The sequence below is a fragment of the Pseudoalteromonas sp. SWXJZ94C genome (genome assembly GCF_015864385.1).
Taxonomy (GTDB): Bacteria; Pseudomonadota; Gammaproteobacteria; order Enterobacterales; family Alteromonadaceae; genus Pseudoalteromonas.
On the sequence record NZ_JADYXF010000014.1, the window covers coordinates 57,672 to 102,673 of the forward strand.

The 45,002-nt window shown below is 39.6% G+C and carries 49 protein-coding genes and 1 pseudogene (1 of these 50 only partly in view); 36 read left to right on the forward strand and 14 right to left on the reverse strand.

Features of this window, described 5'->3' with window-relative positions; all coding sequences use genetic code 11:
- The 3 genes from bioH to I6F65_RS08005 form a co-directional block, all read left to right on the forward strand.
- Positions 1 to 523: the 3' portion of a pimeloyl-ACP methyl ester esterase BioH gene (gene bioH / locus I6F65_RS07995; RefSeq protein ID WP_197112336.1), read on the forward strand. It extends 215 nt beyond the left edge of the window; the window shows 523 of its 738 coding nt (coding positions 216–738); the start codon falls outside the window, past its left edge; its stop codon occupies positions 521 to 523.
- A gap of 90 nt (positions 524 to 613) precedes the next feature.
- Entirely contained in the window at positions 614 to 922 is a 309-nt protein-coding gene (locus tag I6F65_RS08000) for a hypothetical protein (protein WP_024610285.1), read from the forward strand.
- A gap of 4 nt (positions 923 to 926) precedes the next feature.
- Positions 927 to 1,778 (forward strand): putative metalloprotease CJM1_0395 family protein, encoded by an 852-nt coding sequence (locus tag I6F65_RS08005; RefSeq protein ID WP_197112338.1) that lies wholly within the window; start codon positions 927 to 929, stop codon positions 1,776 to 1,778.
- 169 nt (positions 1,779 to 1,947) lie between these two features.
- On the opposite strand, the gene I6F65_RS08010 is transcribed toward I6F65_RS08005, so the two are convergent.
- From I6F65_RS08010 to greB, 4 genes are all read right to left on the reverse strand, one after another.
- Complete coding sequence (locus I6F65_RS08010; RefSeq protein ID WP_166111282.1) at positions 1,948 to 4,272, reverse strand: Tex family protein; 2,325 nt, start codon at positions 4,270 to 4,272, stop codon at positions 1,948 to 1,950.
- A gap of 178 nt (positions 4,273 to 4,450) precedes the next feature.
- Positions 4,451 to 5,032, reverse strand: coding sequence for a CBS domain-containing protein (locus I6F65_RS08015; RefSeq protein WP_024610282.1), 582 nt, complete (start codon positions 5,030 to 5,032; stop codon positions 4,451 to 4,453).
- 49 nt (positions 5,033 to 5,081) lie between these two features.
- Complete coding sequence (locus tag I6F65_RS08020) at positions 5,082 to 5,393, reverse strand: hypothetical protein (RefSeq protein ID WP_024610281.1); 312 nt, start codon at positions 5,391 to 5,393, stop codon at positions 5,082 to 5,084.
- A gap of 114 nt (positions 5,394 to 5,507) precedes the next feature.
- Positions 5,508 to 5,987 (reverse strand): transcription elongation factor GreB, encoded by a 480-nt coding sequence (gene greB / locus I6F65_RS08025; protein ID WP_024610280.1) that lies wholly within the window; start codon positions 5,985 to 5,987, stop codon positions 5,508 to 5,510.
- A gap of 194 nt (positions 5,988 to 6,181) precedes the next feature.
- Here greB and ompR point away from each other — a divergent pair, with 194 nt between their 5' ends.
- Together ompR and envZ are read left to right on the forward strand one after the other, a co-directional pair.
- Positions 6,182 to 6,901 (forward strand): two-component system response regulator OmpR, encoded by a 720-nt coding sequence (gene ompR, locus I6F65_RS08030; RefSeq protein WP_024610279.1) that lies wholly within the window; start codon positions 6,182 to 6,184, stop codon positions 6,899 to 6,901.
- Between the two features lie 5 nt (positions 6,902 to 6,906).
- Positions 6,907 to 8,214 carry a two-component system sensor histidine kinase EnvZ gene (gene envZ / locus I6F65_RS08035; RefSeq protein WP_197112348.1) on the forward strand — a complete coding sequence of 436 codons (1,308 nt, stop codon included), beginning with the start codon at positions 6,907 to 6,909 and terminating at the stop codon, positions 8,212 to 8,214.
- Positions 8,215 to 8,283: 69 nt separating this feature from the next.
- Here the strand turns inward: envZ and I6F65_RS08040 are convergent, their stop codons facing one another.
- Complete coding sequence (locus tag I6F65_RS08040) at positions 8,284 to 10,326, reverse strand: glycoside hydrolase family 97 protein (RefSeq protein ID WP_197112350.1); 2,043 nt, start codon at positions 10,324 to 10,326, stop codon at positions 8,284 to 8,286.
- Positions 10,327 to 10,484: 158 nt separating this feature from the next.
- On the opposite strand from I6F65_RS08040, the gene I6F65_RS08045 reads away from it, so the two are divergent.
- Both I6F65_RS08045 and I6F65_RS08050 read left to right on the forward strand, forming a co-directional pair.
- Positions 10,485 to 11,108 carry a plastocyanin gene (locus tag I6F65_RS08045; RefSeq protein ID WP_024610277.1) on the forward strand — a complete coding sequence of 208 codons (624 nt, stop codon included), beginning with the start codon at positions 10,485 to 10,487 and terminating at the stop codon, positions 11,106 to 11,108.
- A complete protein-coding gene (locus I6F65_RS08050; RefSeq protein WP_197112352.1) occupies positions 11,098 to 12,330 on the forward strand; it encodes a hypothetical protein in 1,233 nt (410 codons plus the stop codon). The genes I6F65_RS08045 and I6F65_RS08050 overlap by 11 nt, the downstream gene beginning before the upstream one ends.
- Positions 12,331 to 12,386: 56 nt before the next feature.
- On the opposite strand, the gene speE is transcribed toward I6F65_RS08050, so the two are convergent.
- Positions 12,387 to 13,250: a polyamine aminopropyltransferase gene (speE, locus tag I6F65_RS08055; protein ID WP_197112354.1), complete on the reverse strand. Its 864-nt coding sequence runs from the start codon at positions 13,248 to 13,250 to the stop codon at positions 12,387 to 12,389.
- Between the two features lie 198 nt (positions 13,251 to 13,448).
- Between speE and speA the strand changes: the two genes are divergently transcribed.
- From speA to I6F65_RS08070, 3 genes are all read left to right on the forward strand, one after another.
- The gene (gene speA / locus I6F65_RS08060; protein ID WP_024610274.1) at positions 13,449 to 15,329 is read left to right on the forward strand and encodes a biosynthetic arginine decarboxylase; all 1,881 of its coding nucleotides are present in this window, start codon (positions 13,449 to 13,451) and stop codon (positions 15,327 to 15,329) included.
- Between the two features lie 102 nt (positions 15,330 to 15,431).
- Positions 15,432 to 16,310: an acyltransferase gene (locus I6F65_RS08065; RefSeq protein ID WP_166111276.1), complete on the forward strand. Its 879-nt coding sequence runs from the start codon at positions 15,432 to 15,434 to the stop codon at positions 16,308 to 16,310.
- A 235-nt stretch (positions 16,311 to 16,545) separates the two neighbouring features.
- Positions 16,546 to 17,805, forward strand: a complete 1,260-nt coding sequence (locus tag I6F65_RS08070; RefSeq protein ID WP_166111273.1) for a mechanosensitive ion channel family protein — start codon at positions 16,546 to 16,548, stop codon at positions 17,803 to 17,805.
- On the opposite strand, the gene chrA is transcribed toward I6F65_RS08070, so the two are convergent.
- Entirely contained in the window at positions 17,762 to 18,916 is a 1,155-nt protein-coding gene (gene chrA, locus I6F65_RS08075; protein WP_197112380.1) for a chromate efflux transporter, read from the reverse strand. The genes I6F65_RS08070 and chrA overlap by 44 nt on opposite strands.
- Before the next feature lie 189 nt (positions 18,917 to 19,105).
- Between chrA and I6F65_RS08080 the strand changes: the two genes are divergently transcribed.
- Positions 19,106 to 19,738: an OmpA family protein gene (locus I6F65_RS08080; protein ID WP_024610270.1), complete on the forward strand. Its 633-nt coding sequence runs from the start codon at positions 19,106 to 19,108 to the stop codon at positions 19,736 to 19,738.
- Between the two features lie 44 nt (positions 19,739 to 19,782).
- Here the strand turns inward: I6F65_RS08080 and I6F65_RS08085 are convergent, their stop codons facing one another.
- On the reverse strand, positions 19,783 to 21,561 hold the full coding sequence (locus I6F65_RS08085) for an ABC transporter transmembrane domain-containing protein (RefSeq protein WP_197112362.1): 1,779 nt from the start codon (positions 21,559 to 21,561) through the stop codon (positions 19,783 to 19,785).
- Between the two features lie 87 nt (positions 21,562 to 21,648).
- Between I6F65_RS08085 and I6F65_RS08090 the strand changes: the two genes are divergently transcribed.
- The 4 genes from I6F65_RS08090 (at position 21,649) to I6F65_RS08105 (ending at position 23,783) form a co-directional block, all read left to right on the forward strand.
- On the forward strand, positions 21,649 to 22,056 hold the full coding sequence (locus I6F65_RS08090; RefSeq protein ID WP_197112364.1) for a DUF3224 domain-containing protein: 408 nt from the start codon (positions 21,649 to 21,651) through the stop codon (positions 22,054 to 22,056).
- A 64-nt stretch (positions 22,057 to 22,120) separates the two neighbouring features.
- A complete protein-coding gene (locus I6F65_RS08095) occupies positions 22,121 to 22,738 on the forward strand; it encodes a LysE family translocator (protein WP_197112366.1) in 618 nt (205 codons plus the stop codon).
- 66 nt (positions 22,739 to 22,804) lie between these two features.
- Positions 22,805 to 23,350: a PH domain-containing protein gene (locus tag I6F65_RS08100; protein WP_197112368.1), complete on the forward strand. Its 546-nt coding sequence runs from the start codon at positions 22,805 to 22,807 to the stop codon at positions 23,348 to 23,350.
- Between the two features lie 37 nt (positions 23,351 to 23,387).
- The gene (locus I6F65_RS08105) at positions 23,388 to 23,783 is read left to right on the forward strand and encodes a DUF1801 domain-containing protein (protein WP_197112370.1); all 396 of its coding nucleotides are present in this window, start codon (positions 23,388 to 23,390) and stop codon (positions 23,781 to 23,783) included.
- Positions 23,784 to 23,805: 22 nt separating this feature from the next.
- Here I6F65_RS08105 and I6F65_RS08110 read toward each other — a convergent pair whose 3' ends face one another.
- Both I6F65_RS08110 and I6F65_RS08115 read right to left on the reverse strand, forming a co-directional pair.
- The gene (locus I6F65_RS08110) at positions 23,806 to 24,150 is read right to left on the reverse strand and encodes a rhodanese-like domain-containing protein (RefSeq protein WP_197112372.1); all 345 of its coding nucleotides are present in this window, start codon (positions 24,148 to 24,150) and stop codon (positions 23,806 to 23,808) included.
- Positions 24,150 to 24,338 carry a DUF2892 domain-containing protein gene (locus tag I6F65_RS08115; protein WP_024610264.1) on the reverse strand — a complete coding sequence of 63 codons (189 nt, stop codon included), beginning with the start codon at positions 24,336 to 24,338 and terminating at the stop codon, positions 24,150 to 24,152. Before I6F65_RS08115 ends, I6F65_RS08110 begins: the two co-directional genes overlap by 1 nt.
- Before the next feature lie 98 nt (positions 24,339 to 24,436).
- Here I6F65_RS08115 and I6F65_RS08120 point away from each other — a divergent pair, with 98 nt between their 5' ends.
- Complete coding sequence (locus I6F65_RS08120; RefSeq protein ID WP_197112374.1) at positions 24,437 to 24,745, forward strand: helix-turn-helix transcriptional regulator; 309 nt, start codon at positions 24,437 to 24,439, stop codon at positions 24,743 to 24,745.
- Here the strand turns inward: I6F65_RS08120 and I6F65_RS08125 are convergent.
- Complete coding sequence (locus I6F65_RS08125; RefSeq protein ID WP_166111205.1) at positions 24,738 to 25,415, reverse strand: nitroreductase family protein; 678 nt, start codon at positions 25,413 to 25,415, stop codon at positions 24,738 to 24,740. The genes I6F65_RS08120 and I6F65_RS08125 overlap by 8 nt on opposite strands.
- A 187-nt stretch (positions 25,416 to 25,602) precedes the next feature.
- Between I6F65_RS08125 and I6F65_RS08130 the strand changes: the two genes are divergently transcribed.
- Together I6F65_RS08130 and I6F65_RS08135 are read left to right on the forward strand one after the other, a co-directional pair.
- On the forward strand, positions 25,603 to 26,484 hold the full coding sequence (locus I6F65_RS08130; protein ID WP_166111202.1) for an ABC transporter ATP-binding protein: 882 nt from the start codon (positions 25,603 to 25,605) through the stop codon (positions 26,482 to 26,484).
- 9 nt (positions 26,485 to 26,493) lie between these two features.
- The gene (locus I6F65_RS08135) at positions 26,494 to 30,072 is read left to right on the forward strand and encodes a M1 family aminopeptidase (RefSeq protein ID WP_197112376.1); all 3,579 of its coding nucleotides are present in this window, start codon (positions 26,494 to 26,496) and stop codon (positions 30,070 to 30,072) included.
- Between the two features lie 273 nt (positions 30,073 to 30,345).
- Here the strand turns inward: I6F65_RS08135 and I6F65_RS08140 are convergent, their stop codons facing one another.
- From I6F65_RS08140 to I6F65_RS21755, 3 genes and pseudogenes are all read right to left on the reverse strand, one after another.
- Positions 30,346 to 31,026 (reverse strand): TorF family putative porin, encoded by a 681-nt coding sequence (locus I6F65_RS08140; protein ID WP_024610260.1) that lies wholly within the window; start codon positions 31,024 to 31,026, stop codon positions 30,346 to 30,348.
- A 280-nt stretch (positions 31,027 to 31,306) separates the two neighbouring features.
- Complete coding sequence (locus tag I6F65_RS08145) at positions 31,307 to 32,470, reverse strand: hypothetical protein (RefSeq protein WP_024610259.1); 1,164 nt, start codon at positions 32,468 to 32,470, stop codon at positions 31,307 to 31,309.
- Between the two features lie 155 nt (positions 32,471 to 32,625).
- Positions 32,626 to 32,820: pseudogene (locus tag I6F65_RS21755) on the reverse strand (helix-turn-helix transcriptional regulator).
- 641 nt (positions 32,821 to 33,461) lie between these two features.
- Between I6F65_RS21755 and I6F65_RS08150 the strand changes: the two are divergent.
- The 18 genes from I6F65_RS08150 to rplQ all read left to right on the forward strand — a co-directional run bounded on the left by I6F65_RS08150 (position 33,462) and on the right by rplQ (position 44,180).
- Positions 33,462 to 35,432, forward strand: coding sequence for an AsmA family protein (locus tag I6F65_RS08150; protein ID WP_197112378.1), 1,971 nt, complete (start codon positions 33,462 to 33,464; stop codon positions 35,430 to 35,432).
- A 272-nt stretch (positions 35,433 to 35,704) separates the two neighbouring features.
- On the forward strand, positions 35,705 to 36,073 hold the full coding sequence (gene rplN, locus I6F65_RS08155; protein WP_002959498.1) for a 50S ribosomal protein L14: 369 nt from the start codon (positions 35,705 to 35,707) through the stop codon (positions 36,071 to 36,073).
- Positions 36,074 to 36,083: 10 nt separating this feature from the next.
- Positions 36,084 to 36,398 carry a 50S ribosomal protein L24 gene (gene rplX, locus I6F65_RS08160; protein WP_002959496.1) on the forward strand — a complete coding sequence of 105 codons (315 nt, stop codon included), beginning with the start codon at positions 36,084 to 36,086 and terminating at the stop codon, positions 36,396 to 36,398.
- A gap of 16 nt (positions 36,399 to 36,414) precedes the next feature.
- Entirely contained in the window at positions 36,415 to 36,954 is a 540-nt protein-coding gene (gene rplE / locus I6F65_RS08165; RefSeq protein WP_024610257.1) for a 50S ribosomal protein L5, read from the forward strand.
- 10 nt (positions 36,955 to 36,964) lie between these two features.
- Positions 36,965 to 37,270: a 30S ribosomal protein S14 gene (gene rpsN / locus I6F65_RS08170; RefSeq protein WP_024610256.1), complete on the forward strand. Its 306-nt coding sequence runs from the start codon at positions 36,965 to 36,967 to the stop codon at positions 37,268 to 37,270.
- A gap of 21 nt (positions 37,271 to 37,291) precedes the next feature.
- Entirely contained in the window at positions 37,292 to 37,684 is a 393-nt protein-coding gene (gene rpsH / locus I6F65_RS08175; protein WP_007376462.1) for a 30S ribosomal protein S8, read from the forward strand.
- A 13-nt stretch (positions 37,685 to 37,697) separates the two neighbouring features.
- Complete coding sequence (gene rplF / locus I6F65_RS08180; RefSeq protein ID WP_002959488.1) at positions 37,698 to 38,231, forward strand: 50S ribosomal protein L6; 534 nt, start codon at positions 37,698 to 37,700, stop codon at positions 38,229 to 38,231.
- A 9-nt stretch (positions 38,232 to 38,240) separates the two neighbouring features.
- The gene (gene rplR, locus I6F65_RS08185) at positions 38,241 to 38,591 is read left to right on the forward strand and encodes a 50S ribosomal protein L18 (protein ID WP_002959486.1); all 351 of its coding nucleotides are present in this window, start codon (positions 38,241 to 38,243) and stop codon (positions 38,589 to 38,591) included.
- A 9-nt stretch (positions 38,592 to 38,600) separates the two neighbouring features.
- Positions 38,601 to 39,107: a 30S ribosomal protein S5 gene (gene rpsE / locus I6F65_RS08190; protein WP_002959485.1), complete on the forward strand. Its 507-nt coding sequence runs from the start codon at positions 38,601 to 38,603 to the stop codon at positions 39,105 to 39,107.
- Between the two features lie 2 nt (positions 39,108 to 39,109).
- Entirely contained in the window at positions 39,110 to 39,292 is a 183-nt protein-coding gene (gene rpmD / locus I6F65_RS08195) for a 50S ribosomal protein L30 (protein WP_002959482.1), read from the forward strand.
- 4 nt (positions 39,293 to 39,296) lie between these two features.
- The gene (gene rplO / locus I6F65_RS08200) at positions 39,297 to 39,731 is read left to right on the forward strand and encodes a 50S ribosomal protein L15 (protein ID WP_002959480.1); all 435 of its coding nucleotides are present in this window, start codon (positions 39,297 to 39,299) and stop codon (positions 39,729 to 39,731) included.
- A gap of 10 nt (positions 39,732 to 39,741) precedes the next feature.
- On the forward strand, positions 39,742 to 41,070 hold the full coding sequence (gene secY, locus I6F65_RS08205) for a preprotein translocase subunit SecY (RefSeq protein WP_024610253.1): 1,329 nt from the start codon (positions 39,742 to 39,744) through the stop codon (positions 41,068 to 41,070).
- 22 nt (positions 41,071 to 41,092) lie between these two features.
- Positions 41,093 to 41,206 (forward strand): 50S ribosomal protein L36, encoded by a 114-nt coding sequence (gene rpmJ / locus I6F65_RS08210; protein WP_002959476.1) that lies wholly within the window; start codon positions 41,093 to 41,095, stop codon positions 41,204 to 41,206.
- A gap of 124 nt (positions 41,207 to 41,330) precedes the next feature.
- Positions 41,331 to 41,687, forward strand: a complete 357-nt coding sequence (gene rpsM / locus I6F65_RS08215; protein WP_007584664.1) for a 30S ribosomal protein S13 — start codon at positions 41,331 to 41,333, stop codon at positions 41,685 to 41,687.
- A gap of 12 nt (positions 41,688 to 41,699) precedes the next feature.
- On the forward strand, positions 41,700 to 42,086 hold the full coding sequence (gene rpsK, locus I6F65_RS08220; protein ID WP_002959471.1) for a 30S ribosomal protein S11: 387 nt from the start codon (positions 41,700 to 41,702) through the stop codon (positions 42,084 to 42,086).
- 21 nt (positions 42,087 to 42,107) lie between these two features.
- A complete protein-coding gene (gene rpsD / locus I6F65_RS08225) occupies positions 42,108 to 42,728 on the forward strand; it encodes a 30S ribosomal protein S4 (RefSeq protein ID WP_002959461.1) in 621 nt (206 codons plus the stop codon).
- A 24-nt stretch (positions 42,729 to 42,752) separates the two neighbouring features.
- Entirely contained in the window at positions 42,753 to 43,739 is a 987-nt protein-coding gene (gene rpoA, locus I6F65_RS08230; RefSeq protein WP_008168100.1) for a DNA-directed RNA polymerase subunit alpha, read from the forward strand.
- 39 nt (positions 43,740 to 43,778) lie between these two features.
- Complete coding sequence (rplQ, locus tag I6F65_RS08235) at positions 43,779 to 44,180, forward strand: 50S ribosomal protein L17 (protein WP_008168098.1); 402 nt, start codon at positions 43,779 to 43,781, stop codon at positions 44,178 to 44,180.
- Positions 44,181 to 45,002 lie beyond the last annotated feature (822 nt).

Below are 45,002 nucleotides of genomic sequence, written 5' to 3' on the forward strand. Positions count from 1 at the left end.
TTGGTCGTTAGGTGGGCTATTTGCATTGTATATTGCTAAGCATTGGCCCGAAAAAGTATCAAAAGTAATATTGGTTGCATCGACGCCATTTTTTGCAGAGCAAGAAAGTTGGCCCGGAATAAAAGAAAAAGTCCTCGCGCAATTTAAAGAACAATTAGTTAATCATCCTGAAAAAACAATTGAACGTTTTTTAGCTATTCAAGCAATGGGTAGTGAATCTGCTCGCGATGACATAAAGCAACTTAAACTACTGCTAAAGCAATATAATCCACCAAAAGACGAAGCGTTGAGTGGTGGCTTAGGTATATTACAAAATGAAGATTTACGAGAATTATTTGCAAGTTGTCCGGTCTCTATTAAAGCTGTATTTGGTCGTTTAGATGCCTTGGTGCCATATAAAGCAATTACAGAAATGGCAGCACTAAATGCTGAGTTTGAGTACGTAATACTTGATAAAGCGTCACATGCGCCATTTATTTCTCATAAAAGTGAGTTTTTATCTGTCGTTAAATCAATGTTTTAAAATTGAGGTAAGAATTGCTCGGTTTAAAGCTTTATTTTGTGCATAACCTGAGCGATAATTAAACAATGTTTATTTGGTGGAGGCTTTAATATGCCAATCGGATCTGTATTTAATAACGGTGTTGAAGGGTTTAATCGTGCCAGCCAAGGTATTGAAAAAGCCAGCGCAGAGATTAATCGCGCCAATATTGAGGAGCAAGACGATGCGCAATTAGCGCAACAACGTCAGCTCACTGCAGCACGTCCAGAGGAAGCCATTACAGCACCTGTCGCACAACCTGCACGTATTGATGAAGCGCTTGTAAACTTAAAAGTTGAAGAGTTTAATGCTAAAGCCAATACGCAATCGATTCAAACTGCCGATGATGTTCTTGGCACGCTAATAGACATTAGAGTTTAATATAATGAATATTGTCACGCCATTTCCGTCTATTAATATAAACACCGCAAATGTTTATACGGAAACCGCACGTCGTGACAACCAACTGCGTGAAGTTATTCCTGCGCCGGCACCAAGCAGTGCCAGCAATACAGAAACCAAAGCACAAAGCGATGCTGAAAAGGCAAAGTTACCAGGCGGTGGTGATGGCGTAACGTATAATGCGACTGGGAAAATAGCAGACGAAAAAACTGTTCAGCAACGTGATGAAGAATCAGAAAATTCAGAAGCTTCTGAGCAAGAAGCCGAAACAGTTGAAAAACAGGAATCTGAACAAGAAGAGCAACTTTTAAAGCAAGAACAATCACAAATTAAAGAACTTAAGACTCGTGATACTGAAGTAAGAGTACACGAGCAAGCACATGCTGCTGTAGGTGGGCAGCATGCCGGTTCGCCTAGCTATGAATATCAACGTGGTCCCGATGGTACTAACTACGCAGTTGGCGGAGAGGTACAAATAGATGTATCTGAAGTCCCAGGCGATCCACAAGCAACTATAGATAAGATGCAAACGGTGCGCGCTGCAGCATTAGCGCCTGCTGAGCCCTCGGGAGCAGATCGCTCTATTGCTGCTAATGCGACACAAAAGCTAGCTGCAGCCCAAGCTGAGCTAGCACAACCTGAAAGTGAAGAAGATGACGCAAGTAATAAAGTCGAAGCTTCATTTTCTAGTGATGAAAGCAGTGATACTAAAACAGCTAAGAGTGATGAGAAACAACGAGATGTAGATGTTGAGGCACGCGCTGGACGTATTGCTAACTTTTATCAAATGGCAACATCACCTGCAAATCAAAGCGGCTTTTCGGCACTGAGTTAATTTAGCTTCGATAAATTTAATAAAATTGTGATTAAAAAAACCGCTTACGCGGTTTTTTTGTTTTAGTTATTGCTTGTCACTTTAAGTAACCTGAACTTTGAATAATAAACCTAAATATTATTATGGTTTAATATGGAATAACTCTATTGCTCAGAGTTCAGGTTAATTATTACTTTTTCACTTTAGCGTTTGCAAACGCATCAGCAAATGCATTGCCCATTAAAGCATTACCGCTATCACGTTTTGGCTTTGCAGCGCGAGGTTGTGAACTATTAGTGCGCGCTTGTGGTTTTTGAGCTGATGGAGCTGCTTTATTACTGGTATCAATATCGTCATCTAAGCGCATAGTAAAGCTTATGCGTTTACGCGCTGCATCGACTTCTACTACTTTAACTTTTACTATATCGCCAGCTTTAACTACTTCGCGCGGGTCTGATATAAATTTATTAGTAATAGCTGAAATATGCACTAAACCATCTTGATGAACGCCTACATCAACAAAAGCACCAAAGTTGGCAACGTTAGAAACCACACCTTCTAAAATCATACCTGGTTTTAGATCACTAATTTTTTCAACGCCGGCTTTAAATTCAGCTGTTTTAAATTCAGGGCGTGGATCTCGACCTGGTTTATCAAGCTCAGTAATAATATCGGTAACGGTAGGCAAACCAAATTTTTCGTCGATATAATCGTTAGCAGCTAATTTATTTAAAAAGTCGCTGTTACCAATTAAACTATTTACATCAACGCTATTGTGCTCGCAAATACGTTTAACTATAGGATAAGCCTCAGGGTGAACCGATGAGTTATCTAGCGGATCGCTGCCATTATTAATACGTAAAAATCCAGCTGCTTGTTCAAAAGCTTTTGGCCCCAAACGCTCAACTTTTTTAAGTTCACTGCGCTTAGAAAATGAGCCGTTAGCATCGCGATAATTTACAATATTTTGTGCTAATGTTTTGTTTAAACCAGAAACGCGTGTAAGCAGTGGTACAGATGCCATGTTTAGGTCTACACCAACAGAGTTTACACAATCTTCTACTACTGAGATAAGGCTTTGCCCTAATTGGCTTTGCGATACATCATGCTGGTATTGACCAACACCAATTGATTTAGGTTCAATTTTAACAAGCTCTGCAAGAGGGTCTTGTAGGCGACGAGCAATAGACACGGCACCGCGTAAAGATACATCTAAATCTGGAAATTCATTAGCAGCAAGTTCAGATGCAGAATAAACAGATGCACCGGCTTCACTTACCATAATTTTATTTAGTTTAAGCTCAGTATTTGCCTTCATTAGTTCGGCAACTAACTTATCTGATTCGCGAGATGCAGTACCATTACCAATGGCTATAAGCTCAACCTTATGTTGACGACAAAGCTGCTCTAATGTGCGAACTGATTTATCCCAGTGATTCTGCGGCGCATGCGGGAAAATAGTCTGTGTGGTTAGTAATTTACCTGTGCTATCGACTATCGCGATTTTACAGCCAGTACGTAAACCAGGATCAAGACCAAGTGTAGTACGAGGACCTGCAGGGGCTGCCATTAATAAATCTTTTAAATTTTTAGCAAAAACATCAATTGCACCAGTTTCTGCTTTTTCGCGCATAGCTGCAAAAAATTCATTTTCGAGGTGTAAACCTAATTTAATTTTCCACGCCCATTGCACAACACTTAATAGCCAAGGGCTTGCCGCTTTATATTTAATATCTAGACGATAATGATCTGCAATCATTTGAGCGCACAATTGAGCTGAATTTTCAGAACTTGGCTCAGGATTCACACTTAGCTGAAGTATGCCCTCATTACGCGCTCTTAACATTGCAAGGGCTCGGTGAGAAGGGACCTTTTTAAGAAGCTCTTGATGCTCAAAGTAATCTCGATACTTTGTACCAGCTTGCTCTTGCCCTTTAATTAGCGAACTTTCAATAGCGCCATTTTGACTAATGTGACTTCTAAACTTAGCAAGTAGCTTTGCATCTTCAGCAAAGCGTTCCATTAAAATAAACTTAGCACCATCAAGCACTGCTTTTGTATCAGCAAAGCCTTTTTCAGCATTAATAAATTGCTCTGCTTGTTGTTCAGGGTCTAGGTTTGCATTGTTGAATAACTCATTTGCAAGAGGCTCTAAGCCTGCTTCAATTGCTATTTGACCTTTAGTGCGACGTTTTGCTTTATAAGGTAGGTATAAATCTTCAAGCTCAGTTTTACTTTGCGCTGTATTTATATCGTTCTTTAATTCTGGAGTCAGTTTTTTTTGTGATTCGATGGTTGATAATATAAAGCTACGACGCTCTTCTAGTTCACGTAAATAAGATAAACGTTGTTCTAAAAGACGTAATTGAGTGTCGTCTAAACCACCGGTTACTTCTTTTCTGTAACGGGCAATAAAAGGCACTGTTGAGCCTTCATCAAGTAACTTTGTTGCCGCAACAACTTGCTGTTGCTGTGCATTTAGCTCAATGGCTAAACGTGCAGAGATATCGCTCATGCAAAAACCTTTTTAAACAAAAATAAGACCAGTTAACGCAGTTAACTGATACGACTAATTGCTTGAATAATATCACACGAGGTAGTAATAAAAAGTAATAAAAAGCTCTTAAAGCAAGCTATTTTACTTGCTTTAAGATGTTGCAATGGAGGGGGGAATTATAAGGTGTGAAGAGCCCCTAGTGAGGGTGCTCTACGTTTTCTAGTACTTCACTGAATGAGTTAGCTATTGGTGTAATGTGTACAGGAATTTGTAGTGTTCTGGCAATTTGTCTTGCTGAAACTAACCCACATATTTCATTATTCGCTGTTGTTACCAATAAAAACATCACACCTTGATGCTCCATTGTTTGCAGTGCATCACCAATACATGCGTGGCTTAGGCTTTGCATGCTAACACCCATTAGCTGGCTTATTGGCGTCATAATATGACGTAAGCTCACTTCTTTATGTGGTGAGTTTAGGCGCTGTGCAATTATAGCTATTTTAGAGCTTTGCAAATCTGCACTTGAAACAATACCAATTAGCTTATTAGCATCATCAGTTACTAATATAAAATCAGATTTTTGAGTGCTTATTTGTTTAAGCGCTTCTTCAATCGTTGTTTCGTGTTGTGCACGAATAGGCGTTTTTTGAGTAAAGTTGTTTACCATTTTTAATGCCGGAGATGTTAAATCAATTAACGGTTGATCTTCAGCAAATGTGTTAGCAATAACGCCATGAGAAATGTTTTGAGCACGTAATTCTTTAAAGTTAGACATATTAGTCACCTATAATTATAAAATTTAATCAATGTTTAAAAATAATGAGTTAAATTAAATTACTAGGTGGTCCGCGCTGATAAGCAGTGCTAAAAGGTCTGGTTAAAATTAAACTAGTGTAAAAAGAGTTTGTGTCTTTAGGGAGTGGTTGAGGCGCCGTAAAGGAAATAACATTAACGTGAGAATCTACGTCAAAGTCTAGGTTAGCTTGGTCAGGAATATCACAAGCAATAAAATGATTTGAAACCGTTACATGGTCTAAATTACTTTCTTTGGCATTGGCGTGCAGGGTTAGACTTACACCCATTAAAAGTGCAAACAATACGGCATTACTTAATATGCGCTGTACTACGTTTGACATAACCATTACCTTAACTAATCTCAAACTAAAAAATTATAGCTGGAGTAAATTCACTTATAGCGTATTGTTTTAATTTACACAATAGAAAGTTAACATGATCTGAATCAAAACATGTTATTTATTTTTTTGGTAGTGAATGCTATTTATATACCACTCTTTTTTTCCTTGAGGTGTCATTACCTCAAACTCGTCATCAACCTGCTTTTTAATCAATGCACGCGCCATAGGTGAGTCGATAGAAATATAATCTTTACGATCGTAAATCTCATCGGGTCCCACTATTCTAAATTTTTTAGTTTCAGCTTCTTCATTTTCTATTTCTACCCAGGCGCCAAAAAATACTTTTCCGTCTTGCACTGGAGAGTAATCAATAATTTTTAAATCAGGGATTCGCTTACGCAAGTAGCGTACGCGACGATCTATTTGACGAAGTAATCGTTTATTGTACTGATAATCAGCGTTTTCAGAGCGATCTCCTAAGCTTGCTGCCCAACTCACTATTTTTGTAACTTCTGGACGTTTTACGTTCCATAATTGGTCGTGTTCTTGTTGCAGTTGTAAGTAGCCTTCGCGGGTAACTAAATTTGTTTTCACGGTATATTCTTCTCAAACTCTAATATTGGGCACGGTATTAAAATTAGTGAAACTTGTCGAGTTTAAAATTTATAGCGTGGTAATAAGTGTTTTTGAAATGTTCAGTAACAATCTAAGCGGGTAATTAGTTTTTGATTATTAAGTTTTTCATTTATATTAACTATTAACTGGATATAAAAATAAGAAATATAAAAATGGGACACGAAACCACAAAAGTATTAGTTGTTGATGACGATATGCGTTTACGCAGCTTGCTCGAGCGTTACTTAGTCGAGCAAGGTTTTATTGTTAGAACAGCAGGAAACTCGGAGCAAATGGATAGACTGCTTGAGCGTGAAAACTTTCATTTAATGGTTCTCGATTTAATGCTTCCTGGCGAAGATGGCTTGTCTATTTGTCGTAGGTTGCGCCAAAAAGAAAACGAAATCCCTATTGTTATGTTAACTGCAAAAGGCGATGAAGTAGACCGTATTATTGGTTTAGAGCTAGGTGCAGATGATTATATTCCTAAACCATTTAATCCTCGGGAGTTATTGGCTCGCATTAAAGCTATTTTACGCCGCCGCGCAAAAGAAGTGCCTGGTGCGCCAGCTGCTGAAGAAAACTTAATCGCTTTTGGTAAATTTACCCTTAACTTAGCAACACGTGAAATGAGTGAGGGTGAAAAAGTTATTTCACTGACTAGTGGGGAGTTTGCCGTACTTAAAGCACTTGTATCGCACCCTCGAGAGCCGCTTAGTCGCGACAAGTTAATGAATCTAGCGCGTGGTCGTGACTACAGTGCTCTTGAGCGAAGCATTGATGTACAAGTATCTCGATTACGCCGCATGATTGAAATAGATGCTGCTAATCCACGTTATATTCAAACCGTATGGGGTTTGGGTTATGTGTTTGTTCCTGACGGTGAAAAGTAACTTATATGGGATTTTTTCCGCGTAGTGCGTTTGGACAAACTGTTTTTTTGGTAGCTGCTTTATTACTTATAAATCAAATAGTGTCTTACGTTACAGTAAGCTTATACGTTGTAAAGCCGACTATTGAGCAAGTTAATTTAATGCTAGCTAAGCAAATAAAAACGGTATTTATTGACTGGGAAGATGGCGTAGAGATAAACGATGAGATTTCAGAAAAGTTTTTTGAAATAACAGGTATTGAAGTAATGACCCAGCGTGAAGCTATGCGTAGTGGGCTTGGGCAAACTCGTGAATACTCAGGATTATCGCGAAGTATGTCTGAGCAATTAGGTGGTTTTTCACGGGTACGTATTAGCCAAACAGGCCCGCTTATATATTGGGTAGAAGCACCACAAGCACCAGGTTATTGGGTAAAAGTACCGTTAACCGGCTTTAAAGAAAATAACTTAGAGTTTTTAACTTTTTACTTATCAAGTATCGGCTTTTTAAGTGTGCTGGGTGGGTGGTTATTTGCAAGGCATCTCAACAGACCATTAAAAGCGTTGCAACAAGCCGCAGTAAAAGTAGGTAAAGGTGACTTTACCACTAAGTTAGCAGAAGAAGGTTCAACAGAAGTAATTGCGGTAACACGTGCATTTAATCAAATGTCGCGCGGTATTGCGGCACTTGAAAATGACCGCCGTTTATTAATGGCTGGTGTGTCTCATGATTTACGTACACCGCTTACACGTATTCGTTTAGCTACCGAAATGATGGCTGATACAGATGACTACTTACGTGAAGGCATTATTTACGATATAGAAGACATGAACGGCATTATTGATCAGTTCATTGAGTATTTACGGCACCACAAGCGTGAAGAGGTAATTTGTGAGGATATAAACGGCTTAATAGCCGAAGTTGTAAACTCAGAGCTACAGCATCAGCGTTTAATTACTTTTAAGAGCAATCCAAACATTATTAATATTCCGCTAAGTATAGTGGCTATCAAGCGTGTTATAACGAATATGATAGGAAACGCGCGGCGTTATTCAGAGGGTGATATTGAAGTACTTAGTTACTACAACTCTAATAAAAAGTATGTGGTTGTTGAAGTAAAAGATAATGGCCCTGGCATTCCTGAGAGTGAATTAGAGTCTGTGTTTGAACCATTTAAGCAAGGTGATGCAGCGCGCGGCAGTGAAGGTAGTGGGTTAGGGCTCGCTATTATTAAACGCATTATTGATATGCACGATGGTAAAGTGAAACTTTCTAATCGACCGGAAGGCGGCTTAAGCGCAAAGGTTTATTTACCAATTAAAATTAGCAGTTAATATAAAAGCCATCGTTGACTAAATTTACGGATGGCTTTAACGTTTTATAAAATAAATATAATTTATATATTAAAGAGCTTTGAAGCGAATCGCGGTGCCGCCACTGGTGGCAAGCTTAAGCGTTAGTTTATCGCTTGCAGTTACAATACGCTTCTCAATAGTTAGATCGTATGGATTATTTTTCCATTCTGCATTTTTACCATCTTTATAAATTTGCGCTTCAAACTTCTTCTCTTGTTCTAAAAAGTCTAGTTTCACCTCAATAGCACGTGCTTTTTCGTCGGTAACTGCACCTAAGTACCAATCATTTCCTGTATATTTATTACTTTTACGCTCTTTGCGTGCAAATACAATAAAGTCGCCTACTTCGCCATCAAGAGCAATACTTTGCTGCCAATCTGTTGGTACGTCTTGAATGAATTGAAACGCATCGGGCTTAGCCAAATAGTTTTTAGGTAAGTCGGCAGCCATTTGAATTGGGCTATACAAAACAACATAAAGTGCGAGTTGTTTGGCGAGTGTGGTTTGTGGGCGGTTTGTATCGCCTCCTAAACCATTAAAGCTCATATCAAAAATACCTGGCGTAAAGTCCATTGGTCCTGCAAGCATGCGGGTAAAAGCAAGCATTGGTACATGCTCTGGTGGGTTAGGTGGTGAACCCCATGCATTGTATTCTTGTCCGCGTGCACCTTCGCGCGCAATCCAGTTTGGATAAGTACGGCGCAGGCCTGTATCTTTAATTGGCTCGTGAGTATTAATGCTAATTTTATGTTTAGCTGCAAGTTTTACGTTATAAAGGTATTCGTTAACCATAAACTGCCCGTCATGCCATTCGTGGCGAGCAATACCGTTTTTGTCTATACGTTTTATATTTCCGCCATCGGCTACATAACCTGTTTTTACTTGGCTTACGTTTGATTTTTCGTAAAGAGCAAAAGCACCTTCCATTTGGTCACGGTAGTTGCTTACATTACCTGATGTTTCGTGATGACCAATGAGTTGTACGCCTTTTTCTTTGCCGTATTGAGTAAGCGCTGCTATATCAAAGTCGTCGTACGGTTTGGTAAAGTTAAATACATCGCCATTAAAATACCAATCGCCATCCCAGCCAATATTCCAGCCTTCAACGAGTACGCCATCAAAACCATACTGCGCTGCAAAATCCATATAGTATTTTGTGGTTTGCGTAGTGGCGCCGTGTTTTTTACCGCTACCCCAAGTTTGCGTGTTTATATGCATACCCCACCAAATACCCACGTATTTGCCAGGCTTAACCCACGACACGTCACCGAGTTCATTAGGCTCGTTTAGGTTTAGTATTATATCTGAATTAACTAAGCCAACAGCGCTGTCGGCTATTTGAATGGTGCGCCATGGTGTTTTAAAAGCACCTTGTTTTTTAACGGCAACACCATCTGACCACGGCGTTAAATCGGCAGTGAACGTACCAGAGCGACGCTGATTTAGCACCATGCCTGCGTAATCAACAAGTGCGGCTTCATGAATACTAATATGAGTACCGTCACTTGTTTTAAACGTAAATGGTGTGTGAGCTAGTGAAGCTTCGTTAAGTGGAGTGGTGTTGTAAACATATTCGTAGCGGTTCCAGCCACGAGCAGGTATCCACCATGCTGTTGCATTATGGCTATTGTTTATTGCAAATTCAGTCAACTCTTTGGTTATTTCTGTATGTTCGAACCCGGCTTGTTGTGGTACTTCGTACCTAAAACCTACACCACTATCAAATGCTTTAAATCGAATTGTGTAGGTGCCTTTATTTGGCTCGTTTTTTGTAAAGGTAACGGCTACTTCGTTATATTCGTCAACAACGTTTTGGCGCTCGCCCCAGGGTTGTTGCCACTGTGTATTAACGCTTTGTTGTTCAATGCTTTTAATTTTAAAACCGTCGCTAAAAGCCGCTTGTGTTTTAAATTCAAACCCCAGTAAAGATTTGTTTATAACCGCTTTGTTTTTAAATTTTATTGCGTAGCTAGGCGTGTTGGTTTCGTCAGAGATGCTTACTGTTATTTGTGTGTCTGGCGATTTTAGCTCTACGGTTTGTCCGTAGCTATTACTAGCAAAGGCTAAAAGCACAAGTGCTGGTATTCTCATGGTGTGTCCTTAGATGAGTCGGTGGTGACATCTAAGGATAATGACTGTTGATGATTAATACGACTGCTTACATACGTATTCAATGTTTTAAAAAATAGAAAGAATTTGGTGGCTTAATCGGTCTATAATGTAAATAAATTGATAATAGCGACAAGAAAATGATAAAAAGCTTACTTTATGTATTTTTACTAAGTGTTAGTACTGGAGTTTTTGCAGCAAATATTACAATTAAAAATGCTAATAATGACCCATTACCTAATGCTGTTGTATGGCTAACTGCAGGAGACCCCTCTAGCGTTATTCCTCCTGAAGCACCTTATGCGATGACCCAGCAAAATCGAGAATTTAAGCCACGTATTTTAGTTGTCCCACAAAATGCAAAGGTAGAGTTTCCGAATGCGGACTCAATCATGCATCATGTTTATTCATTTTCTAAAGCCAAAACGTTCGAATTAAAGCTATATAAGGAGCACCCAAAAGCGCCCATTACTTTTGATCAAACGGGTGTTGTTGAGCTTGGCTGTAATATTCATGATTGGATGTTAGGTTATATAGTGGTGGTTGATAGCACTATTTTTGCGATTACAGATGAAGCCGGAAAAGTTGATTTAACAGCGATGGCAGGCGAGTACACACTTAGCGTATGGCACTCAGGGTTTGGTGATATAAGTAATGTTGAATCTGAAGTGGTATCTGTAAGCTCAAAACCGCTTACCTACAAAATTAAGCAAACTATAACCGAGCAAATTGATTTTGCTACGGATGAATTTGATGACTATTAATAACTTGCTAAAGCTGACTTTTTTAAGTTGTATTGTACTTTTTAGTAATACGCTGAGCGCACAAGTAAGAGGTTTATTGCAAGTTAGGGCTGTACAAGGTGATGACATACTGAGCTGGCAAGAAGGTGGCGTTGGACTGTATCGGCATGATAGTAAAAGCGATGAGCTTATTTTATCGCAAGGTATTTTAGATTTTAATATAGATTTAGCATCTAGCTGGTCGGCTCATGGGGTGTTAAACCTTAATCAGGATCCTGATGTTGGCTTAGGTTTTACGCAAGCTTATGTAAAGTATCAACCGCTATCTAATAGCGACTATAAATGGCATGTGCGCGTAGGGGGCTTTTACCCACTTATGTCTTTAGAAAATCCAGACATAGGTTGGACTTCTCCTTATAACTATACAAACTCAGCAATTAATAGCTGGATTGGAGAGGAGTTACGTACTGTTGGCGCTGAAGTAACTATTAAGCGCCCAGCTAAACGTTTCAACAGCGCACATAGCTTTAGCTTTGTAGGGGCTATATTTAAAGGCAATGACCCTGCGGGTACCTTACTCGCGTGGCGTGGTTTTGCATTACACGATAGGCAAACAACATTTAACGAAGGTGTTAAATTTGCACCTGTCGCGTCATTAAATGAATACGCGCTACGCTGGCAAGCTAATCAAGTTTTACCGTTTGAAGAAGTCGACGGTCGCTTTGGTTATTATGCCGGTGTGCATTGGGATTATTTAAAAAAGTCACAATTTCGAATTTATTATTACAACAACAATGGCGACCCAACTAAGCTTAATATTAGTTCGGGGCAGTATGCATGGGATACCCGTTTTACTAGTGCTGCTTGGTTATATAAGTTTAATAAAAAAACACGCTTTATAGCACAAGTGTTAAATGGTAAAACCGAGATGGGTGATAATAAACTAATAGATAATACATTTTATAGTCACTATTTAATGCTGAGCCATAAAGAAGGTAAAAACAGAGTTTCGTTACGTTACGACTATTTTGAAGTAACCGATAACGACATTACTCCATATGACCCTAATACTAGCCATGGCGAGGGGATAACGGCCACGTGGCGTTACAATATTAATAAAAAGGTTCAGGTAGGAGTTGAAGCTTCTGCGCTTAAAAGCTTTGCTGAAAATAGAGCCGCAATAGGTTTTAATCAACGTACTTCGCAACAACAAGTAATGATAAACGCTCAGTGGCGTTTTTAAAGTATAAAAAAGGGAGCGTTTAAACGCTCCCTTTTTAGTTTTACAAATTATGTAAATTACTTTTTATCGAATGCGCGTTTCATATAGTTAGGTGTAGCGAGTGCACCATGGTGAATACCGTTGTTGTAGTATTCGCTATGCTGCGCAATATTTGCAGCTGCATCTTCTCTAAAACCGTCAAATGCTTGTGATTTACGCGCAAGTGTTACCGACCATAAACCGCTTGGGTAAATTGGCTGCGGGAATGGCAGTGTTTGTAAATCGTTAAAGCCTACGCTTAACATAGCTTCGCGCATATCAACTAATAATGGCATATGCATAAGTGGCGATTCACTTTGCTGTACTAAAATACCACCTGGGCGCAGTGCATCTAAACAGCTAGTGTAAAACGCATGGTTAAATAAACCTTCCCCAGGACCTACTGGATCTGTGCCATCAACAATAACAACGTCAATAGATTCGCCAGCTGCTTCGCGCATGTATTTAATGCCATCGTCAAACATAACCGTTGCACGAGGATCGTTATTAGATTCGCAAAGTTCTGGAAAGTATTTTAACGACATTTGCGTTACTACTTCGTCTATATCTATTTGCGTTACAGTTTCTACGTCTGGGTGTTTTAACACTTCGCGTAGAGTACCGCAGTCGCCGCCGCCAATAATAACCACGTTTTTAGGGTTTGGATGCGCTAAAAGTGCAGGATGGCTGATCATCTCATGATAAAAGAAGTTTTCACGGGTTGTTACCATAGTACACCCGTCGATGATCATTAAATTACCAAAGTCTGTGGTTTCAAACATTTCTACCTTTTGAAAAGGAGATTGTTTTTCATCTAACTTTTTATTAATACGTAATGAAAATGCGCTGCCATCGCGGTCGCTAATTTCAGTAAACCACTTACTTTGATCTAAATTTGCCATAGTTACTATTACACTTTTTAGGTTGAGTATGAAAAAGGGGCAATTTTGCCAGTGCTTGGCGTATTGCTCAATGACATTTTAACTGATTTGACGAATAAAGTTAGTTAGGAGTGAGTGAAAGTTCAATTTTTGTTAGCCTAGTGGATAGTGACGTATTAAAATGCGCCTTTATACCTAATTGACTAAAGAAGAGTTGCCATGACCTGGGGTTTAGAAACAGCACGCGCTACTTATAACGTTGCTCATTGGAGCGATGGTTATTTTGATATTAACGCACAAGGCGAACTGGTGGCTTACCCAGATGGCGACCAAACAAAAGCCGCAATTTCTTTAACGCAATTAACTGAGCAGTTTAAACAACAAGGTTTAACGTTGCCGGTTTTAGTGCGCTTTACCGATATTTTAAAAAATCGTGTAGACACGCTTACTAATGCATTTACTCAAGCACGAGCAAATCGTGAATATAACGGTAAATACACCTGTGTTTATCCAATTAAAGTAAATCAGCAGCGCTCTGTTGTGAGTAAATTATTAGCGCATCCAAGTGGGCTTGTAGGCTTAGAAGCCGGCTCAAAGCCAGAGCTTATGGCTATTTTGGGTGTAGCAAAAGAGCCAATCACTATTGTGTGTAACGGCTATAAAGACAGTGAGTTTTTACGCTTAGCATGTATTGGTCAAGCAATGGGGCACAGTGTAAAAATTGTTGTAGAAAAGCTTTCAGAACTTACCACGCTACTCGAAGAAATCGACAACCTAGGTATTGAGCCAGCTATTGGTATTCGCATTCGCTTAAACTCAGTGGGCAAAGGCAAGTGGCAAAACACGGGTGGCGAAAAAGGCAAGTTTGGTTTAACTGCAGGGCAAGTGCTTAGCGCAGTTGAAGTACTTAAAAAGCATAATAAATTGCACTTAATGCAAATGGTACATTTTCATATTGGTTCTCAAATTGCCAACATTCGTGATATTCACCGTGCTTTGCGTGAATGTGCGCGTCACTTTGCTGAGCTTACTCAATTAGGTGTGCCACTTAACACCGTTGATGTTGGCGGTGGTTTAGGCGTTGATTATGAGGGCTCAGGCTCACGTAGTGCGTGTTCAATGAATTACACCGTTGAAGAATATGCGCGTAATGTAGTAAATGCATTTGCAGAAGTGTGCGATCAACATAACCTTACGCATCCGGCTATTATTACTGAATCTGGACGTGCTTTAACCGCGCATCATGCGGTATTAATTACGGATGTTATTGATGTAGAAAAAGCGCCTAATCATTTAAACCCAGAAGCGCCTGTTAAAAACAGTGCATTAGTACTTGATGAAATGTGGCAATGTTTGCAGCGTTTAAATCCGCGTATGGCATTAGAGATTTATCATGATGCTATGCACTTATTTAGCGAAGCGCACGATCAGTACGTGCATGGCTTAGTAAGCATGTTAGAGTGGGCGAAAATAGAGCAGCTTTACTTTACTATTTTACACCGCGTACGTGCATCACTTAGTAATAACGCACGTGCTCACCGTGAAGTACTAGACGATTTAAACGAAAAGCTTGCCGATAAACTCTTTGTTAATTTTTCATTATTTCAGTCGCTGCCTGATGTGTGGGGGATTCAGCAGTTATTTCCTGTTATGCCAATCGAAAACTTAACTCAGCCACTTACTCAGCGCGCGATTATTCAAGATATTACCTGCGATTCTGACGGGCAAATTCGTGAATACGTTGAAGGTGCTGGTATCGAAACTAGCTTACCGATTCCTGAGTATAAACATGGTGAGCAATATCATATTGCCATGTTTATGGTTGGTGCATACCAAGAAATTTTGGGTGATTTACATAACCTATTTGGTGACACCGATTCAGTACATGTAGAGCTTAACGACGATGGTTATGTGTTAACCAATGCTATAAAAGGTGATAGCGTTAAGGATGTATTAAAGTTTGTTGACTATGATAGCGACATTTTAGCGGACAACTTTGCACATCAAATTAATAAACTTGATGTATCTGCACAATGTAAAGAAGGCTATTTAGCTGAGCTTAATGCAGGGCTAGAAGGCTACACCTATTTTGAAGATTAATGGTGTCATCATTAATTATTCTTAATTTAGGTTAATTACGTCACTAAGTATAAGAAAAGCGCAGTAATAGATTACTGCGTTATGTTTAAAGGAAAAGAAGTAATGTCAGTTATCCGCAGTGTATTTAGTATTATTTTTTACACAATAAATACTCTTTTTTGGTTTGTGCCCATTTTCATTTGCGGGCTTATAAAGCTTATTCCTATTAAGCCGCTACAAAAGCTGATGAGCTGGGCGGCCAAGCAATTTGCAACTATTTGGGTTACTTTTAATAGCTTAAACCAAAAGTTATTTACTCCAACTAAACTAAATGTAACAGGGCTTGAAGATCTTAAATTAAAAGATTGGTACTTGGTTATTGCAAATCATCAAAGCTGGGTAGATATTTTAGTGTTACAGCGCGTATTTAATCGCAAAATTCCATTCTTAAATTTTTTTTTAAAGAAAGAGCTTATCTACGTGCCAATTTTAGGTTTATGTTGGTGGGCGCTTGATTTCCCATTTATGACCCGCACTAGCAAAAGCCAGTTAAAAAAGAACCCAAAACTCCGTGGTAAAGATTTAGAAACAACGCGTAAAGCGTGTGAAAAATTTAAAGAAATGCCGGTAAGTGTGGTTAATTTTGTTGAAGGTACTCGTTTTACTGCGCAAAAACATGAGCGTCAAAGCAGTCCGTTCCCACATTTATTAAAACCAAAGGCGGGCGGTATCGCTTTTGTTATGCAAGCAATGGGCGAGCAAATTACTAAAGTAGTTAATGTAACCATTCATTACCCTGATGGCATTCCTACGTTTATGGATTTTGCTGGTGGTAAGGTAAAGAATATTAATATACACGTTGAAGTAAGGCCTGTAAGCGAAGAGCTAATTGGTGATTACACGGGTGATTCTGATTTTAGAATACGCTTTCAAAGCGAGTTAAACCGTTTATGGGAAAACAAAGAGCTAACGTTACAAGAGCTTGAGAATAACCATAAATAAAAAGTAATAAACGAATTACTGATACATACTTTAAGTGAATTAAAGTATGTATCGCTTATTGACTGCGATATATGGGTATTTCGTTTATAAAACGATTAATTAAAACGGTAAAGCATTTAGGCATTATTTTCAAAACATATGAGTGAGTTGTAAGTTACTAAAATATACAACTCACCAATATTTATAAACAGCATCCCACACATGAACCTAAAATCAGTAAGGAAATTGAATTTCTATGACCAATACACACTTGCAAGAGCTAATTGCTCCTTGGTTTGAAAAAGTACCCGACGCGGATTTTCTTAGCTCTATTACTGCAGTAGCAATTGGGGTCGTGTCGTTATTAGTACTGTATTTATTTACTCGTCGTTTAATGTTGCCTGGCATTCAAAAAATAGTGACGAAGCTTTCTCCTGAGCGTATTGGCGCGCTTTCTCCTATGCTTAATAAGCTAAACAAACGTATTGCAGGAATGCTGTGTTGTGTATTGTTTTTAGCTACATTTGATAGCGTATACCCAGTTAATGAAATTGCAGGAGAAATACTAAAAACGATAGGGCAAGCTTTACTCATTATTTATGTCGGTTTTATTTTTAGTAGTATTGTGAGTATTGCGGGCACTATTTATAATCAATTAGAGTTTGCACGTGAAGTTCCTATTCAGGGCTTAATTCAGGTTGTTAAGCTAGTCACCTTTATAGTGTGTGCTATTTTAATAGTTAGTATTTTCCTTGAAAAGTCACCTACTTATATACTCTCTGGTTTTGGTGCGATTGCTGCGGTTACGTTATTAGTATTTAAAGACACTATTTTAGGTTTTGTAGCGAGTATTCAAATAGCAGCAAATCGCTTAGTAACCTATGGTGATTGGATTCAAGTAGAAAATTACGGCGCTGATGGCGAAGTAATTGATTTGGGTTTAAACACGGTAAAGGTACGTAACTGGGATAACACTATAACCACTATTCCCACTTATATGTTAGTAGCGGGCTCGTTTAAAAATTGGCGCGGGATGCAAGAGTCGGGCGGTAGGCGTATTAAGCGGTCGCTTAATATAGATATGCACAGTATTTGTTTGGTGAGTGACGAATTTAGAAAACAAATTGATGCAGCTATTCCGTTGCATGACTACATTCGAGTGACGACATTACCTGCTCAGGTTTCTAATTTAGGGCTGTTTCGCCGTTATGCGGAAGGCTATTTAAAACAGCACAGTAAAATTAATACGTCGCTTACGTTAATGGTACGAGAGCTGCAACCACTAAACCATGGTTTGCCTATTGAGTTTTATTGCTTTAGTGAAGATAAACGCTGGATTTCGTACGAGCACTTACAGGCCGAGATAATGGACCATTTGCTTGCGGTGTTACCGGTGTTTGGTCTTAGGGCATATCAAAGTGTAAGCGGGCAATTAAGCCCACCGAGTGAGCAACAGACAGATAAGCCAACATTTAGAGTGATGGCAAGTAGTGTTGCAAAAGACCCACAGCAATAAATAAAGCTAAGAGCCACCAAATAGGTGGCTTTTTAAATCGCAGCCATGTAAATGCAATTATTACTAACGCAACTTGCCAAAGATTATGCACCGCTGATGTCCAAATTGGCGAATACAGCGCAGCCGCTAAAAAACCAACTACTACTGCATTAAGTGCAGCTATTGAACTTGCAAAGCGTGGTTTGTTTGCCAAGTTAATCCAACTCTTCTGAAACGCCAGTATAAGTAAAAAACCAGGCATAAATATAAGCAGTGTAGCTATAAAAGCACCTACTAATGGTTGCTCAGTGGTAAGTTGTGCGCCTAAGTAAGTAGCAATAGTAAACATAGGTCCTGGCACTGCCTGTGCACTGGCGTAAGCACTTAAAAATTGATCGTCACTCAATGCTGGTACGCCGGCTTGAAGTACTGGTAGTACTACGTGACCACCACCAAACACCATTGCACCTGCTTGGTAAAAAGGCGCAAATAAAGCAAACTCTTGACCAAGCGGAATAAAGCTAACACCAAGTAGAAGCGCAAATAACCCCAGAGCAATCCAGTTAATATTACTTTTTTTGCTACTAATATCTTCCGTGGCTGTACCAAGTTTTAATAAAGGCCATATAGCACCTATTGCTGCAGCAATTATTAAAATAGCGATTTGAGTGCCTAGCATTGGTAATAACACCAAAGCAAGTGTACTCATTACAGCAAGTAGCTTAAGTGCGGTACTTGTACAAAAGCTTTTAGCCATACTAAGCGTTGCATCAGCAACTATAACAACGGCAAATAACTTTAAGCCTGCAATAATAGCAAAGTAAATAGCGTCAAATTGATGAGCACTAACCGCAAGTAGCACCATTATTAAAAACGAAGGCAGAGTAAAGCCTACAAATGCAGCTATACCGCCCAGTACACCAGCACGCTCAACGCCAATTGCAAAACTAACTTGGCTAGAGCCAGGACCTGGTATAGCTTGGCTTAAACTAATAAGTTGTGCGTACCGAGTATTAGTAAGCCAATTTAATGAATCTACAAAGTGGCGTTTAAAGTAGCCTAAATGTGCAGCAGGGCCACCAAAGCTCATACACCCTAGTAAAAAAAACTGTCTAAAAATAGCAATTAACATTGCGCCAATATCCTTTGTAAAGTTCATTAAATTGTCACAGGGGAGTATGACATTTTTATTAAAACGACACATTAGTTTAGGGTATGCTTAACTATCGAGCTAGATGCGTTGCTTTTAACACTCTCTTCATAGTTTGTTCATACATGTATTTGCATACTCTTGCTAAATTCTTAATGAATAGGTATCACCATGACTTTAACTAAATCACTTTTAAGCGTAACCGTAGTAGCTTTGTTGCTTTCTGGTTGCGAAATGAATAACACAGGTAAAGGTGCCGCTATTGGCGCTGCAGCCGGAGGTGTATTAGGTAAGGCTACGGGTAATCATAAAGATAAACGTATTTTTATTGGTGCAGCTATTGGTGCACTTGCTGGCGCAGCTGTTGGCGACTACATGGATAAGCAAGAAGAAGCATTTCGTGATGAGCTAGCAGGTTCGGGTGTTGAAGTAGTACGAGAGGGTGATAACTTACGTTTAGTTATGCCATCAAACATTACTTTTGCAACGGATCAGTCTTATATTTCATCAGGCTTTAACGATACGTTAAACGCGATTGCTAAAGTAATGAACAAGTACGAAAAAACCTACCTTAGTGTAGAAGGGCATACCGATAGTACAGGTAAAGATAGCTACAACATGAACCTATCGCGTGAGCGTGCACAAAGTGTGAAAGACTACTTAGTGAACCAGCAAATTATGGCTACACGAGTTAGTACTATGGGTTATGGCGAAACACGCCCAATTGCGACTAACGATAGTGCAAATGGTCGTGCTCAAAACCGTCGTGTAGAAATTCAAATAGTGCCAAATACCGAAGGTTAGGGTTCTTGAACCTTGCAAATTTAACCTTGAAAGGTCAACAAACCCTAATCCTTATTAAACTGTAATTCACACAGTTTTTGATACAACGGGTTACTTGCTAATAACGCTTGGTGAGTACCCGTTGCTATGATTTCTGCATTTTCCATTACTACAATTACATCTGCATGTTTTACCGTTGCCAGCCTATGGGCAATTATTAACGTTGTTCTGTTTTGCATTAAATGCTCAAGCGCGGCTTGTACATGTTGCTCACTTTGCGCATCTAGCGCGCTGGTGGCTTCATCAAGAAGAAGTATTTCAGGGTCTTTTAGTATGGCACGTGCAAGCACAATACGCTGCTTTTGCCCACCCGATAACCTCACACCCTGCTCACCTAAAAAGCTGTTATAACCTTGCGGTAGCTGTTTGATAAATTCATCGGCATGCGCATATTTTGCTGCGGCATAAACTTGCTCGTCGGTTGCATTAGGGTTGCCATAACGAATGTTATGCATTACATCGGAGCTAAATAAAATAGGGTTTTGCGCTACCATGCCCATTTTATTACGCAGAGTATTAAGCGATAAATCTTTAATGTTTACATCTTTAAATTTAATGGCTCCGCTAGCCGGATCGTAAAATCGCTGTAGTAATTCAAATAACGTTGTTTTACCTGCGCCAGAGGGACCAACAATTGCCACTGTTTGACCTTGCTCAATCGTTAAGTTTATTTTATTAAGCGCACTCACGTCTGGACGAGAAGGATAGTTAAAGCTTATATTTTTAAGCGTAATAGCAGGGCTGTTAATGTTTTGCAGTAAGCTATCGTCTTGTGGATCTAGCGGGTTTTCTATCTCACTTTTAACAGCAAGTAACTCAAGTAACCTTGCCGCAGCACCAGCTGCACGTTGTAGTTCGCCATATACTTCAGCAACGGTTGCCACCGACATTGCAACCATAATAGCGTAAAACACAAACGCACCTAACTCGCCGCCGCTCATGGTGCCTGCAAGTACGTCGTTACCACCTACCCATAACATAGCGCTAATAGCACTAAAGGTTAAAAAAATCACCACGGCTATTAAAAATGAACGTTGCTTAATACGTTTTTTAGCAACGTTAAAGGCTTTTTCGGTCTCAAGCGCAAAGGCATGTTGTTCTTGTTCTTCATGGCTATAACTTTGCACTACTTTGATGTTTTGTATGATTTCTCCGGCATAGGTACTTATGTCGGCAATGGCATCTTGGCTAGAGCTTGCTAGTTTGCGTACCTTGCGACCAAATATCATCATAGGAACAAGTACCAGCGGTACACAGGCTACAACCACTAAAGTAAGTTTTAAATTAGTAAATAGCAGCATAGCTAAGCCACCAATCAACATAAGTACACTGCGCAGCGCCATAGAAAATGATGAGCCGATAATTGATTGCAGTAATGTGGTGTCGGTGGTTAAACGCGACATAAGTTCGCCACTGCGGTTTTCTTCAAAGTAGCTAGGGTGTAGCGTTACAATGCGATTAAACACTGCTTTTCTAATATCGTTACTTACCCGTTCACCAATCCACGACATTAAATAAAAACGGCTAAAAGTACCTATCGCTAATAAGCTGATTAAACCAATGAGTACCAGCACAGCTTGCTGTAATTGATCTTTGGAGCCTGCAATAAACCCATGATCAATAACAAACTTAACACCTTGCCCTAACGACAAGTTAACACCCGCAGTCACTAACAGTGCAGCTAGTGCAGCTACTACCATCCATTTGTAAGGTTTTATAAAAGCAAAAACAGGTAATAGGCTGCTAAAAGCAGCTTTTTCGGATGCAGAGGTATTTTTTGACATAGTGGATTCTTTTTAAAGGTTAAGGTATAGATATGGCATCATCGGATTAAAAATCAATAGTATTAAATATCATCAATAGGAATTGTTATGACAACAAAAATAATAAGTGGTGAATTTATAGTGTCTTTAGCGCCAATTGAAGGTTACGTCAAAGGGCAGCAAGGTATTAACTTAGGACGTATGTCGATTGATAAAACATTTAAAGGTGACTTAAATGCTACAAGCCAAGGCGAGATGCTTAGCGCAATGACGCCAACCCAAGGCAGTGCGGGTTACGTGGCAATAGAGCAAGTGATAGGTGAGCTTGAGGGTAAGCAGGGCAGTTTTGTACTGCAACACTTTGGCACTATGGATAAAGGACAAGACAGCCTAATTTTAACTGTTATTCCCGATTCAGGCACCAATGAGCTAGAGGGTTTAAGTGGCAGTATGAAAATTCGCATTGAGCAGGGCATTCACTATTACGATTTTGACTACGTGTTTGAAAGTAAGTAAAGCTTGGTATAGGTTTTAGTATTCGAATCTCAACTGTTAAAAATGATAAGTTATAGGGGACAAAATGACATTAACGGCATGGTTTAGTTTAGTAGTTGTATGCATGATGGGTGCAATGTCGCCAGGTCCAAGCCTTGCAGTTGTGTTAAAGCATACAATGAGTGGCGGAATGAAAAACGGTATGCTTGCTGCGCTTAGTCATGGCGTGGGTGTTGGGCTTTATGCTGCAGCTTCATTACTTGGTTTAGGGACATTGATGGCTCAATTTCCAACGGTATACCAAGTCCTTGTATATTTAGGCGCTGGGTATCTAGCCTATTTAGGTTTAAAAATACTATTAGCAAAACCCAGTAATGACGAACTGCAAGTACAAAAAAGTGAGCTAAGCGCAACCAAAGCGCTGCAAGATGGATTCGCCATTGCGTTTTTAAACCCTAAGTTGGCAATTTTCTTTTTAGCGTTGTTTTCGCAATTTATAGACCCGCAAAACCTGACTTTAAGCATTGGCATTATTATGTGCTTAACTGTGTTTGTAATTGATACAGGTTGGTATTTGCTAGTTGCAGTACTTACTGAGGTTTCAAAAAATCGCTTTGGTTTTACTAAGCAGAACCCATGGCTTGATAAAATACTGGGTGTTGTGTTTATTGCCCTTGCTATAAAAGTCGTTATTAGTTTGTAAGATTGAGTAGAGATTATTGAAGTTTGCAGAGTGTATTTTTAGTTATATAGATAAAGGATTAAAACAATGACAAAACATATTTTAAAAAGTGCTTCATTCGATTACAAGGTAAAACAATACTGGATGGTTACGGCAACTTTATTTGCAATGTTGGCTCTTATTACTATACCGCTTATACCTATCATTTTACTTATTGTATGGCTGGTGGGTGGGCGAATACTTGCAGCTATGTCGGCTGATTTATTATCGCAAAAGCTGGTAGTTAAACGTGGCATATTATTTAAAGAAGAAAAATCGATTCCGCTTGAAAAAATAACTGATGTTGGATTAAGCCAGGGCCCACTAATGCGCCTTTTTGGGTTATATCGTTTAAGCTTTGAAACGGCAGGGCAGTCAGGAAATGGCGCTTTAGTGTCTTTGCTTGGTGTAGTTAATGCGAGTGAGTTTAGAGAGGCGATACTTGAGCAAAAAGATATATTGGCTAACCAAGGTAAAACTTCGCAGCAGCCGACAGAGCAAAGTGAGAAAGAACTACTGAGATCACTTACTTATAGTGTTAAAAATATTGAGCAGATGCTACTTGTTTTACTTGATGAAAGGCCGCAAAAGTAACCTGTTTTAAAATTGTAATGCTTATAAGGATATTTTTATGAATACGGAAATAGAAAATATATTTAATAATTATCCTGAAATAGCAAAAAGTAAGCTTATAAAATTACGAGAGTTAATTTATACCGTAGCACAAGAGCAAAGCTTAGGAGTTGTTGAAGAGTCAATAAAGTGGGGAGAGCCAAGTTATAACACAATAAATGGCAGCCCCATTCGCGTGGGCTTTAAGGGCTCATCGTGCTATTTATTTTTTCATTGCCAATCAAAGCTAGTAAGCACATTTAGAGAATTATACTCTCATAATCTTACCTTTGAAGGAAATAGAGCAATAGTGTTAAATAGTGAAAAGCCATTACCAGAGTACCCACTTAAAGCGTGTATTAAATTAGCACTGACTTATCACAGCGTTAAACGCCTACCTTTGTTAGGTGCATAACTGCATGCACTTAAGTAGATACTTAAAACACACTACATATTTGGTTTGCGTCACAGGTAATAACAGTCACGTTTTCGTAGCCAACACGCGTTAACGCTTCAGCGCCAAGTGTTGCGCGTGCACCGCTTGCGCAGTGCACGTAAATAGGGCGTGCTGCGTCTTTTTCTATTTCCATTAATTTCATCTCGAGTAATCCGCGCGGAATATTTATAGCGCCTGAAGCTGCTTTTGTAGCGTGCTCTGCGGGTTCTCGCACATCAATAAGTAAACCTTTATTTTGTTCAAGCTCGAGTTTTGCTTGCGCTGCGTCAATACGGCGTTGGTTAGGTGTGATAATTTTTAGTAAGTCAGGGATCGATGTAAGCATTAGTCTGTAAATCCTCTTTTTCGTAAAAAAGACATTAATGGGCACCACTTGGTATAAGCAGATTGAATTAAGTTAATACCTATAAATAACGTTAAAAACTGAAAGTTACTATGTACAAAGTAACTTAATAATACAGATACTGCTACAGCACTTCCGCCGATTAATAAAATTGCATCGCTAATTTTCATTGGTTACCTTAATATTAGTAAACTCTAATGTTAATTATATTAGAACTTACTAATGTAAAAGTCTATACTTAAAAAGGTCAAAAAAGAGAAATAACAAAATGAATATTGAACAACTAGCTGTCAACGCAGAGCAAGCCGAACAGTTTTTAAAATTAATGGCTAACAAAAATCGCTTAATGATTTTATGTAGTTTATTACAAGGCGAGCAAAGTGTAGGTGAGCTAAATAAAAATGTACCTTTAGCACAGTCGGCGCTATCTCAGCATTTAGCAAGTTTACGCAAGGCAGATATGGTTGTTACTCGCCGAGAAGGGCATACTATTTATTACTCGTTGACCGACCCAAAAGTTGAGTCGATCATTGCTTTGTTATATGAATGGTTTTGCCAACAAGAAAATACTAAATAAAAGTAGCTATTTCATCGATAGATTTTTTATCGAGTGCATGAGCAGGTATTGTTGCATCATCACTTGGGTAGCCTGCAATAAGTAGCATATACGGGCGTTCGTTATCTCTATCACGACCACATATGTCGGTTAAAAAGCTCATTGGTTTTGGAGTATGAGTAAGGGTTGCCAAACCTGCACGGTGCAAAGCTTGAATTAAAAAGCCGGTAGCTAAGCCAACAGACTCATGCACATAATAATTCGTATTTTTATCATCGGTGCTTACACCCCCCTTTTTTTGACTAAATACAGCTATAAGCCAAGGTGCATGTTCTAAATAAGGCTTATTAGCATCGGTCCCTAGAGGCTTTAGTGCATCTAACCATTCTTCACCTGCTCGTCCTTCGTAAAAAGATCGTTCTAGTTTTTCGGCGGCTTCTCTTATTTGTTTTTTTACATCACTGCTGTTTATAGCTACAAAATGCCAAGGCTGATGATTCGCTCCACTTGGTGCTGTGCCCGCTGCTTTTATACATGCTTCAATAATATTTTTTGGTACTGGGCGATCGCTAAAGCTGCGAATGCTATGGCGGCGTTGGCTAGTGGTTAAAAACTCGTTAGCGCGATTTAGCATTTCGTCGTGTGGGTATTCTATAAAGTCGTTTAATGGCTGGCTTTGGTGATCTTGCATGGCTTTTCGCTTCTTATAAAAAGTATATGTAGTTTTTATACCGAGTGAATAACGCGCAGGCAAGTGTTATGAGTTTAAATTGTGTTTATTTGTTGTTACAAATTTAGCCAGTAGGTAACTTATGTTCCTGTTTTTCTTGTGGTATAAAACATCATAAAAATAATTACTTATATTCAAGGAAGTAAAAATGCTATCAATAACAGGGTTATCTAAAACCTACGATAACGGCGTACATGCACTGCAAGGTGTTGATTTATCTATAGGTAAAGGGATGTTTGGGTTGCTTGGACCAAATGGTGCTGGTAAATCATCGCTTATGCGTACTATTGCAACACTGCAGTCGGCTGATTCAGGTTCAATTACTTTTGATGGTATTGATGTATTTAAAGACCCACAAGCTTTGCGCCAACGCTTAGGTTACTTACCACAAGATTTTGGTGTGTACCCGCGTGTTAGTGCTTACGACTTACTGGACCATATGGCTGTTTTAAAGGGTATTCATAATAAAGCCGAGCGTAAAGAGTCGGTTGAAGGATTACTTGCACACACTAATTTATATCAACATCGCTCAAAAGCTGTAAGTGGCTTTTCGGGCGGTATGCGTCAGCGTTTTGGTATTGCTCAAGCTTTATTAGGTGACCCTGATTTACTAATAGTTGATGAGCCAACTGCGGGGTTAGACCCAGAGGAACGTAATCGTTTTCATAACTTATTAGTAAGCTTAGGTGAGCAAAAAGTAGTGATATTATCAACCCATATTGTTGAAGATGTTGCAGAGCTTTGCCCAAATATGGCGGTGCTGGCTGGCGGTAAAATTTTATTGGAAGGCAACCCAATCGCGCTTACCGATAAACTGCAAGGACAAATTTGGCGCAAAGCCATGAGCCAAGAAGAAGCGCAAGACCTTGAGCCACAACTGCCTGTTATTTCAAAGCGCTTATTTGCAGGGAAAACAATTTTACATGTATTAGCCGAGCAAGCACCTGAAGGCTTTGAAGCTAGTAACGCAAACCTAGAAGATGTGTATTTTTCTACGCTGCTTAATCATCGTAACAGCCAAGTAGCATAAGGAGGCGTTATGTTTTTTAATATGCTCACGTTTGAGCTACGCTATTTTGTGCGTCAGCCTTCGTTTTATGTCACCTCATTAATCTTTTTTTTGATGGCGTTTTTTATAAGCTCTAGCAGTAAATTCCCTCTTGGTGGGGCGAATGTTCATATGAACTCGCCTTTCTCGATTATGCTTTTAACCGTTACATTTTGTACGTTTGCGATGTTTTTAGTGGTTAACTTTGTTGCCAGTTCCGCTATTCGCAACAGTGAAAGCAAAATGGATGAGCTGGTATTTAGTAAGCCTGTTAATCCTGTGCCTTATCAAGCAGGGCGTTTTTTTGGTTCTTACTTAGTTGTACTTATTGTGTTTTTAAGCGTGCCATTGGGTGTGTTTTTAGGGTCGCAATTTGGTTTGTTGGTTGGCTGGCTCGATAGTGAATTGGTAGGTCCTAATAAGCTAATGTACTACGCTGCGCCTTATCTTTATTTAGCAGTGCCAAGTTTACTGGTGCTTTCGGCTATTTTTAATAGTGTAGCGGTCTATTTTAAAACCATGATGTCGGTGTATGTAGCAGCTGTTGTGATTTTTATAGCCTATCAAATTGCCGGCGTTTACTTTGATGATTTAGCATTTAGAAATATTGTTGTTTACGCCGACCCATTTGGCTCTGGTTCGTTAATTGATTTAACACGTTATTGGACTGTAAATGATAAAAACACAGAAGTGCTAACGCTCACAGGTGACCTTTTAGTTAACCGTATATTGTGGGTGGCAATCAGTGTTGCAATGTTTTTTGGCCTTGGAAAGCTAAGCAACCGCATAGTAACTAAAAAACAGAAGAAGCAATTTAAAGTCTCTGCTTTTGTACAAAATAAACAAGCTTCACTTATCAATAGTGCTAAAAATTATAAATCAGCGGGAGTCAGTACTAAATCTCAGCTAATAATGCGCAGTATATTCGAACTTAAACAAGTTATATTTAGTGCTCCTTTTATGATTTTAGCGGGTGTAAGTATTGTAACGCTTATGATCCCACTATTTGCTCCTATTGGCGCCTATGGCACTACTAACTGGCCTTTAACTCAGAATATGGTAAATATTATAGGGCGTATTTCCGGTTTATTTTTGTTTGTTATTATCGCTTTTTATAGTGCTGAGCTTGTATGGCGAGAGCGACAAAGTGGTATGGGCGATATTGTCGACAGCTTTCCGGTACATAATAGTGTTTTTTGGGTGTCAAAAATACTGGCTTTAATCGCCGCTATTTCTGGGTTGTTCCTCGTGGGAATGATACTCACAATTACGGTTCAGTTATTTAAAGGTCAATTTAATTTAGAGCTAGGACAGTATTTATTTAGGATTGTTTATTTATCGATTTTACCGTTGATTATGCTGACTGTACTCGCCTTCTTTTTACAGATTATTAGCCCGCATAAATATGTAGGAATGGGCTTGTTTATTTTGTATTACATAGCGCAAACAGTAATGGGTTCTTATGGGTTTGAGCATCATATGTATCATTTTTCGCAAAGCAGTAGCGTACCGTATTCTGATATAAATGGTTATGGGCACTTCTTACAAGCTGCGCATTGGTACACATTATATTGGGGTGCGTTAAGTCTTGTTCTAGCGATTGTTGGGTTTGCGTTATGGCATCGTGGTCCTTCACAAACGCTGCGCACACGCCTGTCTATGCTTCGTTATAATATGTCATTAAAAGGGCAAGCGGTTGCGGTTATTAGTGCATTAGTGTTTGTTGGTGCAGGCTACAATATTTATAACAACACAAGAGTTTTGAACGAGTTTACTACGAGCGATGAGCTTCAAGACAAGCAAATAAGTTATGAACAGCAGTTTGCACAATACAAAGACTTAGCACTACCTATGGTGACCGATGTTGACTTAACTGTTGATATTTTTCCAAAAAAGCGTGCTTTAAGTGCTGTGGCAAAAATTAAATTTACCAATACCTCTAACGAGCCAATTACGCGAGTATTGATCACCTCACCTCAACACGCTAAAAGTTGGGATGTAGCTATGGCAGGCGGTAAGATAGTTGAACAATTACCAGCGTTTTATTTAGCATGGTTTGAGTTTGAGCAGCCGCTTATGCCAAACGAAATAAGAGAAGGGCAACTGTCGGTTACTCGCGATCATACAGGCTTTACTGATAAAGACTCTGATACACAATTGGTTGCCAATGGCACTTTTATTAATAATTTGGAACTCCTTCCTAGCTTTGGTTATAACCGTGGTTTACAGGTAGCTGATAAATTTGAGCGCCGTAAGCATGATTTACCTGAGCTTGAACGCGCTCATAAGCTAGAAGACAGCCAGTACTATACACAAAGTGATTTTGGTGCAGCTAATGGGTTTATTAACTTTAAGGCAACGGTAACAACCGACGAGTCGCAATTTGCGATTACCCCAGGGTATTTACAAAGTGAAAGTGTAAAAGACGGGCGCCGCACCTTTGTTTATGAAATGGATGCGCCCATTTTAAACTTTTATGCGGTGCTTTCGGCAGAGCTTGAAAGTAAAAAGGTTGAGCATAATGGGGTAAATATTGAGGTGTACTACCACAAAAATCATGCATGGAATGTCGACCGTATGATTGAGTCAGTACAAGACTCGATAGATTACTTTACACAAGCGTTTGGACCGTATCAGCATAAACAGCTACGTATTATTGAATTTCCTAAGTATCGTTCGTTTGCGCAAAGTTTTGCCAATACAGTGCCATACTCCGAAAGCATAGGGTTTATTACAGACTTAAGGGATGAGAGTAAAATTGACTTACCCTATTATGTTACCGCACATGAGGTAGCGCACCAATGGTGGGGACATCAAGTGTCGGGAGCGAATGTTGAGGGCAGTGCCGTTATTTCAGAAACGCTTTCACAGTATAGTGCGCTTATGGTGCTTGAGAAACGCTTTGGCGCAGAGAAGCTACGTAAGTTTTTAAAATATGAGCTTGATAGGTACTTAATAGGGCGTACAGGGGAAGCTTTTGAAGAAATGCCACTATATAAAACACAGTCGCAACAATATCTTCATTACAATAAAGGATCAGTTGTGATGATGGCGATTTATGATCGTTTAGGTGAAAAACGTTTAAATGATGCACTCAAAGCATTTTTAAATGAATTTCAGTACCAATCAACACCATACCCAACTACGCTTGATTTACTTAGCTATTTAAAACAAGACGCAACGCAAGCAGAACAAAGTTTTATTGACGATCAGTTTAAATATATCACCTTGTATGAGCTTGAGATGAAAGATGTGTCAGTTACAGATAGCGTTGATAGTGATGGCTTTTATACCGTAACACTGAATGTTGAAGCAGCTAAATACCGTGCTGATGGCCAAGGTGAAGAAACTGAGCAGCCGCTCGATGAACTAATTGATATTGTTTTATTCAGCGATGACCCTGAAAACCTACTAGCTGAAGATTTTGTTATTTACTCTAAAAAGCACCAAATAGTGACTGGTACTAATAAGATTGAGCTTAAAGTAAAAGAAAAACCACTGTTTGCGGGGGTTGATCCTTTTGTTAAATTGGTCGATAAGGATAGCACTGATAACTTAGCTAAGTTTTAATTAAGGTTTACAATAACTATTCTAAAGCCGCATTTATGCGGCTTTAGAATGTAATAAGCTATGTGAAAATTACTTAAAAGTTATTTAGAGTAACCGGAGGGTACTAACTACTGTAGCGCAAAGAGGTTGGTATTTATAAAATGGATATGAAGCGCTACTAATATTTTAGGGTTTGGATTGAGCCTAAATAATACAAAGAGACGGGGTTATAAAGTTCTTAAATGAGAAAAGGGCCATAGGCCCTTCGTGTTGCAGCAAGTAACACATTCTTTTTTATAAAGTAAAATCTACAGCGTAGCCAACATATACTTTAATATCAGCAATATCTGTATCAGATACTCCAAAAGTAAAACCATCTTTTGAAATTGATACGCCATAATCAAAAATATTACTATCGCCAATAAAGTCACCTGAATAGTGACCTACATGTAATGCCATTTCAGTACCATTGCTACCAATTGGAAACGCGTAGTCTGCGTTAAGATATAATGAATCACCAAAGTCAGTACCATCACCGCTTGCATCTGATGTAGCTAAAATTGCAGCACCAAAAGTAAAGCTTTCAATACTGATACTGCCGTAAATTTCAGAAAAATCCGCATCCACTTCAGAAGCTGCATCAGGATATGCATAGTAAATATAACCAACGTCGTAGCTTACGCTTTCGTTTATAGCACCACCAAAGCCAGCATATAAATCTAGCTCGTAGGTCATTTCATCTGCCCAAGATGCGTTTGAAGCCCAAGTACCTGCATAAAAACCAGATTCATGCGCGTAGTCAATGCCACCAGATACAGCTGCATCGCCATCGGTTTGTTCTTGGCCTCGCCATAAGTAGTTTGATGTTGCAGCTGCATTTGCTGTTACTTCAGCTTGAACTGCTGTTGATGTTAACGATGTTGCCACTATTAATGCTATAGCACTTATTGCAATTGTTGTTTTTAGTTTGAGCATGTTCCATTTCCCGTTATATGATTTTTGCATGCCAAGGCTTTATTATGTATTGCTTTAACCTTTTTGCAGGATGCATTTTTATTGTTTAACTGGGGTAGTAGTAGCACTGTATATGCCAAATTTACTTTATCTAATGAAAAATGGTTGTTTATATTTTAAAAACAGAAGGTTGGCTGTATAAGGTATTAAGAGGATATATGTAGTATAAGAAATGTTCGCACACTGCTGGTGCATAAATTAACCTAGCTGCACCAGAAAAACACAGCTAGGTTAGATTTATTTAGCCAAAAATAGTGCGCATTAGACTAATTGTTTCGTTAACGCCGCGACCTTTTTGAACTTCATTAATGATAGAGTCACGTTTGCTGCGAATATGCTCTGGGATATCGTCAGCTGTAAGAGCACGATCTACTAAAATCTCTGCAGACTCTTTGCCTCTGCGTTGAGTTTTACCAGTAGTTGTTGTGCTACGTTTTGGCTTGCTAAGTAACTTGATATAGTTAGAGTTATCAGGTGTTTTAGCATCCGCATAGTAAAAGAAACATGGTATTAGAGCTTTAATAGCAACTAATTGTTCTTCTAACTCGTTACTTGGTTTAGCCATTTTGTACCATGACATAGCTTGAATACCTTTTACGATATCTTGCCAGTAACGTTCAAAATCACTGTTTTTAAGTTTTGGAACACCAAGGGCACCACATAATGCATCTAGTCGATTATTTGTAATCGGAGTAAATAGATCTGGGCGGCGCATTGCTAACAAGCGAGTTGCAGGAGCAAGTGTTGGTTTTTCATTATTGTCTGTAAACACTTTTGAATAAGCCGCAACAAATTGTTGGTATTCGTACTGCGTTATATCACCTTCAAGCGGGATGTTTGCAAGAGCAGCATCAAAATCACCTGGTAAATCGGCAAGCATTTGATGAAAACCTTTAGCGCTCTTCGTAGATGCAAACCATTCAACATCAAAGTTGTAAGTACTTGGGTCAAGTGATGCCATGTGCTTACCACTAAATGCTAGTAAGTCTTCAGGGATCATATCTTTAAGTGACTGCTCACGAATGCTTTTGATATAGCTTACTAAACGAAGTTGCTCGTCAAGGGCAATAACGTCTTTATGCTGTTCAACAAATACGCTTACTACAGGCCAAGGGGCTACGCGTAATGTTTTAACCTGTAAAAAACTAATAGCCGAAATAAGCTGGTCATGTAGTTTTTTTAGTACAGGTAATTGTTGCGGTTCTAGTAAATCGTAGTTCATACGATCTCTACTTGCATTAAGTAGTTCATAGCACCAAGGTAAAAAATCATCAGGGTGGTTTTCTACTTTCACGGCCATAAGGTTAAGGCTTAACTCTGAAGATTGCTTCAGAATGTTCTGATAGATTTGATTTTCTTGTTCGCCTAGCGTCATTTTTGACGGTGAAATTAGCAGTGTTTTCATGCCTTGTAGAATCTCCGGATTAGATATATATTTTTTTGCTGGTCTATTTTAGCGCAATTACAACAATAACAACAGCGCTGTCCTTCATACGTTGTAATTGAAGTGGCTAAATCGGTACTTTCGCTAATAGAATAACGTTAACACCTTAGTATATATCAATCATTCTCATCTAGCACAAAGAGACTTTCTAAAATATTGAGCTATTTTTAGAGCAATGACCACCGAGGGCGTAAACAGTGATGTTTCTACGGTACTGACTTTTTACGTAGCACATTAATAGCATCTGCTAGTTTTTGCAGTGAAAGCCCTGCCTCTTTTCGATATTTTGCTATGTTATTATTTACGTTGATTCCAACTCTCTACTTTGCCAAATTAGGGGAGCACCATAGAGTAAACTCATAATAGCTAAGTAGAAAGTTACCATGGTGCCTTGGTTATAGGTCAGTAGTTCTTTGTGATACATCAACAGGAAGATGATATGAAGCTAAATAGATTGCCTCATACTAAGCAGTAGCGTAAGCACAACATGTTTATAGGCAATAGTATCTATTGTATTTAAATACTCATTTTTACTAGGTAAGGCGGTGGCTCAACTTCCATATAAAGCCTCCTCTGATCATAAACATAAAAAATGAGCCTAAAAAAGCTGCGCCCCATAGAACAATAAAGGTACTGATGTTTGACTAAGCATCGGGTAACCGCTAATAATTAGTAATGTAATCCGCATGAATATTGAAAAGCATGCATTTTACCTATAAATTTTTGTTTCAGTTTTTATATCGTTTTTCATAATATCAATTCTATAACTTTTGCTAAAGTACACTTTGTAGCCCCTAAGTATCAATGCAACCAAAGGTATCAAAATGTTTCAGGAAATATTCATATAAAAAATGTAAACTGATTTAAGTTACTTTTTTGTAATAACGGCAATGCTTTTAAAGCTAACACTCGCTATGATAAAAACATTATTTGCACGTTTGAAAGGACGATCATGAAAACCATACTTAAAATTGTAGGTGTAATACTTTTACTATGTATAGCACTAATTGTTGCCGCACCGTTTTTAATCCCTACTGATACTATTTTTAATAAAGTGTCTGAACAGGTAGAAAAAACAACTGGGCGCACTCTTACTATTAAAGGTGATAAAACACTTAGCGTATTCCCAGCATTAAAGTTAGAACTTAACGACGTGCATTTTGCAAATATGGAATCAGGTTCGCGCGCCGATATGGCGAGTATGAAACAGCTTGCTGTACACATACCTTGGTTTTCATTATTTGGTGGTGAGTTTAAATTAGATAAGTTTGTTATAAACGAACCAAATATCCTATTAGAAACCGATAAAAATGGTAAAGCTAATTGGCAGTTGTTTGATGCAGTTGCAGAGCAACCTAAAGAGCAAAGCGAATCTGGCGAAGCTATTAAGCTTCCAGATAACTTTGATATTGAGTTAGGTGAGGTTGCTATTTATGGCGGTACATTTACCTATCTAGATGGTCAAACCGGTGCTAAACAACAAATTAGCGATTTAGAACTCGCTATTTTACTTCCATCACTTCGTAAAACATTAGAAGTAAAAGGTGGTATTACTTATATGGAAGAGCGTTTTGAGCTTGATATAAAATTAGATACTCCTGCTAAAGCAATTGAAGGTGCTACTTTTAATGTTAAACAAAGCTTAGATTCTCGTTTAGTTGATTTAACGTTTGAAGGTGATATTGCTAAACAAGGACAAGATATTAAAGGGCAATTGGCACTAAGTGGTGAATCAGTAAAAAATATTGCGAAATGGCAAGGTGTAGAATTAGGCGCTAAAGAAAATGCTTTTAACGCATTTAGTGTCAACGGTAAAATGCACTTAGCAGATGAGAAGTTTAATTTAGAAGATTTAGTCGCAACGTTAGACGCATTAGAAATAAAAGGTAAAAGCGAGCTAAACCTAGGCAAACGTTTAGCTGTAAATGCTGATATTGATTTAGGTATGCTTGATTTAAACCCGTACCTACCTGAAGCCGTAGCAAAACAAGAAGAGCCAGTAGAGCAAAATGATAAACCTGCAGAACCAATAGTATGGGATGACACTAAAATTGATCTAAGTGCATTAAATTCACTAGATGCGAATGTAGTTATTCGTTCAAGTGGATTAAAAGCTAATGATATTAAGTTGGGCGCAAATCAATTTACTGTTGCTTTAAAAAATAGCGTTGCAAAACTAAGCCTAGATAGTTTTTCTGCTTATGAAGGGTCAGGTAAAGGCGTTATCAATGTAAACGCACAACAAGTACCTTATAAAATATCAACTAACTTTGACTTAGCTGGAATAGATGCACAGCCTTTATTAACGGATGCGGCAGGTTTTGACAAGCTAATGGGTAAAGGGTCTCTAAATTGGAACCTAAACACAACTGGTCAAAGTCAAAAGTCGTTTATTGGTGCGCTTAACGGAAAGCTTGGATTTGAGTTTGCTGATGGGGCTGTAAAAGGTGCGAATATAGCTGAGATGGTTCGTAAAGGTAAGGAACTCATTTCAGGAAACTTTGGTGCTGCATCTGAAGGGCTGGATACCGGGTTTGAAGAATCAGAGCAAACAGATTTCTCTGCACTAACTGGAAGTTTTAACTTTACTAATGGTGTTGGTAAAAACACTGATTTATCACTTATTAGCCCACTCGTTAGAATATCAGGTGAAGGCGATGTTGATTTACCGCAAACAACGGTTAACTACCGTTTAGTTACAGGTATAGTTGGATCAATCGAAGGGCAGGGTACGACAGATGATAGCACCGGTTTTAAAATACCGCTTCGTATAGAGGGTCCTTTCCATGATGTGGGCATTAAACTTGACGTAAGCAATGCGCTTAAAGATGAAGCAAAGCAAAAAGTTGATGAAGCAAAAGAAAAGGCGAAAGACAAAGCAAAAGATAAAATTAAAGACAAATTAAAAGGTTTGTTTGGTTAATTTTATTTATATAAACAAACAAGGCGCTTATATAGCGCCTTGTTTGTTTTGTAACCACCTGTTATTTAGTTACATAGCCGTAATTGCTCAACTTTAATTATCCTCCGCTCTAAATTAATTAAAAAATAACCTATCGCTCCCTCTTCAATGCTGGTACAATTGCCCGCCCTTAAGAGACAACTAGTTTGTTTTTGAGTGGGATTTAATCGAAATGTCTTGATTCGTAAACGAATTTTAGACACGTTGTAATTACTACACCGGAGGTCATTAACATGATCCAAATGCAAACTCAGCTGGAAGTTGCTGATAACAGCGGCGCTCGCAAAGTGCAGTGTATAAAAGTCCTTGGTGGTTCACACCGTCGCTACGCAGCGATTGGCGACATCATTAAAGTTTCTGTAAAAGAAGCTATTCCTCGCGGTAAAGTGAAGAAAGGTGATGTTAAAAACGCGGTAGTTGTGCGTACCAGAAAAGGTGTTCGCCGTCCAGATGGTTCTTTGATCCGTTTTGACAGCAACGCTGCTGTTATCTTAAATGATAACTTACAGCCAATTGGTACACGTATTTTCGGCCCTGTGACTCGCGAACTTCGTAATGATAAGTTCATGAAAATCGTTTCACTAGCCCCAGAAGTACTGTAAGGAGCCAATCATGGCAGCAAAAATACGTCGTGATGACGAAGTAATCGTACTAGCAGGTAAAGACAAAGGTAAGCGCGGAAAAGTGCTTTCAGTTGTTACTGAATCTGGTCGAATCTTTGTCGAAGGCATAAACTTGATCAAGAAACACCAAAAGCCGGTTCCACAATTGAACCAAGCTGGCGGCATTGTTGAGAAAGAAGCATCTATGGATGCATCAAACGTTGCGATCTTCAACTCGGAAACGAGTAAAGCTGATCGTGTAGGTTTCAAGATTGAAGATGGTAAGAAATTACGTATCTTTAAATCTACTGGTAAAACTATCTAATAGTTGGAGTAGAATGATGGCGAAACTGCATGAAGTATATAAAGACAAAGTAGTTGCTGAACTTCAAGAGAAGTTTGGTTTCAGCTCTGTCATGCAAGTCCCTCAGATCGAAAAGATCACATTGAATATGGGCGTGGGCGAAGCCCTAGCTGACAAGAAGATTTTAGATCACGCAGTAGCGGATTTAGCAGCAATCTCTGGTCAGAAACCTCTAATCACTAAAGCACGCAAATCTGTTGCTGGCTTCAAAGTGCGTGAAGGTTACCCGATTGGTTGTAAAGTAACCCTACGCGGCGAGCGTATGTGGGACTTTTTTGAGCGTTTGGTATCAATCGCTATCCCACGTATTCGTGACTTCCGTGGCGTAAGTGCTAAGTCTTTTGATGGACGTGGCAACTACAGCATGGGCGTACGTGAACAAATCATCTTCCCAGAAATCGATTACGATAAAGTAGACCGTGTACGCGGTATGGATATTACTATCACTACTTCTGCGAAATCTGATGAGGAAGGCCGTGCGTTGTTAGAAGCGTTTAACTTCCCATTTAAGAAATAAGGGTAGGGTTATGGCAAAGAATTCTATGAAAGCGCGCGAAGCTAAGCGCACAAAACTAGTTGCTCAATTCGCTGAAAAGCGTACAGCACTAAAAGCTATCATCACTGATGTTAACTCATCTGAAGATGATCGTTGGGACGCGGTTCTTAAGCTACAAGCTTTACCACGTGATTCTAGCCCTGTACGTCAACGTAATCGTTGTAACATTACGGGTCGCCCACATGGTTACCTTCGCAAATTCGGCATGAGCCGTATTAAAGTTCGCGAAGCAGCTATGCGCGGTGAAATTCCTGGCCTTAAAAAGGCTAGCTGGTAATAGAATCATGGGAGTAAGACTATGAGCTTGCAAGATCCTATCGCGGATTTGTTTACACGTATCCGTAACGGTCAATCAGCGAAGAAAGTATCTGTAACGATGCCAACTTCAAAGCTGAAAGTAGCATTAGCTAAAGTACTAAAAGACGAAGGTTATATCGTAGACTTCGCTGTTAACAGTGAAGCAAAACCTGAGCTTTCTATCGAGTTGAAGTACTTCGAAGGCAAAGCTGTAATTGAAAATATCCAGCGTGTAAGTCGCCCTGGTTTACGTATCTATAAGAAACGTGACCAATTACCTAAGGTAATGGGTGGTCTTGGTATCGCTATCGTATCAACTTCTAAAGGCCTGATGACAGACCGCACAGCACGTAGTGCTGGTGTTGGTGGTGAAATCATTGGTTTTGTAGCTTAATCGGAGGGGAACTATGTCTCGCATAGCAAAGGCACCAATTACTGTTCCTGCCGGTGTAGAAGTTACATTAAAAGGCCAGGAAATCACAGTTAAAGGCAAAAACGGTGAACTTACTCGTACTATCAACAACGCTGTTGAAGTACAAGTTAATGACAACGTTATTACTACTTTACCTCGTGATGGCGTAGCTAATGCATGGGCTCAAGCAGGTACTGCTCGCGCTCTAATCAACAACATGGTTGTTGGTACGCATGAAGGTTACGAGAAGAAACTTCAGTTAGTAGGCGTGGGTTACCGTGCTGCAGCTAAGGGTAAAACATTAGATTTAACTCTTGGTTTCTCACACCCAGTTAATTTCGCAGTTCCTGAAGGAATTACGATTGAAACTCCAAGCCAAACAGAAGTTCTAGTTAAGGGCGTAGATAAGCAGTTAGTTGGTCAAACAGCTGCTAACATTCGTGCATACCGTAAACCTGAGCCTTATAAAGGTAAGGGTGTTCGTTATTCAGATGAGAATGTACGCCGTAAAGAGGCTAAGAAGAAGTAAGGTAAGACGATGGATAAAAAAACAGCTCGTCTACGTCGTGCTAAACGCACTCGTAGAAATTATATTGAACAAGGCACAACGCGTCTTGTTATCCACCGCACGCCACGTCACATCTACGCTCAAGTTGTAAATGCTGAGGGTAATGTACTGGCTGCTGCTTCTACTGTTGAAAAGGCTATTAGCGAAACAGTTAAAGGCACCGGTAACGTTGAAGCTGCGCAAGCAGTTGGCAAAGCGGTTGCTGAACGTGCGGCTGACAAAGGCATCGAAAAGATTGCTTTTGATCGCAGTGGCTTTAAATATCACGGCCGTGTGAAGGCGCTAGCTGATGCTGCGCGTGAAGCCGGTTTGCAATTCTAGGAGTAGACTATGGCTAACGTAGAAGCAAAGCAACAACAGCCTGATCTAGCTGAAAAGCTAATCGCGGTGAACCGTGTGTCTAAAGTAGTTAAAGGTGGTCGTATCTTTAGCTTTACTGCACTAACTGTAGTTGGTGATGGCGCAGGTAAAGTAGGTTTTGGTTATGGTAAAGCACGTGAAGTTCCAGCTGCTATTCAAAAAGCAATGGAAAAAGCACGTCGCAACATGATCAATGTAGACCTAAATGGCAACACATTACAGCATCCTGTTAAGGGACGTCATGCTGGCTCACTAGTGTTCATGAAACCAGCATCTGAAGGTACTGGTATCATTGCAGGTGGTGCTATGCGTGCAGTACTTGAAGTGACTGGTGTGCAGAACGTACTTTCTAAATGTTACGGTTCTACTAACCCAATCAACGTGGTACGTGCAACGATTTCGGCTCTTGAGAATATGAATTCTCCACAGTCAATCGCTGCAAAACGTGGCCTTCGCGTAGACGAAATACTGGGGTAACCATGGCAAATCAAACTGTAAAAGTAACACAAGTAAAAAGCTCTATCGGTCGTTTACCGAAACATAAAGCTACATTACGCGGTCTTGGTTTACGTCGTATCAACCACACTGTTGAGTTAGAAGACACAGCATGTGTACGTGGTATGATAAACAAGGTTTCTTACATGGTTAAGGTAGAGGGTTAATTCGATGCATTTGAATACACTTTCACCTGCTGCAGGTTCAAAAACTGCCCCTAAACGTGTTGGTCGTGGTATCGGTTCTGGTCTAGGTAAGACTGGCGGTCGTGGTCACAAAGGTCAAAAATCACGTTCAGGCGGCAAAGTACGCGTTGGTTTCGAAGGCGGTCAAATGCCTATGCAACGTCGTCTACCTAAATTTGGTTTTACTTCTCGCAAATCTTTAGTATCTGCAGAAATAAACCTTTTTGAAATCGCTAAAGTTGAAGGCGATGTGGTAGACCTAAGCGCGTTACAAGCAGCTGGTCTAGTTAAAAAGAACGTTCTTTTCGTTAAAGTTGTTAAATCTGGTGAAGTTTCACGCGCTGTTACAGTTAAAGGTCTTAAAGCCTCTAAAGGTGCACGCGAAGCTATTGAAGCTGCCGGAGGCAAGGTAGAAGACTAAGGAAGTACTAATGGCTAAACCAGGTCAAGATACACAAAGTGCACAAAGTGGACTTTCGGAATTGAAGCGTCGATTACTCTTCGTATTGGGTGCTATCATAATTTACCGTCTAGGTTCATTTGTGCCGATCCCTGGGATTGACGCCGCTGTACTTGCCGATTTCTTCGAGCAACAAAAGGGCACCATTGTTGAGATGTTCAACATGTTTAGCGGTGGTGCGCTTGAGCGAGCTTCAGTGTTAGCACTGGGTATTATGCCGTATATCTCGGCTTCGATTATTACGCAACTATTAACGCATATGTATCCTCCGTTTATAGAGCTTAAGAAAGAAGGTGAGCAAGGGCGTAAAAAAATTAGCCAGTACACACGCTATGGCACGCTTGTGCTAGCTACTATTCAATCTATCGGTATTGCTACTAGCTTACCGGGCATGATGGAGGGGTTAGTTGTTAACCCTGGTATGGGTTTCTACTTCACCGCAGTGGTGAGTTTAGTAACTGGTACTATGTTCCTTATGTGGTTGGGTGAACAAATTACAGAACGTGGTATCGGTAACGGTATCTCAGTTCTAATATTTGTTGGTATTGTAGCTAACTTGCCGTCTGCTATTGGTTCGACAGTCGAAATGGCGCGCCAAGGTGATTTGAATGTTTTTGTACTGTTGATGGTTGCGGTAATCGTATTCGCTGTTACTTATCTTGTAGTGTTTTTTGAACGTGGACAACGTCGTATTGTTGTTAACTATGCTAAACGCCAACAAGGTCGTCAAGTATTTGCTGCTCAAAGCACGCATTTACCACTAAAAGTAAATATGGCGGGTGTTATTCCACCAATCTTCGCTAGCAGTATAATTCTGTTCCCTGGTACAATTGCTAGCTGGTTCGGCCAAGGTGAAGGTCCAGTCGCTGATGTATTACAAGCTGTTGCTACTACGTTGACCCCAGGTCAACCGTTGTACTCACTTGTACTAGCTGCGGCTATTATCTTCTTCTGCTTTTTCTACACAGCGTTGGTTTTTAACCCTCGTGAAACAGCAGATAACCTTAAGAAATCTGGCGCATTTATCCCAGGTATTCGTCCAGGTGAGCAGACATCTAAATACATTGATAAAGTGATGACACGCCTGACATTGGCAGGTGCTTTGTATATAACCTTTATCTGTCTGGTGCCTGAATTCATGACGATGGCGTGGCAAACGCCATTCTACTTCGGCGGTACATCAGTTTTGATTATCGTTGTAGTGATCATGGACTTTATGGCACAAGTACAGACTCACCTGATGTCTCATCAGTATGATTCTGTGCTGAAAAAAGCGAACCTTAAAGGCTACGGTCGATAAGGTCAGTTTACGGAGTTGAGCAATGAAAGTACGTGCTTCCGTTAAGAAAATATGCCGTAACTGTAAAGTTATTAAACGTGCTGGTGTAGTACGCGTAATTTGCAGTGAGCCTAAGCATAAGCAAAGGCAAGGTTAAGTAAACAGCGTGCAGGCTGAGTTTTCTCGGCCTGTGTTTTTAGTAGTAATTTGGTCTTCGTTTGAGTATCCTTACGGGCTTTTCAAACAGATGATTACCAAATTCGAATATAGGAGATGTGTTAGTGGCCCGTATTGCTGGCATTAACGTCCCTGATCATAAACATGCGGTTATTGGTTTAACAGCTATTTATGGCATAGGTAAGACTCGCTCTAAGGCTATCTTAGTAGCGACTGGTATCGCCGAAACCACAAAAATCGGTGAACTTTCAGACGAAATTCTTGACGTACTGCGTGATGCAGTTGGCAAGTACACTGTTGAAGGTGATCTTCGTCGTGAAGTTACTTTAAATATCAAGCGCCTTATGGACCTTGGTTGTTATCGTGGCCTACGTCACCGTCGCTCTTTACCACTACGTGGTCAAAGAACTAAGACTAACGCGCGTACCCGCAAGGGTCCTCGTAAGCCTATTAAGCGATAAGGGGATAGTATTATGGCTAAGACACCAATTCGTCGTAAAAAGGTTAAAAAACAAGTTGCTGATGGTATGGCTCATGTTCATGCGTCTTTCAACAACACTATTGTAACGATTACCGACCGTCAAGGTAATGCACTATCATGGGCTACTGCCGGTGGTTCAGGTTTCCGTGGTTCACGTAAATCTACACCATTTGCTGCTCAGGTTGCTGCAGAGCGTGCAGGTACTGCTGCTCAAGAATACGGTTTGAAAAATCTAGAAGTTTTCATTAAAGGTCCAGGTCCAGGTCGTGAATCTGCTGTACGTGCTTTGAATGCTGCTGGTTACCGTATTACCAACATTACTGACGTGACGCCTATACCACATAATGGTTGTCGTCCACCGAAGAAACGTCGCGTTTAACAATAGGTTAGGAGAAATAACATGGCAAGATATTTGGGCCCTAAGCTCAAGCTGAGTCGTCGTGAAGGTACTGACCTGTTCCTTAAGAGCGGCGTAAGAGCTATCGACTCTAAGTGTAAACTTGAGACTGCACCTGGTCAGCACGGCGCTCGTAAAGGTCGCTTATCTGATTACGGTTTACAATTACGTGAAAAGCAAAAAGTACGTCGTATCTACGGTGTATTAGAAAAGCAATTCCGTAACTATTACAAAGAAGCTGCTCGCCTTAAAGGCAATACAGGTGAAAACTTGTTACAGCTATTAGAGCAACGTTTAGACAATGTTGTATATCGCATGGGTTTTGCTAGCACACGTGCAGAAGCACGCCAGTTAGTAAGCCATAAAGCGATTTTAGTTAATGGTCGTGTTGTGAACATTCCTTCATACGTAATTACACCAGAAGATACTGTTGTAATCCGTGAGAAGTCTAAGACACAAGCACGTATCATCGCTGCTCTAGAGTTGGCTGAGCAACGTGAAAAGCCGACTTGGGTTGAAGTTGACGGTAAGAAATTGGAAGGCAGCTTTAAGCGTCTACCTGAGCGTTCAGATTTGTCTGCGGACATCAATGAACAACTAATCGTCGAACTTTACTCTAAGTAAAGTTAAGAGTTAAGAGAGGATAAAATGCAGGGTTCTGTAACAGAATTTCTAAAACCAAGGTTAGTCGATATCGACGCTATTAACCCAACGCGTTCTAAAATAGTTTTAGAACCATTAGAGCGTGGCTTCGGTCATACTCTGGGTAATGCCTTACGCCGTATATTGCTTTCATCTATGCCTGGATGTGCAGTAACTGAAGTTGAAATCGACGGTGTATTGCATGAGTACAGCGCGAAAGAAGGCGTACAAGAAGACATCATTGAAATACTACTAAACCTAAAAGGCTTAGCAGTAACGTTAGAAGGCAAAGATGAAGTTTTTCTGACCCTGACTAAATCTGGTGTAGGTCCTGTTACTGCGTCTGATATTCAGCACGATGGCGATGTAACAATTGCTAATCCAGATCACGTTATTTGTAATTTAACAACAAATAACAGCGAGATCAGCATGCGTATTCGTGTTGAACGTGGTCGTGGTTATGTGCCTGCATCTAGTCGTTTATCCTCTGATGACGATGAGCGTCCAATTGGTAGATTGTTGCTTGATGCATCATTTAGTCCAGTTGAACGTATTGCGTACTCGGTTGAATCAGCCCGTGTTGAGCAACGTACAGACTTAGACAAGTTAATCATTGATATGGAAACAAACGGCACTTTAGATCCAGAAGAAGCGATCCGCCGTGCGTCTACTATCTTAGCTGAGCAATTAGATGCATTCGTAGATTTACGTGATGTAACTGAGCCAGAAGAGAAAGAAGAGAAGCCAGAATTCGATCCTATTCTACTTCGTCCAGTTGATGATCTTGAACTAACAGTACGCTCAGCAAACTGTTTGAAAGCCGAGCAAATTCAATATATCGGTGATTTAGTTCAACGTACTGAAGTTGAGCTTCTTAAAACGCCTAATCTAGGTAAGAAGTCTCTAACTGAAATTAAAGACGTGCTAGCTTCACGTGGTCTTTCTCTGGGCATGCGCCTAGAAAATTGGCCACCTGCAAGTCTAGCTGAATAATCTAAATCACTATATTAGTTTAGTTAGAAGGATAGGGTCATGCGCCATCGTAAGAGTGGTCGTCAATTAAACCGTAACAGTAGCCATCGTAAAGCGATGTTTAGCAATATGGCAGGTTCTTTGGTGAAACATGAAATCATCAAAACTACTTTGCCTAAAGCGAAAGAGTTACGTCGTGTAATTGAACCTTTAATCACACTGGCTAAGACTGACAGTGTAGCAAATCGCCGTTTAGCGTTTGCTCGCACGCGTGATAAAGAAGTTGTTGGTAAGTTATTCAGTGAAATCGGTCCTCGTAATGCGGATCGTCCAGGTGGTTACACTCGCATTCTTAAGTGTGGCTTCCGTACTGGTGATAATGCACCAATGGCTTATATTGAACTAGTTGGTCGCCCAGCGACTAGCGAAGCAGTTCAAGAAGACGCACAGTCTGCAGAGTAAGTCTTAAAGAAACCTAAAAGCCGAGCCTATGCTCGGCTTTTTACTGCCTAAAATTTATATAATCTTTGGTTATTAATTTAAACATCCTTCATTTATTACCTGCATATATAGTATTTAGCTTAGCCTGATCCTGGCATATTCCTTTTTTAAATTTATACATCTGCAACCCCAACTTATTCTAGCGATAGATTTTATAGGCTCTATAGTAGTGCAGCCCAGTTCTCTAAAGTTTTTAGTATAAGTAAAAGAGTCTCAACTTTTAATGAATAACTCAGAGGAGTTACTTAACGATTAACTTTATATAGTGAATATGTGAATTGATTTAAATACAAATAATTTTAATAAATGAACAACGGTGTAAGATTGCGTTTAGATAGCTATAGATACATAAAAACCACAATGAACCTTTATGCATTTCAGATGAGCTTAGTTCCTGAATTAAAGATATAGATTATGCTCAAGCAGAAATTTATTTGAAAATATCATACGAATTTAGAGTTAATAATTATATTTAAGTACTTATCTATTCATTAAAATAAGTAAACTGGCAGTGTTTAGTCCTCTTTTTAAGCATTTAGCTTAAATACTCAGCGAACAGTATGTTATTTCAAGTTTTCTTCAAAAAAGGGTTGATCTGTTTTCGGATCTCCCTATAATGCGACCCCACTGAGACGGGAAACGCCAACGCCTAGCGAGGAGCGAACTACTCAGAGAGTTAAATAAAACTTCGGTTTTAAATTATCTAAAAAGAAAGTTTAAAATTAAGTGTTGACTCGAAAAATAAAGGGTGTATTATTCGCATCCCTTGAGACGCTAAAGCGA

Coding starts and splice junctions, on each gene's coding strand:
- secY (WP_024610253.1), top strand. CDS start 39,742: ATGGCTAAACCAGGTCAAGATACACAAAGTGCACAAAGTGGACTTTCG.
- rplN (WP_002959498.1), top strand. CDS start 35,705: ATGATCCAAATGCAAACTCAGCTGGAAGTTGCTGATAACAGCGGCGCT.
- I6F65_RS08150 (WP_197112378.1), top strand. CDS start 33,462: ATGAAAACCATACTTAAAATTGTAGGTGTAATACTTTTACTATGTATA.
- I6F65_RS08090 (WP_197112364.1), top strand. CDS start 21,649: ATGACAACAAAAATAATAAGTGGTGAATTTATAGTGTCTTTAGCGCCA.
- I6F65_RS08010 (WP_166111282.1), bottom strand. CDS start 4,272: ATGAGCGATATCTCTGCACGTTTAGCCATTGAGCTAAATGCACAGCAA.
- I6F65_RS08065 (WP_166111276.1), top strand. CDS start 15,432: ATGTCAGTTATCCGCAGTGTATTTAGTATTATTTTTTACACAATAAAT.
- I6F65_RS08085 (WP_197112362.1), bottom strand. CDS start 21,561: ATGTCAAAAAATACCTCTGCATCCGAAAAAGCTGCTTTTAGCAGCCTA.
- rplX (WP_002959496.1), top strand. CDS start 36,084: ATGGCAGCAAAAATACGTCGTGATGACGAAGTAATCGTACTAGCAGGT.
- rpsK (WP_002959471.1), top strand. CDS start 41,700: ATGGCTAAGACACCAATTCGTCGTAAAAAGGTTAAAAAACAAGTTGCT.
- I6F65_RS08050 (WP_197112352.1), top strand. CDS start 11,098: ATGACTATTAATAACTTGCTAAAGCTGACTTTTTTAAGTTGTATTGTA.
- I6F65_RS08045 (WP_024610277.1), top strand. CDS start 10,485: ATGATAAAAAGCTTACTTTATGTATTTTTACTAAGTGTTAGTACTGGA.
- rpoA (WP_008168100.1), top strand. CDS start 42,753: ATGCAGGGTTCTGTAACAGAATTTCTAAAACCAAGGTTAGTCGATATC.
- I6F65_RS08115 (WP_024610264.1), bottom strand. CDS start 24,338: ATGAAAATTAGCGATGCAATTTTATTAATCGGCGGAAGTGCTGTAGCA.
- I6F65_RS08110 (WP_197112372.1), bottom strand. CDS start 24,150: ATGCTTACATCGATCCCTGACTTACTAAAAATTATCACACCTAACCAA.
- rplR (WP_002959486.1), top strand. CDS start 38,241: ATGGATAAAAAAACAGCTCGTCTACGTCGTGCTAAACGCACTCGTAGA.
- I6F65_RS08125 (WP_166111205.1), bottom strand. CDS start 25,415: ATGCAAGATCACCAAAGCCAGCCATTAAACGACTTTATAGAATACCCA.
- speE (WP_197112354.1), bottom strand. CDS start 13,250: ATGGCAAATTTAGATCAAAGTAAGTGGTTTACTGAAATTAGCGACCGC.
- rpsN (WP_024610256.1), top strand. CDS start 36,965: ATGGCAAAGAATTCTATGAAAGCGCGCGAAGCTAAGCGCACAAAACTA.
- rpsH (WP_007376462.1), top strand. CDS start 37,292: ATGAGCTTGCAAGATCCTATCGCGGATTTGTTTACACGTATCCGTAAC.
- rpmD (WP_002959482.1), top strand. CDS start 39,110: ATGGCAAATCAAACTGTAAAAGTAACACAAGTAAAAAGCTCTATCGGT.
- rpsD (WP_002959461.1), top strand. CDS start 42,108: ATGGCAAGATATTTGGGCCCTAAGCTCAAGCTGAGTCGTCGTGAAGGT.
- envZ (WP_197112348.1), top strand. CDS start 6,907: ATGGGATTTTTTCCGCGTAGTGCGTTTGGACAAACTGTTTTTTTGGTA.
- I6F65_RS08135 (WP_197112376.1), top strand. CDS start 26,494: ATGTTTTTTAATATGCTCACGTTTGAGCTACGCTATTTTGTGCGTCAG.
- I6F65_RS08105 (WP_197112370.1), top strand. CDS start 23,388: ATGAATACGGAAATAGAAAATATATTTAATAATTATCCTGAAATAGCA.
- rplF (WP_002959488.1), top strand. CDS start 37,698: ATGTCTCGCATAGCAAAGGCACCAATTACTGTTCCTGCCGGTGTAGAA.
- I6F65_RS08040 (WP_197112350.1), bottom strand. CDS start 10,326: ATGAGAATACCAGCACTTGTGCTTTTAGCCTTTGCTAGTAATAGCTAC.
- I6F65_RS08130 (WP_166111202.1), top strand. CDS start 25,603: ATGCTATCAATAACAGGGTTATCTAAAACCTACGATAACGGCGTACAT.
- I6F65_RS08015 (WP_024610282.1), bottom strand. CDS start 5,032: ATGTCTAACTTTAAAGAATTACGTGCTCAAAACATTTCTCATGGCGTT.
- rplQ (WP_008168098.1), top strand. CDS start 43,779: ATGCGCCATCGTAAGAGTGGTCGTCAATTAAACCGTAACAGTAGCCAT.
- I6F65_RS08080 (WP_024610270.1), top strand. CDS start 19,106: ATGACTTTAACTAAATCACTTTTAAGCGTAACCGTAGTAGCTTTGTTG.
- rpmJ (WP_002959476.1), top strand. CDS start 41,093: ATGAAAGTACGTGCTTCCGTTAAGAAAATATGCCGTAACTGTAAAGTT.
- rplE (WP_024610257.1), top strand. CDS start 36,415: ATGGCGAAACTGCATGAAGTATATAAAGACAAAGTAGTTGCTGAACTT.
- rpsE (WP_002959485.1), top strand. CDS start 38,601: ATGGCTAACGTAGAAGCAAAGCAACAACAGCCTGATCTAGCTGAAAAG.
- ompR (WP_024610279.1), top strand. CDS start 6,182: ATGGGACACGAAACCACAAAAGTATTAGTTGTTGATGACGATATGCGT.
- I6F65_RS08095 (WP_197112366.1), top strand. CDS start 22,121: ATGACATTAACGGCATGGTTTAGTTTAGTAGTTGTATGCATGATGGGT.
- I6F65_RS08145 (WP_024610259.1), bottom strand. CDS start 32,470: ATGAAAACACTGCTAATTTCACCGTCAAAAATGACGCTAGGCGAACAA.
- chrA (WP_197112380.1), bottom strand. CDS start 18,916: ATGTTAATTGCTATTTTTAGACAGTTTTTTTTACTAGGGTGTATGAGC.
- I6F65_RS08020 (WP_024610281.1), bottom strand. CDS start 5,393: ATGTCAAACGTAGTACAGCGCATATTAAGTAATGCCGTATTGTTTGCA.
- I6F65_RS08070 (WP_166111273.1), top strand. CDS start 16,546: ATGACCAATACACACTTGCAAGAGCTAATTGCTCCTTGGTTTGAAAAA.
- rplO (WP_002959480.1), top strand. CDS start 39,297: ATGCATTTGAATACACTTTCACCTGCTGCAGGTTCAAAAACTGCCCCT.
- speA (WP_024610274.1), top strand. CDS start 13,449: ATGACCTGGGGTTTAGAAACAGCACGCGCTACTTATAACGTTGCTCAT.
- I6F65_RS08100 (WP_197112368.1), top strand. CDS start 22,805: ATGACAAAACATATTTTAAAAAGTGCTTCATTCGATTACAAGGTAAAA.
- I6F65_RS08005 (WP_197112338.1), top strand. CDS start 927: ATGAATATTGTCACGCCATTTCCGTCTATTAATATAAACACCGCAAAT.
- I6F65_RS08120 (WP_197112374.1), top strand. CDS start 24,437: ATGAATATTGAACAACTAGCTGTCAACGCAGAGCAAGCCGAACAGTTT.
- I6F65_RS08000 (WP_024610285.1), top strand. CDS start 614: ATGCCAATCGGATCTGTATTTAATAACGGTGTTGAAGGGTTTAATCGT.
- I6F65_RS08140 (WP_024610260.1), bottom strand. CDS start 31,026: ATGCTCAAACTAAAAACAACAATTGCAATAAGTGCTATAGCATTAATA.